General features: G+C 67.5%; 55 protein-coding genes (2 of these 55 cut by a window edge). 37 read left to right on the forward strand and 18 right to left on the reverse strand.

Going from position 1 to position 56877, the window contains the following annotated elements; translation table 11 throughout:
- The 5 genes from BLT71_RS02785 to BLT71_RS02805 all read left to right on the forward strand — a co-directional run.
- Window positions 1–573 carry the 3' portion of an ABC transporter permease gene (locus tag BLT71_RS02785; protein WP_091717389.1) on the forward strand. 375 nt of this gene lie to the left of the window's left edge, so 573 of the gene's 948 nt are visible here — the last part of the coding sequence; its start codon lies off the left edge, out of view; the stop codon is at window positions 571–573.
- Between the two features lie 8 nt (window positions 574–581).
- A complete protein-coding gene (locus BLT71_RS02790; protein WP_091717391.1) occupies window positions 582–1571 on the forward strand; it encodes an ABC transporter permease in 990 nt (329 codons plus the stop codon).
- Window positions 1568–3274 (forward strand): dipeptide ABC transporter ATP-binding protein, encoded by a 1707-nt coding sequence (locus BLT71_RS02795; protein WP_091717393.1) that lies wholly within the window; start codon window positions 1568–1570, stop codon window positions 3272–3274. Before BLT71_RS02790 ends, BLT71_RS02795 begins: the two co-directional genes overlap by 4 nt.
- A 287-nt stretch (window positions 3275–3561) precedes the next feature.
- Entirely contained in the window at window positions 3562–4431 is an 870-nt protein-coding gene (locus tag BLT71_RS02800) for an HAD family hydrolase (RefSeq protein WP_091717395.1), read from the forward strand.
- 96 nt (window positions 4432–4527) lie between these two features.
- Window positions 4528–5112, forward strand: a complete 585-nt coding sequence (locus BLT71_RS02805) for a histidine phosphatase family protein (RefSeq protein WP_091717397.1) — start codon at window positions 4528–4530, stop codon at window positions 5110–5112.
- Between the two features lie 5 nt (window positions 5113–5117).
- On the opposite strand, the gene BLT71_RS02810 is transcribed toward BLT71_RS02805, so the two are convergent.
- Window positions 5118–5717 carry a hypothetical protein gene (locus tag BLT71_RS02810; RefSeq protein WP_091717398.1) on the reverse strand — a complete coding sequence of 200 codons (600 nt, stop codon included), beginning with the start codon at window positions 5715–5717 and terminating at the stop codon, window positions 5118–5120.
- Window positions 5718–5773: 56 nt separating this feature from the next.
- A complete protein-coding gene (locus BLT71_RS02815) occupies window positions 5774–6337 on the reverse strand; it encodes an RDD family protein (protein ID WP_091717400.1) in 564 nt (187 codons plus the stop codon).
- A gap of 175 nt (window positions 6338–6512) precedes the next feature.
- Here BLT71_RS02815 and BLT71_RS02820 point away from each other — a divergent pair, with 175 nt between their 5' ends.
- Window positions 6513–8987: a phosphoketolase family protein gene (locus BLT71_RS02820; RefSeq protein WP_091717402.1), complete on the forward strand. Its 2475-nt coding sequence runs from the start codon at window positions 6513–6515 to the stop codon at window positions 8985–8987.
- 24 nt (window positions 8988–9011) lie between these two features.
- Here the strand turns inward: BLT71_RS02820 and BLT71_RS02825 are convergent, their stop codons facing one another.
- The 3 genes from BLT71_RS02825 to BLT71_RS02835 form a co-directional block, all read right to left on the reverse strand.
- Window positions 9012–9779: a DUF429 domain-containing protein gene (locus BLT71_RS02825; protein WP_091717404.1), complete on the reverse strand. Its 768-nt coding sequence runs from the start codon at window positions 9777–9779 to the stop codon at window positions 9012–9014.
- A 6-nt stretch (window positions 9780–9785) separates the two neighbouring features.
- Window positions 9786–11129 carry a carboxylesterase family protein gene (locus tag BLT71_RS02830; RefSeq protein ID WP_172829896.1) on the reverse strand — a complete coding sequence of 448 codons (1344 nt, stop codon included), beginning with the start codon at window positions 11127–11129 and terminating at the stop codon, window positions 9786–9788.
- Between the two features lie 139 nt (window positions 11130–11268).
- Window positions 11269–11757 (reverse strand): inorganic diphosphatase, encoded by a 489-nt coding sequence (locus BLT71_RS02835; protein ID WP_015935533.1) that lies wholly within the window; start codon window positions 11755–11757, stop codon window positions 11269–11271.
- A 154-nt stretch (window positions 11758–11911) separates the two neighbouring features.
- On the opposite strand from BLT71_RS02835, the gene dacB reads away from it, so the two are divergent.
- On the forward strand, window positions 11912–13441 hold the full coding sequence (gene dacB / locus BLT71_RS02840) for a D-alanyl-D-alanine carboxypeptidase/D-alanyl-D-alanine endopeptidase (protein WP_091723771.1): 1530 nt from the start codon (window positions 11912–11914) through the stop codon (window positions 13439–13441).
- A 1-nt stretch (window position 13442) separates the two neighbouring features.
- On the opposite strand, the gene BLT71_RS02845 is transcribed toward dacB, so the two are convergent.
- Entirely contained in the window at window positions 13443–13625 is a 183-nt protein-coding gene (locus tag BLT71_RS02845) for a hypothetical protein (RefSeq protein WP_091717407.1), read from the reverse strand.
- A 234-nt stretch (window positions 13626–13859) separates the two neighbouring features.
- Here BLT71_RS02845 and BLT71_RS02850 point away from each other — a divergent pair, with 234 nt between their 5' ends.
- From BLT71_RS02850 to panC, 15 genes are all read left to right on the forward strand, one after another.
- The gene (locus tag BLT71_RS02850; protein WP_091717409.1) at window positions 13860–14990 is read left to right on the forward strand and encodes a zinc-dependent metalloprotease; all 1131 of its coding nucleotides are present in this window, start codon (window positions 13860–13862) and stop codon (window positions 14988–14990) included.
- A 189-nt stretch (window positions 14991–15179) separates the two neighbouring features.
- The gene (gene tilS / locus BLT71_RS02855) at window positions 15180–16235 is read left to right on the forward strand and encodes a tRNA lysidine(34) synthetase TilS (RefSeq protein WP_172830027.1); all 1056 of its coding nucleotides are present in this window, start codon (window positions 15180–15182) and stop codon (window positions 16233–16235) included.
- A 30-nt stretch (window positions 16236–16265) separates the two neighbouring features.
- Window positions 16266–16817, forward strand: a complete 552-nt coding sequence (gene hpt / locus BLT71_RS02860) for a hypoxanthine phosphoribosyltransferase (protein ID WP_015935538.1) — start codon at window positions 16266–16268, stop codon at window positions 16815–16817.
- 6 nt (window positions 16818–16823) lie between these two features.
- Window positions 16824–17195: a VOC family protein gene (locus BLT71_RS02865; RefSeq protein WP_091717410.1), complete on the forward strand. Its 372-nt coding sequence runs from the start codon at window positions 16824–16826 to the stop codon at window positions 17193–17195.
- A gap of 2 nt (window positions 17196–17197) precedes the next feature.
- On the forward strand, window positions 17198–18244 hold the full coding sequence (locus BLT71_RS02870; RefSeq protein WP_091717412.1) for a LacI family DNA-binding transcriptional regulator: 1047 nt from the start codon (window positions 17198–17200) through the stop codon (window positions 18242–18244).
- Window positions 18245–18408: 164 nt separating this feature from the next.
- Window positions 18409–20472, forward strand: a complete 2064-nt coding sequence (ftsH, locus tag BLT71_RS02875) for an ATP-dependent zinc metalloprotease FtsH (RefSeq protein WP_091717414.1) — start codon at window positions 18409–18411, stop codon at window positions 20470–20472.
- Window positions 20473–20481: 9 nt separating this feature from the next.
- Entirely contained in the window at window positions 20482–21126 is a 645-nt protein-coding gene (folE, locus tag BLT71_RS02880; RefSeq protein ID WP_091717416.1) for a GTP cyclohydrolase I FolE, read from the forward strand.
- Window positions 21127–21138: 12 nt separating this feature from the next.
- Entirely contained in the window at window positions 21139–22059 is a 921-nt protein-coding gene (gene folP, locus BLT71_RS02885; RefSeq protein WP_091717418.1) for a dihydropteroate synthase, read from the forward strand.
- Window positions 22060–22073: 14 nt separating this feature from the next.
- Window positions 22074–22481 carry a dihydroneopterin aldolase gene (gene folB / locus BLT71_RS02890; protein ID WP_091717420.1) on the forward strand — a complete coding sequence of 136 codons (408 nt, stop codon included), beginning with the start codon at window positions 22074–22076 and terminating at the stop codon, window positions 22479–22481.
- Entirely contained in the window at window positions 22478–23023 is a 546-nt protein-coding gene (gene folK / locus BLT71_RS02895) for a 2-amino-4-hydroxy-6-hydroxymethyldihydropteridine diphosphokinase (RefSeq protein ID WP_091717422.1), read from the forward strand. The genes folB and folK overlap by 4 nt, the downstream gene beginning before the upstream one ends.
- Window positions 23020–23568 carry a DUF3180 domain-containing protein gene (locus tag BLT71_RS02900; RefSeq protein WP_091717424.1) on the forward strand — a complete coding sequence of 183 codons (549 nt, stop codon included), beginning with the start codon at window positions 23020–23022 and terminating at the stop codon, window positions 23566–23568. Before folK ends, BLT71_RS02900 begins: the two co-directional genes overlap by 4 nt.
- A complete protein-coding gene (locus BLT71_RS02905; protein WP_091717426.1) occupies window positions 23549–24061 on the forward strand; it encodes a PH domain-containing protein in 513 nt (170 codons plus the stop codon). Before BLT71_RS02900 ends, BLT71_RS02905 begins: the two co-directional genes overlap by 20 nt.
- A gap of 137 nt (window positions 24062–24198) precedes the next feature.
- Window positions 24199–25749 carry a PH domain-containing protein gene (locus BLT71_RS02910; protein ID WP_231994426.1) on the forward strand — a complete coding sequence of 517 codons (1551 nt, stop codon included), beginning with the start codon at window positions 24199–24201 and terminating at the stop codon, window positions 25747–25749.
- Window positions 25742–26635 (forward strand): Rossmann-like and DUF2520 domain-containing protein, encoded by an 894-nt coding sequence (locus tag BLT71_RS02915; RefSeq protein WP_091723775.1) that lies wholly within the window; start codon window positions 25742–25744, stop codon window positions 26633–26635. Before BLT71_RS02910 ends, BLT71_RS02915 begins: the two co-directional genes overlap by 8 nt.
- A gap of 2 nt (window positions 26636–26637) precedes the next feature.
- Complete coding sequence (panC, locus tag BLT71_RS02920) at window positions 26638–27543, forward strand: pantoate--beta-alanine ligase (RefSeq protein ID WP_091717427.1); 906 nt, start codon at window positions 26638–26640, stop codon at window positions 27541–27543.
- Between the two features lie 98 nt (window positions 27544–27641).
- Here panC and BLT71_RS02925 read toward each other — a convergent pair whose 3' ends face one another.
- Window positions 27642–29252 carry an HNH endonuclease signature motif containing protein gene (locus BLT71_RS02925; protein WP_231994427.1) on the reverse strand — a complete coding sequence of 537 codons (1611 nt, stop codon included), beginning with the start codon at window positions 29250–29252 and terminating at the stop codon, window positions 27642–27644.
- A gap of 569 nt (window positions 29253–29821) precedes the next feature.
- Here BLT71_RS02925 and BLT71_RS02930 point away from each other — a divergent pair.
- Together BLT71_RS02930 and BLT71_RS02935 are read left to right on the forward strand one after the other, a co-directional pair.
- Window positions 29822–30388 carry a type 1 glutamine amidotransferase domain-containing protein gene (locus BLT71_RS02930; RefSeq protein WP_091717429.1) on the forward strand — a complete coding sequence of 189 codons (567 nt, stop codon included), beginning with the start codon at window positions 29822–29824 and terminating at the stop codon, window positions 30386–30388.
- Window positions 30389–30514: 126 nt separating this feature from the next.
- Window positions 30515–31993, forward strand: a complete 1479-nt coding sequence (locus BLT71_RS02935; RefSeq protein WP_091717431.1) for a DHA2 family efflux MFS transporter permease subunit — start codon at window positions 30515–30517, stop codon at window positions 31991–31993.
- A gap of 63 nt (window positions 31994–32056) precedes the next feature.
- Here the strand turns inward: BLT71_RS02935 and BLT71_RS02940 are convergent, their stop codons facing one another.
- Together BLT71_RS02940 and BLT71_RS02945 are read right to left on the reverse strand one after the other, a co-directional pair.
- Window positions 32057–32893, reverse strand: a complete 837-nt coding sequence (locus BLT71_RS02940) for an alpha/beta fold hydrolase (protein ID WP_091717433.1) — start codon at window positions 32891–32893, stop codon at window positions 32057–32059.
- Between the two features lie 101 nt (window positions 32894–32994).
- Window positions 32995–33849, reverse strand: a complete 855-nt coding sequence (locus BLT71_RS02945) for an alpha/beta fold hydrolase (RefSeq protein ID WP_091717439.1) — start codon at window positions 33847–33849, stop codon at window positions 32995–32997.
- Window positions 33850–33917: 68 nt separating this feature from the next.
- On the opposite strand from BLT71_RS02945, the gene lysS reads away from it, so the two are divergent.
- The 10 genes from lysS (at window position 33918) to BLT71_RS02990 (ending at window position 44982) form a co-directional block, all read left to right on the forward strand.
- On the forward strand, window positions 33918–35456 hold the full coding sequence (lysS, locus tag BLT71_RS02950; RefSeq protein WP_091717441.1) for a lysine--tRNA ligase: 1539 nt from the start codon (window positions 33918–33920) through the stop codon (window positions 35454–35456).
- A gap of 2 nt (window positions 35457–35458) precedes the next feature.
- Complete coding sequence (locus BLT71_RS20525; protein WP_172829897.1) at window positions 35459–35632, forward strand: hypothetical protein; 174 nt, start codon at window positions 35459–35461, stop codon at window positions 35630–35632.
- A gap of 141 nt (window positions 35633–35773) precedes the next feature.
- Window positions 35774–36109 (forward strand): histone-like nucleoid-structuring protein Lsr2, encoded by a 336-nt coding sequence (locus tag BLT71_RS02955; RefSeq protein ID WP_056082913.1) that lies wholly within the window; start codon window positions 35774–35776, stop codon window positions 36107–36109.
- 546 nt (window positions 36110–36655) lie between these two features.
- Window positions 36656–39148: an ATP-dependent Clp protease ATP-binding subunit gene (locus tag BLT71_RS02960; protein WP_091717443.1), complete on the forward strand. Its 2493-nt coding sequence runs from the start codon at window positions 36656–36658 to the stop codon at window positions 39146–39148.
- A gap of 164 nt (window positions 39149–39312) precedes the next feature.
- The gene (locus BLT71_RS02965; RefSeq protein WP_091717445.1) at window positions 39313–41454 is read left to right on the forward strand and encodes a S9 family peptidase; all 2142 of its coding nucleotides are present in this window, start codon (window positions 39313–39315) and stop codon (window positions 41452–41454) included.
- 160 nt (window positions 41455–41614) lie between these two features.
- A complete protein-coding gene (locus BLT71_RS02970; protein WP_091717447.1) occupies window positions 41615–42124 on the forward strand; it encodes an amino-acid N-acetyltransferase in 510 nt (169 codons plus the stop codon).
- A 276-nt stretch (window positions 42125–42400) separates the two neighbouring features.
- A complete protein-coding gene (dhaK, locus tag BLT71_RS02975) occupies window positions 42401–43402 on the forward strand; it encodes a dihydroxyacetone kinase subunit DhaK (RefSeq protein ID WP_091717449.1) in 1002 nt (333 codons plus the stop codon).
- Window positions 43403–43404: 2 nt separating this feature from the next.
- Window positions 43405–44037 (forward strand): dihydroxyacetone kinase subunit DhaL, encoded by a 633-nt coding sequence (gene dhaL, locus BLT71_RS02980; protein WP_091717451.1) that lies wholly within the window; start codon window positions 43405–43407, stop codon window positions 44035–44037.
- Window positions 44034–44726 (forward strand): dihydroxyacetone kinase phosphoryl donor subunit DhaM, encoded by a 693-nt coding sequence (gene dhaM / locus BLT71_RS02985; protein WP_091717453.1) that lies wholly within the window; start codon window positions 44034–44036, stop codon window positions 44724–44726. The genes dhaL and dhaM overlap by 4 nt, the downstream gene beginning before the upstream one ends.
- A 13-nt stretch (window positions 44727–44739) precedes the next feature.
- Entirely contained in the window at window positions 44740–44982 is a 243-nt protein-coding gene (locus BLT71_RS02990) for a hypothetical protein (protein WP_091717455.1), read from the forward strand.
- Window positions 44983–45052: 70 nt separating this feature from the next.
- Here the strand turns inward: BLT71_RS02990 and BLT71_RS02995 are convergent, their stop codons facing one another.
- From BLT71_RS02995 to BLT71_RS03005, 3 genes are all read right to left on the reverse strand, one after another.
- Entirely contained in the window at window positions 45053–45541 is a 489-nt protein-coding gene (locus tag BLT71_RS02995; protein ID WP_091717456.1) for a hypothetical protein, read from the reverse strand.
- Window positions 45542–45647: 106 nt separating this feature from the next.
- Window positions 45648–46079, reverse strand: coding sequence for a DUF3592 domain-containing protein (locus tag BLT71_RS03000; RefSeq protein ID WP_091717458.1), 432 nt, complete (start codon window positions 46077–46079; stop codon window positions 45648–45650).
- Between the two features lie 50 nt (window positions 46080–46129).
- Window positions 46130–47056: an HhH-GPD family protein gene (locus BLT71_RS03005; RefSeq protein ID WP_091717459.1), complete on the reverse strand. Its 927-nt coding sequence runs from the start codon at window positions 47054–47056 to the stop codon at window positions 46130–46132.
- Between the two features lie 196 nt (window positions 47057–47252).
- Here BLT71_RS03005 and BLT71_RS03010 point away from each other — a divergent pair, with 196 nt between their 5' ends.
- A complete protein-coding gene (locus BLT71_RS03010; protein WP_091717461.1) occupies window positions 47253–47942 on the forward strand; it encodes a hypothetical protein in 690 nt (229 codons plus the stop codon).
- A gap of 99 nt (window positions 47943–48041) precedes the next feature.
- Here the strand turns inward: BLT71_RS03010 and disA are convergent, their stop codons facing one another.
- The 3 genes from disA to BLT71_RS03025 form a co-directional block, all read right to left on the reverse strand.
- A complete protein-coding gene (gene disA, locus BLT71_RS03015) occupies window positions 48042–49118 on the reverse strand; it encodes a DNA integrity scanning diadenylate cyclase DisA (RefSeq protein WP_015935570.1) in 1077 nt (358 codons plus the stop codon).
- A 264-nt stretch (window positions 49119–49382) separates the two neighbouring features.
- Complete coding sequence (locus BLT71_RS03020) at window positions 49383–49874, reverse strand: 2'-5' RNA ligase family protein (protein ID WP_091717463.1); 492 nt, start codon at window positions 49872–49874, stop codon at window positions 49383–49385.
- Between the two features lie 91 nt (window positions 49875–49965).
- On the reverse strand, window positions 49966–50172 hold the full coding sequence (locus BLT71_RS03025) for a hypothetical protein (RefSeq protein WP_091717465.1): 207 nt from the start codon (window positions 50170–50172) through the stop codon (window positions 49966–49968).
- A gap of 141 nt (window positions 50173–50313) precedes the next feature.
- On the opposite strand from BLT71_RS03025, the gene BLT71_RS03030 reads away from it, so the two are divergent.
- Both BLT71_RS03030 and BLT71_RS03035 read left to right on the forward strand, forming a co-directional pair.
- Entirely contained in the window at window positions 50314–51927 is a 1614-nt protein-coding gene (locus BLT71_RS03030) for a peptide chain release factor 3 (RefSeq protein WP_091717466.1), read from the forward strand.
- Window positions 51928–51935: 8 nt separating this feature from the next.
- Window positions 51936–53174, forward strand: a complete 1239-nt coding sequence (locus tag BLT71_RS03035) for a beta-ketoacyl-[acyl-carrier-protein] synthase family protein (RefSeq protein WP_091717467.1) — start codon at window positions 51936–51938, stop codon at window positions 53172–53174.
- Between the two features lie 171 nt (window positions 53175–53345).
- On the opposite strand, the gene BLT71_RS03040 is transcribed toward BLT71_RS03035, so the two are convergent.
- The 3 genes in view from BLT71_RS03040 to kdgD are tightly spaced (at most 27 nt apart) and all read right to left on the reverse strand, a layout consistent with a single transcriptional unit that may run on beyond the window.
- Window positions 53346–54674 carry an enolase C-terminal domain-like protein gene (locus BLT71_RS03040; protein ID WP_091717469.1) on the reverse strand — a complete coding sequence of 443 codons (1329 nt, stop codon included), beginning with the start codon at window positions 54672–54674 and terminating at the stop codon, window positions 53346–53348.
- The gene (locus BLT71_RS03045; protein WP_091717471.1) at window positions 54671–56284 is read right to left on the reverse strand and encodes an aldehyde dehydrogenase (NADP(+)); all 1614 of its coding nucleotides are present in this window, start codon (window positions 56282–56284) and stop codon (window positions 54671–54673) included. Before BLT71_RS03045 ends, BLT71_RS03040 begins: the two co-directional genes overlap by 4 nt.
- A 27-nt stretch (window positions 56285–56311) precedes the next feature.
- Window positions 56312–56877 carry the 3' portion of a 5-dehydro-4-deoxyglucarate dehydratase gene (gene kdgD, locus BLT71_RS03050; protein WP_091717473.1) on the reverse strand. Its footprint extends 349 nt past the window's final position, so 566 of the gene's 915 nt are visible here — the last part of the coding sequence; its start codon lies off the right edge, out of view; the stop codon is at window positions 56312–56314.

The raw sequence follows: 56877 nt of genomic DNA on the forward strand, positions 1-56877 counted from the left end.
TTCAGCCGGAACCGCTGGGTCCGCCAGCTGGTGGCCTCGCTGCCGCCGCTGGGCATCGCGGTGCCGACTTTCTGGATCGGGCTGCTGCTCCTGCAGTTCTTCTCCTTCAGGCTCCGGCTGTTTCCTGCACTGGGGAACGACGGCGCCCAGAGCCTGGTGCTTCCCGCGCTGACCCTGGCGATCCCCACCTCGGCGGTGATTGCTCAGCTGCTCATCCGCAGCCTGCACCAGACCCTCGGCGAACCGTACATTGAGCAGATCCGGGCCAAGGGGGCCAGCGACGCGCTGATCCACTTCGGCCACGCCCTGCGCAACGCGGCCATCCCCACCCTGACCATGCTGGGCATCCTGGTGGGAAACCTGCTGGCCGGGGCCGTGGTCAGCGAAACGGTTTTCTCGCGCACCGGCATTGGCCGGCTCACCGTCACGGCCGTCAACAGCCGTGACATCCCGGTGGTCCAGACACTCGTGGTACTGGCCGCCGCCATCTTCGTCATCACCAGCCTGGTTGTTGACCTGATCTACCCGCTCGTGGACCCCCGCATCAACACCGCGGCCAAGGCCACCGCCTAGGAGGCAGCATGTCGCAGCAACTTCTCCGGGACAGCCCGGGACCGGCAGCGGACGCACTTGGCGCGACTTACCCCGGGAGGGAGGAGGCAGGGGAACCGGCGGCCGGCGCCGGACAGACCTCCGCGGCCGCCGCCGTCGTGCCGGGTAAGGCAGCACCGTCTGCGGTGGCCAGGCTTGCCCGCACGGCGAGGGTCCTGCCCAAAAGCCCCGGACTGGTCCTGGCCGTCCTGGTCATCGCCGTGGTGATCCTGTGGGCCGTGATCCCCGGGGCTTTTACGCACTGGCCGCCGGACACCGGCGTTCCGTCGGCCCGGCTCAAACCGCCGTCCGCCGAGCACTGGTTCGGGACGGACAGCCTGGGCAGGGACCTGTTCTCCCGGGTGGTGCACGGTTCCGCCACGTCCCTGGCGGCCACAGCCGTTGCGGTAGCGGTGGGGCTGGTGGCGGGTTCACTGCTGGGTCTCCTCGCAGGGTTCCTGCGCGGCTGGGTGGACGACGCCATCATGCGCGTCATGGACGTCCTGCTCGCTATCCCCAGCCTCCTGCTGTCCCTGGCGCTCATTACGGTGCTGGGCTTCGGCACGGTGAACATCGCCATCGCGGTGGGCATTGCCAGCGTGGCCAACTTCGCCCGCATCATGCGCGCCGAATCGCTCCGCGTGGGATCGGCCGTCTACGTGGAGGCGGCCCGGTCCTCCGGTGTCCGCTGGCACGGCATCCTGCTCCGGCATGTCCTGCCAAATGCCGCCGGGCCGGTGCTGGCGCTGTCCGCCCTGGAGTTCGGCATGGCCGTGCTGTCCATCTCCTCCCTGAGCTTCCTCGGCTTCGGCGCCCCGCCGCCGGCCGCCGAGTGGGGCTCACTGGTGGCCGGCGGGCGCGACTACCTGGTGGCTGCCTGGTGGCTGGTAACCCTGCCCGGCCTGGTGATTGCCGCCGTCGTCCTTTCCACCAACCGCATCTCGCACGCTTTCCAGGACCCCGAAAGGAACAGGACATGACGGCTACCCCTGCTCAGGACAGCCCGCCCACCGGAACTGCCGAACCGCTCCTGAAGGTAGAGGGGCTTCGCGTCAGCTACCTGGTGGACGGCACGCCCCGGGAAGCCGTGCACGGCGTCAGCTTCGAGGTCCACGCCGGAGAAGTGGTAGCGATCGTGGGCGAATCCGGGTCCGGCAAGACCACCACCGCGCACGCCATCATCAACCTGCTGCCGGGTAACGCCCGCACGGATTCCGGTTCCGTGGTCTTTGCCGGTGCGGACCTTTCCCGGCTCACCCGGAAGGAATGGCAAGGTGTCCGGGGCCGGGACATCGGGCTGATCCCGCAGGACCCCACGGCGTCGCTGGATCCGCTGCAGCGCGTGGGGGCGCAGGTGGCCGAGGCGCTCACCATCCACCGGCTGCAACCGAAGAAGGCCGCCCGCCGGGACGCGGTCCGGCTGCTGGCCGAGAGCGGGATTCACGACGCCGAATCCCGGGCCCGGCAATTCCCCCACCAGTTCTCCGGCGGGATGCGCCAGCGGGTACTGATTGCCTCCGCGCTCGCCGCCCGGCCCCGGCTGGTGATCGCGGACGAGCCCACCAGCGCGCTGGATGTCACCGTGCAGCGTCAGATCCTGGACAACATCGCCGCGCTCACCGCGGAGCGGGGGACCGCCGTCCTGCTGATCACGCACGATCTTGGCGTGGCAGCGGACCGCGCCGACCGGATCATCGTGATGCGCCGGGGCGAGATCGTGGAAGCAGGTTCAGCGCCGCAGGTCCTGGGCAGTCCCCGGCACGCCTACACCCGGCAGCTGATCGCCGCCGCACCAGGGCTGAGTCCCAAACGGCTCCGGCCAACCGTGGCCGGCGTAGCCCGGCCGGACGGCACAGCTCCTGCGGCCGTTCCTCGGACTGCCAGTTTCGAGGGTCCCTTGGTGGAGGCGCGGAACCTGCGGAAGGTCTTCCACCTGCCGCGGACTGCCAAGGGGCCGCGCACCCTCACCGCGGTCAACAACGTGTCGCTGGAGATCCTGCGCGGTGAAACCCTGGCGCTGGTAGGGGAGAGCGGCTCGGGCAAGAGCACCGTGGCCAGGTTGCTGCTGCGGCTGGATAAACCAACCAGCGGCTCCGTGACGTTCGACGGCGAGGACCTCACCGCCGCGCGGGGCGAGCGGCTGCGCCAGCTCCGGCGCCGCTTCCAGGTGGTTTTCCAGAGCCCTTACGCCTCTCTGGATCCCCGCTTCACGGTGGCGGACAGCGTGGCCGAACCGCTGCGCGCCTTTGGTGAGGGCACGCCGTCGGACCGCCGGGCGAGGGTGGCCGCGCTGCTGGACGCGGTGCACCTGCCGGCCGACTATGGGCGGCGGCATCCCGCAGAACTGTCAGGCGGGCAGCGTCAACGGGTGGCCCTTGCCCGCGCCCTGGCACTGCGTCCGGAACTGGTGGTGCTGGATGAAGCAGTGTCCGCGCTGGATGTGTCCGTGCAGGCCCAGATCCTGGCGCTGCTCGCCGAACTGCAGGTGCAGGACGGACTGAGCTACCTCTTCATCTCGCACGACCTCGCGGTGGTGCAGCAGATCTCGGACCGCGTGGCCGTGATGCGCGGCGGGGAACTGCTGGAGGCCGGAACCACGGAATCGGTGCTGGAGCGGCCGGAACACGGGTACACGCAGGAGCTGATCTCGGCAGTACCTGGCCGGCGGACGCTGCAGGTGTAGGACCTGACGGGGCGGCTTGGGCGCTGCCGCCCGCAAATTCCTAGGCTTGTTCGCGGGCCTGGGTCTGGCCGCCCGCAAATTCCTAGGCTTGTTCGCGTATCAGAGCCCTTAGGGCCAGGATTTGCGAACAAGCCTAGGATTCGAGCCCGGCCCCGGCTGTCGGCCCAAACGGTCGGTGCCCGGGTAAACATTCACAGCGTGGACAACCTGTGAGTATTTACCGGCTGTTCAACAAACCTGTGGCGCGCGTCCTAGCGGCGTTTGGGGGCGTCTGTTTCACTGGAACAATGACAACCCTGACTGAAACCTCAGTCGCCGGCAACGATGACCGGCGAAACACAGAACCCAACAACAGCGCCCTCAACGGCCGGCAACTGATGGTGGCCCTGGATGTGGACGGCACCCTGGTGGACCACGACGGCCACATGTCCCCGGCGGTCCGGGAATCCGCGCAGGCCGTGGTGGAAGCGGGCCACGAGGTGATGATCGCCACCGGACGGTCCCTGAACGCCACGCTGCCCATTATCGAAAAGATCGGCGTGGAACGCGGCTACGCGGTGTGCTGCAACGGCGGCGTGACGCTGCGGCTGCACCCCGAACTCGACGGCGGCTACGAAATTATCCACAAGGCCACCTTCGATCCCGCGCCCGCCCTCCGGGCACTCCGCGAACGGCTCCCCTCAGCGAAGTACGCGCTCGAGGACGCCGATGGCAACTTCCTCTCCACCGAGCGGTTCCAGGATGCAAGCTTTGGCGTCGAGGCCATCGGCGTCGACTTCCAGACCATGCTCGAGGCCACGGCCGTGCGCGTGGTGGTGTTCAGCACCGAGAACACTCCCGAGGAGTTCAACGAGGCCATCGACCACATCGGCCTCGCCGGCGTCACCTACTCGGTGGGCTGGACGGCGTGGTTGGACATCGCCGCCGCCGGGGTGACCAAGGCCAGCGCCCTGGAAAACCTCCGCCTCCAGCTCGGCATCGATCCGAGCCGCACGGTGGCTGTGGGCGATGGCAGGAACGACATCGAGATGCTCGGCTGGGCCGGCCGGGGGGTGGCCATGGGCCAGGCCCCGGAGGAGGTCATCGCCATCGCGGACGAGGTCACCCATTCCGTGTACGACGACGGCGCGGCGCACGTGCTGCGCAGCCTCTTGTAGGCTTCCGGCCGCCATAGCCCGCGGCTGCGGCCACGCGTTCTCCCTCGCCTCGGCACGGTTCCGTAACCCGGCTGCGTACAAGGCAGAATGGAAGGCATGACCCTTACGACGTTTGCCCTCGTCCGCCACGGCCAGACCGACTGGAATGCCGAGCGCCGGCTGCAGGGGTCTACCGACATTCCGCTGAATGAGGTGGGCCGGGGCCAGGCGCGCGACGCCGCCGCCGTCCTTGCGCCGTACGAATGGGACGCGATCGTCTCCTCACCGCTGAGCCGTGCCGCGGAAACTGCCGACCTCATCGCCGAAGGGCTGGGCCTTACGGTCTCCCGGCGCGTTCCGGAGCTGACCGAGCGCAGCTTCGGGCCCGCCGAGGGCATGCAGGCCGGACCCGAACTGGAGGCGCTGCGGATCCCGGGCGGCTTCAAGGGGGCCGAGAGCGAGGACGAAGCTGCCAGCCGCGGCCTCGGCGCCCTGGAAGCGCTCGCCAAGGAGTTCAGCGGCCAGCGGCTCCTGGTGGTCACCCACGGCACCCTTCTGCGCGTCAGCCTCAGCCGGGCCATCGGCGAAACCCTGCCCAGCGTGGACAACGCCGCACTGAACCTGGCGCACCACCACGCCATCGACGGGTGGCAGCTCGAATACTTCAACGGCGAGCCCGTCATGGCGGCCACAGCCAAGTAGCGCCGCTACCGCACCTCAAGGATCAGTGCCAGCAGCCGGGCAACAGCCGGCCTGGCCGCGTGTTCTTCGTTCCACTGAGCCCGGGCCACGGCTTTGCTGACCGCCTGGGTGGTGATGCCCAATTCCTGGGCCACGGCCTTTTGCTGGCCGCGGACACCCGGCGTCAGCAGGTCGAGCACCCGCCATTCCGCGCCTGACCGGTCCCGGACGATGTGGCCCAGCAGGCGGAGGACCGCCTCGGCGTCGTGCGCAATGTCCGCAAGGGGCCCTTCGACGGCCACCGGAACGCGCTCCTTGCTGTTCCGCAGCCGGTCCACCGCCCGGCGTGCGTACACCAGGCCGTGGCCGGAAGCATCCTTGACCTGGTTCGGCAGCGGCTCGTTGACAGGCCCGACGCCGATTCCCACGTACCACTGGCCGCTGCGCAGGGCCACCAGGGCCGCTTCCACGGCCTGTTCAGGGCATTCAACGATTCCCTGGACTTCGTCCTCGACCGAACGGTCAAAGTCCAGGCGCGCGGGAATGTGCCGCAGGTCCTTGAGTAACTGCGGCACCCGGTCACCATCGCGCCGGCTGTCCGTCTGGTTGATTGTCAGCGTGAACATTCTGGGTACACACTACCGGTAAGTAGGAAATGTGCGAGGGGGAGTATTACGGCTGGTCAAGCGGCCGCGGGCCGGTCATAGGGCGGGACCTCCGGAGCCCCCGCCGGAAGCTTCGGGAACCTCCGGTCGATGGTGAGGTGCCGTCCCTTCGGCTCGGCGCCGGAGGGTGAAGAGCCCTCCGCGGTACTAATGAACAGCACAAGGATCATCACGGTGAACAGGACGGTCCGGGCGAACATGACCCAGCCGGCCCGCCAAAACCCCGGTGCTTCGCCCGTGCTGATCCGGACCACTGCCGTCTGCGTGGCCAGCGAGCCCAGGGACCGGCCGCCCGCGCAGCAGAAACCGTACAGCCAGGGCGCGATGAGCCAGGTGGCGGCAGCAGCGCCGGCGGCCTTACCTGCGGTCCCGGTCAGGGAGGTACCCACCAGGACGGCGACGGTGATTGCCAGGATGGCCACGATGCCGAAATCCACGGCCCAGGCTTTGACGGACCGCCAGATGGTGGAATCCACCACCCGGGTCCCGTTCCTCAGGGTCTTGACCCGCTGGCGGGCGCTTTTCCACAGGGCTGCTTCCGCGCGTGACTGCGTTGCTGCCGTGCCGTGTACGTCGGTCACGCCGTTCCCCCACTATTTGAACTGTCCAAAACACCTTCAATCTACCCTGCCCCGCACCGGCAACAAGGGGGACATCTGCCCATGTGGACAGTGGTTGGTGGTTGTGCCTGCGCCGCTGAAATGTTGCGATGGAGGGACGGCCGGGCACGGCGCGAACCCCAAGGTGAGGATGGTTATGACCGGCAGCACTGGGAATGAAGTCACGGGAAACGGCAACGCAGGGCAGGCAACCGAACAAGCAACCGCTGCACAGGGCACCATGGGCCGCCAGGAACTCGAGCTCGTGGACCGCTGGTGGCGTGCCGCCAACTACCTCTCCGTCGGCCAGATCTACCTGCGCTCCAACCCGCTGCTGCGGCGGCCCCTGAGCCCGGAAGACACCAAGTCCCGCCTGTTGGGCCACTGGGGCACTACGCCCGGGCTCAACTTTGTATACGCCCACTTGAACCGCGTCATCCGCCGCGACGCTGCCGAGGTGCTCTTCATTGCCGGTCCCGGCCATGGCGGCCCCGCCGTCGTGGCCAATGCGTGGCTGGAGGGAACCTATTCGGAGATCTACGGCCACGTGGGAAACGACGAAGCCGGGCTGGCGGAGCTCTTCCGCCAGTTCTCCTACCCGGGCGGCATCCCCAGCCACGCGGCGCCGGAGAGCCCGGGGTCCATCAGCGAGGGCGGCGAACTCGGCTATTCCCTGGCCCACGCCTACGGCTCGGTGCTGGACAACCCCCAGCTGGTGACCGCCGTCGTGATCGGCGACGGCGAGGCCGAAACCGGGCCGCTGGCGGCCAGCTGGCACTCGCACAACTTCCTAGACCCGACCGCGGACGGCGCCGTGCTGCCCATCCTGCACCTCAACGGCTACAAGATCGCCAACCCCACGGTGCTGGCCCGCATGCCCCAGGAACAGCTGGAGCAGCTGCTGCGCGGCTACGGCCACGAACCGTACTTCGTCACGGTGCAGGACCCGGGCAACACCGGGCAGGCGCACCAGGACTTCGCCGGGGTCCTGGACCAATGCCTCGCGGACATCCGCGCCATCCAGGCTGAACACCGCAACGCCGGGAACGCCCATACCGGAGCCGGGGAGGACACCTCCGGGGAACACCCGGGACACCGCTGGCCCATGATCGTGCTGCGCTCGCCGAAGGGCTGGACCGGTCCGCGGACCGTGGACGGGCTGCAGGTGGAAGGAACATGGCGGGCGCACCAGGTCCCGCTGTCCGAGGTCCGCACCAACGGCGAACACCTCAAGCAGCTGGAGGAGTGGCTGCAGTCCTACCGTCCGGAAGAACTGTTCGACGGCGACGGGCGGCTCCGTGCGGACGTCGCCGAGGCAGCCCCCACCGGGGACTTCCGGATGAGCGCCACCCCGCACGCCAATGGCGGAGTGCTGCGGCGCGCCCTGAAGCTGCCCGCCTACCGGGACTACGCCGTCGACGTTGAAGCAGCGGGAACGGACCGCGTGAGCCCCATGATCACGCTGGGCTCGTGGATGCGGGACGTGATCGCGCAGAACATGGAGAACTTCCGCCTGTTCGGGCCGGACGAAACCGCGTCGAACCGGCTGCAGAACGTCTATGAGGTCACCGACAAGGTGTGGCAGTACCGGATTGACGACGCCGACGAGCACCTCGCGCGGTCCGGCCGCGTGATGGAGGTCCTCAGCGAGCACCTGTGCCAGGGCTGGCTGGAAGGCTACCTCCTCACCGGCAGGCACGGCGTCTTCAACTGCTACGAGGCCTTCATCCACATTGTCGATTCCATGTTCAACCAGCACGCCAAGTGGCTGAAGGTGCACCGCCGGCTGCCGTGGCGCCAGCCTGTGCCCTCGCTGAACTACCTGCTGTCCTCGCACGTCTGGCAGCAGGACCACAACGGCTTCTCGCACCAGGACCCCGGGTTCATCGACCATGCGGCGAACAAGAAGGCGGAGGTCATCCGGGTGTACCTGCCGCCGGACGCCAACACCCTGCTGTCCGTCATGGAGCACTGCCTGGCGTCGACGGACTGCGTGAACGTGGTGGTAAGCGGAAAGCAGCCCTCGCCCACCTGGCTGGGACCGGCGGACGCCGCCAACCACTGCCGCCGCGGCCTGGGAATCTGGACGTTCGCCGGCTCGGAAGTGGCGGGCGAGGAGCCCGACGTCGTGCTCGCCTGCGCGGGTGACGTCCCCACTGTGGAGACCGTGGCCGCCGCGGAACTGCTGCGCAACGGGATACCGGGGCTGAAGGTCCGGGTGGTCAACGTGGTGGACCTGATGCGCCTGCAGGACGAGAGCGAACACCCGCACGGGTTGCCGGGCAGGGACTTCGACGGCATCTTCACCACTGACAAGCCCATCATTTTCGCGTATCACGGCTACCCCACGCTGATCCACCGCCTGGCGTACAAGCGCACCAACCAGGAGGGCCTGCACGTGCACGGCTACCAGGAGGAGGGAACCACCACCACCCCGTTCGACATGGCCATGCTCAACGGGATCGACCGCTTCACGCTGGCCATCGACGCCATGGACCGGGTGCCCGGCCTGGCCGAGAAGTACTCACTCCTGCGGCAGGAGCTGCAGGACCGCCGCGACAGCGCCCGGGGGCACACCCGCACCCACGGCGAGGACCCGGAGGAGATCCGGAACTGGAAGTTGGGCGGCTGACCCTCTTCTCTCCTTCTGGGAACGTCAGTCCGGGAGGCCGCTGAGTCCGCACGAGGGCAGGTGGATCCAGCCCTCGCTGCGGGCGGCCCGCGCGTGCGCCTCATCGGGGAGGAGTGTACGACGGCGGGCCACGGCCCGGGCGGTCAGCGAGGCGACGACGGCGTCGAACAGGTCGTCCGAGGCCGCCAGCTGGGCCTCGTGCCCGGCCAGGTCCAGCCACGGCGCCTGCTCACGGAGGGCTTCAAGGAGCACGCCGAGCCGTTCGGTTTCCGTGCTGCCGCGGCCCTTGTAGCCGCGGCCGTTGAGGCCCCAGATCTTGAGCGAGGCCGCCGGATACACCTCGGCCAGCCGGCCGGAGCCATCCCGGGACTGGGGGCCATGCAGGGCGGCGATCTTCGCCTGGATCACGGCGCAGCGCATGGCAGGGTGAGCCAGCCGGTCCGCAGAAACGCTCAGCGGAATCAGGCCCGTCTGGGCGGTGCAGAAACGGTCCGTGTCCCGGTAGGCGAGGAGCCGCCGGCCGGCGATGCCGTCGTGTTCGAGCACCGGGGCCGCGACGTTGTCCAGGTGCCCGGTGAGGAACGGGATCAGCGCGTCCGGCCAGCCGACAGGGCAGTCGACGCCGGTCATGTCGCTGGTGCCGAACAGGTCCACAATCGCCTCGTCATCCACATCCAGGGCCAGATGGGCGAGCGTGGCGCGGCCCTTTCCTTGGGAATCCAGGTACCACTCGATGACGGCGGCAGCGGTTTTCTTGGAGGCTGCCGCCAGGTCCACGCCGAGGGTCCTCATCCGGCCTCAGACCCTCCGGTAGTGCAGCGCGTCGTCCACAGCGCCGGCCTCGCCCAGGTCATCCCCGCGGGCGAAGCCGGCCCACAAGGCCCGGACCAGCCGCCCGGTCATGTCTACCGTCTCCCACGGCGCGCCGGCGATCAGCCCCACGCCGTCCCAGGTTTCCCGGTTGCCCAGGAGCAGCGGCAGGTCGATGGTGTGGGCTGCGCCGAAGAGGTTGTCCGGCGCATGCCAGCTCAGCAGGTAACGGTGCGCCCGTCCTCCTGCACGCTTGTGGCGGCGCGCAAACTTCCGCGACGCCCACCCGTAGACGGTTTCGGTGACCACCCAGTCGACGGCGCGCACCGCGGCGGCCCCCACTCCCGGTACCTTGAGCAGGCGCATCAGGAACGGACTCCTGGGGAGGAACAGCCGCGCTTCCTCCGAGGTGTGGCCGATCAGGATGTCGATGCCCGGCGCAGACCGGTCCCAGGCGGCGGCGATGTCCTTCTCCTCAGGCAGCGGGGCGTGGCCGTACTGGGTTCCGAACGGCATGGCGGCCAGCATCCCGAACTTCCGCGACACCTGCGCCACCTGTGCCTCCCGGTCCACCACTTCCATGGCCGGGGTTTCCTCCGTCACCGATTCCGCGGCGATCCCCATGGCGTGGTTCATCCGAGCCCGGCCGCGGGCAATCCCCAGTGGCGCACTTTGGATGATGGCACGGCGGAACAGCGACGGCGCTTCTGGGGTGGCCATCAGGTGGGCGATGGCATCCCCGCCGGCCGACTGGCCGAATGCCGTGACGCAACCGGGATCGCCGCCGAACGCCGCGATGTTCCGGTGCACCCAGCGGAACGCCTCCAGCTGGTCCAGCAGGCCCAGGTTCGCCGGCCGGCCGGTGCGGGTGGCCAGGAAACCGAACAAACCCAGCCGGTAGGTCACCGACACCACGATCACGCGGTTCTCGGCAACAAGCCGGGCGGGGTCGAAGATGGCGAGGTCCCCGGACCCCGTGGTGTAGGAGCCGCCGTGGATCCAGACCATCACGGGCAGCTTCTCGCCGGGCTTCAGATCACCGGGCATGGTGATGGACAGGTTCTGGCAGTCTTCGCTGCCGGGGAGTTCGCCGTACCGGGTGCCCAGGACGTCGTCGAGAAACGGGACGGGACCCTGCGGGCACGCCGGTGCCAGGGAGGTAGCGGCGAAGGTTTCGGTCCAGTCCGCCGCAGCAGCAGGAGGCTGGAAGCGGGCCGCCGTGGCGTAGGGGATACCCGTGGCGCGGAGTACGTCGCCGTCCCGCCAGCCGCTGACGGGCCCGCACGGTGGATGGAACAGAAGCTCGGACGTCACGGCTGGCTCGGAATTCACAGCCCCACCTTGCCACACCATCCTGGGACAACGACGGCGGGTGGCCGAAAAGCCGGCCACCCGCCGTCGGTCGTATGACTGGGCCCACGCCGTCAGGGTTCCCTGGCCGAGCGAAGCGAGGCTAGGGAGACGGTGGGGACTAGTGTCCGGTGGGGACGTAACGCTTGATGGAGGCTTCCAGCTCGGCTTCGGCAGCGGCGCGGTCGCCCCAGCCCTCGGCCTTGACCCACTTGCCCGGCTCCAGGTCCTTGTAACGGGTGAAGAAGTGCTCGATTTCCTTGATCAGGAATTCGCTGACATCGCTGACTTCCTGGATGTGGTCGAAGCGCGCGTCAACAGGAACGCAGAGGACCTTGGCGTCTCCGCCGCCGTCGTCGGTCATGTTGAAGACGCCGATGGGGCGGGATTCAACGATGACACCGGGGTGCAGGTCGAAGTCCTGCAGGAGCACCAGCGCGTCCAGCGGATCGCCGTCTTCGCCCAGGGTGTTCTCGAAGAAACCGTAGTGCGTGGGGTACTGCATGGAGGTGAAGAGGACGCGGTCCAGGCGGACGCGGCCGGTCTCGTGGTCGACTTCGTACTTGACGCGTGATCCCTTGGGGATCTCGATGGTCACGTCGTGCTTCATGGGAATGCTCCTCAGCGATTACAGGGGGTGCGCGGCACACTTGACGGTCCAAAAAAGGAGTGTCCGTGCCGCCGACTATTATTGAGGATATAGCGAGAGGCCCTGGAATCAGGAACTTGTGGGGAAATTTCAGGACTTGAGGACCGGCACCGGCATGACCAAAACCACCAGCGCGGAAGCGTGGCACCGCCGTGCGCTGAAGGCCGCGGCGCTGGGCCTTCCGGGCAGGTCCGCCGGCCCCGGAAAACCCTGGCACCTCCTCCTGCTCGCGGCACTCCTGCTGGTCCTTGCCCTCCCGGCGGCGGCACTCGTCGCCCCCGGATTCCTCGGCCCCGAGCCTCCCCCGCCTGCGCCCGAGGCCCCGCCCTGGCAGCGCGAACCGTCAGCTCTGGCCTCCCCGCAGGGACTGGCTCCGCTGCAATCCACCGCCCCGGTCCCGGACCCAGCCGTTCTGTCGGCGCGGGTGGACCCGCTGTTAAAGACCGACGGCGGCGGTACTTTTACGGGCATCGTGCAGGATGCGCTGACGGGCCAGGTCCTCTTCGACCGGGGCGGCGCCGACAGCCGGGTGCCGGCGTCGAACATGAAGCTGCTGACCTCCGTGGCCGCCCTGCGCGCACTGGGCCCGGACCATACGTTCGCCACGCGCGTGGTGGACGGGCCGGCCGCCAACCAGGTAGTGCTGGTGGGTGGCGGCGACGTCCTGCTCGGACCCGGTGAATCGAAGCCGGGCGACGTGATGGGCCGTGCCGGCCTCACCACCCTCGCGGCCCAGACAGTGGCATCCCTGCAGTCCAATGGTGCAACGGGGGAAATCAAGGTCCTGCTGGACGATTCCCTGTTTACCGGCCCGGCCCTGAACCCGGCCTGGCAGGAGGGCGACGTTGCCGTTGGCGAAGTGGCGCCCGTGTATCCGCTGGCCATGAACTCGGCGCGCTACGACCCCGCCGTGACAACGGGACCACGCCCGCAGGACGCCGCGCAGACCGCCGCGGAGGAATTCGCGGCCCGGCTCCGCGCCGCAGGTGCCGCCGCGGGACTGACCGTGGCGGCCGGCGTTGACCGCTCACCGGGTGCGGGCTCGCCTGCCCCGGCTGCCGGAACCGAACGGCCCGACGTCCTGGCCGAGGTGCAGTCAGCCACGGTGGCGGACCAGGTGGACCTGCTGCTGCAGGAATCAGACAATTACCTGGCCGAGGTCATGGGGCGGATGGCGTCCCTTGCGGACGGCGGTCCGGGCAGCAACGACGGCGCCACGGCGGCTGTCGGCAGCCAATTGGCCCAGGCGGGGGTCGCGGCGGGCCCCCTGACGCTGGTGGATGTGTGCGGCCTGGCGATGGGCAACCAGGTCTCGGCGGGCCAATTCGCCGAGGTGGTCCGGGCCATCACCACCGGCACCGATGCCAGGCTCCGGGCCGCCCTGGACGGCTTCCCTGTGGCTGGCCTCACCGGCACCCTTGATTCCCGGTACGGCGACGAGTCCACCGTCCAGGGGGCGGGGCTGGTCCGGGCCAAGACAGGAACACTCAACACCGTCCTGGCGCTCAGCGGCTACGTCGTTGACGCGGACGGCCGGCTCCTGGTGTTCTCCTTCATCGGCAACGGCCTGACACCCGGAGCCGCAGGCAACAAGGTGGCGCTGGACCGTGCGGCAACGGCGCTCGCAGGGTGCGGCTGCCGGTAGGTCATCGCGCTTCCCTGGTATCCGTAACGCTGAATGCAGCGCCGGCCGAGGCTGCCGGTTCCGCGGCCACCGCCATGGGGGCAGCGGTCCCCAGGAGTGCTGCCACCAGGACGGCGGCAACCACGGCCTTCCAGCCCTTCTTCGGGCCGGCGGTCAGGGGAGCGATGGGACGGTACGGGATCATGGTGTCCTCCTGAGGGGGTTGGGCGGCCCTGGCCTGCACGAACTGTGCTGGCCAGGGCCGCTTCTGCGGGGAAGGGCCGCTGATGCGGTGTACCCCACGATGCCGCCGCAGCTTAGGCCTGGCCTTTTGCCCTCCTGTGCTCCGGCTGTGAGAGTGGCGGCCCGCCGGTGCCTTCGCTTCGCCGGTGAGCGAACTTAAGGACGATCCCCGGCCCTCTGTGTTCTGATGGGACCTATGGAGTCCACTGCAGCCCAGTCCGCCCCCATCTCATCTGCTGATGCCGCTTCCCTGATCAACTGGGACCTGGCGGCTTCCACTGCGGCACGGCTGGCTCCTGCCGGGCCGGACCTGAAGCCGGCAGCCATCAACGAAGCCGTAGACAGCCTCCGCAGGCTCGCCGACGCCTCCGTTCCGCACGTCCACGAGATCACCGGCCTGGAAGCTGCCCGCGACCTCCGGGATTCCTCGGTGCTGGTGGTGGACCGGGCATCGTGGGCCAAGGCAAACACGCAGTCCTTCGCGGTGATGCTGAAGCCGGCCATGCAGAAGATGCTGGATAACCGTCGCGGGTCGCTGAGCCCTTCCGCGGCCAGCGTCAGCGGCGCCATCACCGGCAGCCAGCTGGGCGCCGTCCTGGCGTTCCTGTCCAGCAAGGTCCTGGGACAGTACGATCCGTTCGCGGCGCTGGCCGAAAACTCCTCCGCCCCGGCCGCCGGGCGGCTCCTGCTGGTGGCCCCCAACATCGTCTCCGTGGAGCGCGAACTCAACGTGGCGCCCGAGGACTTCCGGCTGTGGGTCTGCCTGCACGAACAGACCCACCGGGTCCAGTTCGCCGCCGCACCGTGGCTGCGCCACCACATGCTGGACCAGATCGATAACCTCAGCGGACACCTGCTGGGCAACGTGGATTCGCTGATGGACCGGGCCTCGGCGGCTGCGCGCTCGCTGAAGGACCGTTCCGCCACCGGAAACACCCCGGGCCGCGGCGCCATCCTGGACCTGCTGCAGGATCCGGAGGAGAAAGCCGCCATCTCGCACCTCACGGCCGTGATGAGCCTGCTCGAAGGCCACGCAAACGTGGTGATGGACGCCGTGGACGCCAGCATCGTTCGCTCCGTCAAGACCATCCGGCAGCGGTTCAACGACCGCGGCAAGGACCGTGGCGTGGTGGAGAAGTTCATCCGCAGCCTGCTGGGCCTGGACGCGAAGATGCGGCAGTACTCGGACGGCGCCCGTTTTGTCCGCGCCGTGGTTGGCGTGGCCGGCATGGAGGGCTTCAACCGGGTCTGGGAGTCGGCCGACCACCTGCCCACCGAGCCGGAGATCCACGACGCCAAGCTGTGGCTTGAGCGGATGGGCCTGTAATTGGCTGACCTTCCCCCCACGCATTCCGAACCACAGCCTTCCGGGCCCCAGCTCTCCGGGCCCGCCCGGGAGGATTCGGCACCACAGAATTCCATGCTGCAGCCTTCCGGGCCGCAGGATTTCGCGGCACGGCGCAGCGGACGACGCCGGCCCGGCCGGTTGGCGCCCGTCGTCGGCACAGCGCGCAAAATGTTGGGTGACGCCCTGGCGCAGGCCGGCTATCCGGCGCACGTCCTGGTGGCCTGCAGCGGCGGGCCGGACTCGATGGCGCTGGCCGCCGTCGCCGCCTACTTCGCCCGCCGCGGCAGCATTGACGGCCATCCCGTCACCGTCGGCGCCGTGGTGGTGGACCACCAGCTGCAGGAAGGCTCCGGCCGCGTGGCGGCTGACACCGCCAGTGCCCTTCGGGAACTGGGCCTCGCCCCGGTCGAGGTCCACACCGTGACAGTGGCATGCGCCGGCATGGGGCCCGAGGCCGCTGCCCGCGAGGCCCGCCACGCAGCGCTCGAAGCGGCAGCGGCGGGCCAGGGTGCCGGCGCCATCCTGCTGGGGCACACCCTGGATGACCAGGCCGAGCAGGTGCTGCTGGGCCTGGCCCGTGGCTCCGGAACCCGATCACTCGCCGGCATGCGGCCCACCCGCGCAGGGACCGGAAACGCCCTGCTGCTCCGTCCCCTCCTGGGGCTCCGCCGGGCCGACACGGAGGAGATCTGCGAGGTGGAGGAGCTGGACCCCTGGCACGATCCCACCAACACGGACCCCGCGTTCGCCCGTTCCCGGACCCGGGTGGAAGTCCTCCCGCACCTCGAGGAGAAACTGGGCCCCGGCGTCGCGGAATCCCTGGCGCGCACCGCCTCCATCCTGCAACTGGACGCCGACTACCTCGAGGATGTGGCGGAAAGCACCTACGCGTCCCTGGTGGAGTGGAACGGTGCCGAAGCAAGCCTTCCGGAAGACGCCCTGCGCGACCTCGCCCCGGCCATCCGTTTCCGCGTGATCGCCAAGGCCGCTGCCGGTGTCGGCGGCCAGCAGCCCAGCTATCGGCGCCTTGTGGCGGCGGAAGCGCTGCTGCGGCGGCAGGGCTCGGCGGGCCCGGTGCAGCTGCCCGGAGGGGTAGCCGCCTACCGGTTGTCGCTGGCCGAACTCGAAGGGCCCGCGACCGCAGACCGCCCCGGGACCGGTCCCCGCGAACCCGCGCGCTGTGGGAAGCTAGTATTCCGGCCGCTAAAACCGGCCACACATTAGTCGCACCCCGCATCTACACAGGAGCCATTGGTGGATTCAAACGACGTCCAGGCAGACCTCAAGCACGTTCTCTACACCAAGGAACAGATCCAGCAGCGCATCACCGAACTCGCTGCCCAGATCGACAAGGACTACGAAGGCCGCGAACTGCTCATCGTGGGCGTGCTCAAGGGCGCGGTCATGGTCATGGCGGACCTGGCCCGTGCACTGCACAGCCACGTCTCGATGGACTGGATGGCTGTGTCCTCCTACGGCTCCGGCACCCAGTCCTCCGGCGTGGTGCGCATCCTGAAGGACCTGGACACGGACCTCATGGGCAAGGACGTGCTGATCGTCGAGGACATCATCGATTCCGGCCTCACCCTGTCCTGGCTGAAGACCAACCTGGAATCCCGCGGCACCGCGTCGGTGGAAATTTGCACCGCCTTCCGCAAGCCCACCGCCGCCAAGGTCCAGATCGACGTCAAGTACGTGGGCTACGACATCCCCAACGAGTTCGTTGTGGGCTACGGCCTGGACTACGCGGAAAAGTACCGCAACCTGGACTTCGTGGGCACCCTGGCCCCGCACGTCTACGAGTAGGCCACCATGCAGCTCGGCGGTTTCTCGGTAGGCCTCGCCGTGCAGGACCTCGCAGCTTCCATGGAGTTTTACCGGAAGCTCGGGTTCACGCAGTACGCCGGTGACCCGGACCAGAACTGGGTCATCATGAAGAACGGGGACACGAACATCGGGCTGTTCAAGGGCATGCTCGAGAAGAACGTGCTGATCTTCAACCCGGGCTGGGACCAGGACGCCAAGCCGACGGAACCCTTCACGGACGTGCGGGAGCTCCAGGAGCAGCTGCGGGCGCAGGGCGTCCCGTTTGCCGCCGAGGCAGACGTGCAGACCACCGGGCCCGCGAGTGCCATCCTGATTGACCCCGACGGCAACCCCGTCTACCTGGACCAGCACGTCTGATTTTGGCAAGGTCGAATATTGGCATCAAGGATGTCGCGGTGGCCGCAGGGGTGTCGGCAACCACGGTGTCGCACGTCCTGAACGACGTCACGTATGCGCGGATCAGCCCCGAGACCCGCAAAAAGGTGAAGGCGGCCGCGGAGCAGCTGGGCTACGAACCCAACCGGGTGGCGCAGGCGCTCCGCAACCGCCGCACCGGCGTGCTGGGACTGGTCAGCGAGGATGTGGCCACCACGCCGCATGCCGGCCGGATCATCCTGGGTGCCGATGACGCTGCCCGCGCCCGCGGCTACACCCTCATGCTTATCAACACCGCCGCCACTGCCGGGGCCGCATCGCGGGAAGGCGACGTGGAGGCCGTGCTGGAACGGCAGGTGGACGGCATCCTCTACGCCACCATGTACCACCGGGTCCTGGACGCGCCGGCCAACCTCGGCAAGGTGCCAACCGTCCTGGTGGATGCCGTCACCGCTGACGGGCTCTTTCCCTCAGTCGTCCCGGACGAATACGGCGGCGCCCGCGCCGCCGTCCGCGCACTGCTGGACGCCGGCCACACCCGCATCGGCTTCATCAACAACGTCCAGGACGTGCCATCCACCTCGGAGCGGCTCCGCGGCTTCCGCGACACGCTCACCGCGGCAGGGCTCGACGCCGGCCTGGCGCCGGTGGAGGCGTCGTCGTCGGACGCTGCGGGCGGGTACGAGGCAGCGGCGAGGATCCTGCGGAGCGGACACCCGCCGTCGGGCCTGTTCTGCTACAACGACCAGATGGCCATGGGGGCCTACCGGGCAGCCGCTGAACTGGGCCTCAGCATCCCCGGCGACCTCTCCGTCGTAGGGTTCGACGACCAGGAACTGGTGGCCGGCAGCCTCTTTCCCGGGCTGACCACCGTGGCGCTGCCCCACTACGGAATGGGTGCCTGGGCCGCCAACCACCTCATCGATGCGCTCGAAGGAGCAGGGGACGGTTCTTCCGCCGGCGCAGGGACGACCGTGCTGGAGTGTCCGCTGGTCACCCGCGCGTCCGTCGCCGCACCCCGGAACCCCTAGCCCGCCTGCAACGATGTCCGCTACGCCCACAGGGAACTTTTGCTTTTCATCATGCGTGATGTACTCCGGACGGTGTATAGCTAGAAGCTGACGCAGCACCATCACGCGCGCAAAGTACACGCCGTGCAGCACTACCGGAAGGGACGGGGCCAGCCCCCGAACAGATGAAAGCTAAGAATTTCTTCAAGGGCCCGGGCATCTGGATCGTCGTCGTTGTCGGTCTGCTCCTGGTGGCCTTTGCAACGCTGGCACCCGGCGGTGCGTCGCGGATCGACACCGATAAGGGCCTGGAACTGCTTGCCGGCAGCAACGTGGAGCAGGCCAAGATCTTCGACGGTGAGAACCGCGTTGACCTCACGCTGAAGGATGACCTGGAGGTGGACGGCCAGAACAAGGGCAAGAGCGTCCAGTTCTTCTTCGTCGATGCCCGCGCCACGGACGTGGTCAAGGCTGTCACCGATTCCAAGCCGGCGCAGGGCTACACAGACCAGCCCATCGAGAGCAACTGGTTCTCCGGCCTGCTGTCCCTCCTCATCCCGGTCATCCTGCTGGGCGCCCTCTTCTGGTTCCTCATGACCCGCATGCAGGGCGGCGGCTCCAAGATCATGCAGTTCGGCAAGTCCAAGGCCAAGATGGTCAGCAAGGACATGCCGCAGGTGACCTTCGCGGACGTCGCCGGTTCGGATGAAGCCGTCGAAGAGCTCCAGGAAATCAAGGAATTCCTCCAGGAGCCGGCCAAGTTCCAGGCTGTCGGCGCCAAGATCCCCAAGGGCGTGCTGCTGTACGGCCCTCCCGGTACCGGTAAGACCCTGCTGGCCCGCGCCGTTGCCGGTGAGGCAGGCGTCCCCTTCTTCTCGATCTCCGGCTCGGACTTCGTGGAAATGTTCGTGGGCGTCGGTGCGTCCCGTGTCCGTGACCTCTTCGAACAGGCCAAGGCCAACTCCCCGGCCATTATCTTCGTGGACGAAATCGACGCCGTAGGCCGCCACCGCGGTGCCGGCATCGGCGGCGGCAATGACGAACGCGAGCAGACCCTCAACCAGCTGCTGGTGGAGATGGACGGCTTCGACGTCAAGACCAACGTCATCCTGATCGCCGCCACCAACCGGCCGGACGTCCTGGACCCCGCACTGCTGCGGCCGGGCCGTTTCGACCGCCAGATCGGCGTCGATGCCCCGGACATGATCGGCCGCGACCAGATCCTGCAGGTGCATGCCAAGGGCAAGCCGATGGCTCCCGGCGTCGACCTCAAGGCTGTTGCCAAGAAGACCCCCGGCTACACCGGTGCCGACCTGGCCAACGTGCTTAACGAGGCCGCCCTGCTGACCGCGCGCTCCAACGCCAACCTCATTGACGACCGCGCCCTGGACGAGGCAATCGACCGCGTGATGGCCGGCCCCCAGAAGCGCAGCCGGGTCATGAAGGAACACGAACGCAAGATCACCGCCTACCACGAAGGCGGCCACGCCCTGGTGGCGGCTGCCCTGCGGAACTCGGCCCCGGTCACCAAGATCACCATCCTTCCCCGCGGCCGTGCCCTGGGCTACACCATGGTGGTTCCGGACAACGACAAGTACTCCGTCACCCGCAACGAGCTCCTGGACCAGATGGCGTACGCCATGGGCGGCCGCGTGGCCGAGGAGATCGTGTTCCACGATCCGTCCACCGGCGCCTCGAACGACATCGAGAAGGCCACCGGCACCGCCCGCAAGATGGTCACCGAATACGGCATGAGCGAACGCGTGGGTGCCGTGCGCCTGGGCCAGGGCGGCGGCGAGCCGTTCCTGGGCCGCGACGCCGGGCACGAGCGCAACTACTCCGACCAGATCGCCTACGTGGTGGACGAGGAAGTGCGCCGCCTGATCGACCAGGCACACGACGAGGCGTACGCCATCCTCACCGAGAACCGAGACGTCCTGGACAGCCTCGCCCTTGAGCTGCTGGAGCGCGAAACCCTTAACCAGGCCGAAATCGCCGACATATTCCGTGACATCCGCAAGCGCGATTTCCGCGAGGTGTGGCTGTCCAAGGAATCCCGTCCGGTCCAGGCCGCGGGCCCCGTGGAATCCCACCAGGAGCGGGCAGAACGCGAGGCCCAGGAGGAAGCCAAGCAGGCCCGCCTGGAGGAGCCGCTGGACGCCCAGCCCCCGCATCCGCAGGGCGTTCCGGAAGACGCACCGTTCCAGGGAGGCGTCCCCGAATCGGGGCCGGACACCCTTCGCGGCTAAGCTTTCCCTGTGACTTCCTTCGACGACGACGCCGTTTCCGCCTCCGCCGCCTACCCGGCGGAGGACGGTTCCACCCATTCCCCGCACCACAAGGTGGACCGGCCAAGGATTGAAGCGGCTGTCCGCGAAATCCTCCTGGCCATCGGCGAGGACCCGGACCGTGGCGGCCTCATCGACACCCCCAAGCGGGTGGCGAAGGCGTACGCCGAGGTTTTTGCGGGACTGCACCACGACCCCGCGGACGTCCTGTCCACCACGTTCGAGCTGGACCATGAAGAACTGGTCCTGGTGAAGGACATCCCCTTCTACTCCACCTGCGAGCACCACCTGGTGCCGTTCCACGGTGTGGCCCACGTTGGCTACATTCCCTCCCATGACGGTAAGGTCACCGGGCTGAGCAAGCTGGCGCGGCTCGTGGACATCTACGCCCGCCGCCCCCAGGTTCAGGAGCGGCTCACCACGGAGATTGTCGAAGCGCTGGTCCTCCACCTCAAGCCGCGTGGGGCCATCGTCGTTGTCGAATGCGAGCACATGTGCATGTCAATGCGCGGTATCCGCAAGCCCGGAGCAAAGACCGTCACCAGTGCGGTCCGCGGGCAGCTTCATGACCCGGCCACCCGTGCCGAGGCCATGAGCCTCATCCTCGGAAGGTAACCACACAAGACCATGGACTCACTAGCTGCAGCCCCGGGAACCGGGCCCGCAACCTCGCCGCTGCCCATCCTGCGCAAACCGCGCCCGGCCGCGCGCTTCGAGGACCTGCCCACAGACCGCACCCTGGTCATGGGCATCCTCAATGTCACCCCTGATTCGTTCAGCGACGGCGGCAAGCACGCCACGGCGGACACCGCCATCGCCGCGGGCCTGCGCATGTTTTATGCCGGCGCTGACATCATCGACGTCGGCGGCGAATCGACCCGCCCCGGCGCTGAGGACGTCTCCCCGGACGAGGAACAAAAGCGTGTCCTCCCGGTCATCGAAGCACTGGTCAAGGCCGGTGCCCTGGTCAGCATCGACACCACCCACGCCGCCACCGCCGCCGCTGCCCTGAAGGCCGGAGCCGCCATCATCAACGACGTTTCCGGGCTGACCATCGAACCCGAAATGGCTGAACTCGTGGCCTCGTCCAAGGCGCCGTACATCCTCACCCACCGCCGCGGCGATGCCCGCACCATGAACTCCCTCGCGGAGTACACGGACGTGGCCGCTGAAGTGGTGGCGGAACTGGCCGGAGTGCGGGACAAGCTGTACGCGGCCGGCGTCAGCGCTGAGCAGATCATTGTCGATCCCGGCCTGGGTTTTGCGAAGAACGACGCCCAGAACTGGGAGCTGCTGCAGAACCTGGAGCAGCTGGAGGCCCTGGGCCACCGCGTCCTGGTGGCCGCCTCCCGCAAACGCTTCCTCGGCACCCTCCTGACGGTTGCCGGCAAATCCGCAGCCCCGGAAGAGCGTGACGGGGCCACGGCAGCCATCACGGCCATCAGCGCCGCCCGCGGCGCCTGGGCCGTCCGGGTGCACGACGTCGGATCCAGCCTTGACGCCGTCAAGGTCGCCGCGCGCATGGCGGCAGTACCCAAAGCACCGTAAGCGCCGGGGGACCCATGGACAGGATTACGCTGACCGGTGTGACGGCCGTCGGCCATCATGGTGTGTTTGATTTTGAGCGCCGCGAGGGCCAGCCTTTTGTTGTGGACGCCGTCCTGTATCTCGACTTCGCCGCTGCCGCGGCGTCCGACGACGTCAGCGACACCGCCCATTACGGCGAGGTGGCGCAGCGTATTACCGAGTGGATTTCCGGGGAGCCGCTGAACCTCATTGAGGCGCTGGCTGTCCGGATCGCCGACGGCCTGCTGTCCGAGTTCGGCCTCCAGGCCGTGGACATCACCGTGCACAAACCCCAGGCGCCCATCGAGGTGCCCTTTGGGGACGTAGCAGTGTCCGTGCATCGGAGACGGCCCTCCGTTGCTTCGGGCCGCCCGGTGGAACCCGCTTCCGAGGGCACCCCGTGAACGCGGTTTACACCAAGGCGGTCCTGGCCCTGGGAAGCAACCTCGGCGAACGCAACGACACCCTGTCCAGCGCGGTGGCTGACCTCGTTGACCCGCCGGAGGTCCGCCTCCTTGCGGTGTCCCCGATCATCCAGACCAAAGCCGTGGGCGGCCCGCCGGGGCAGCCTGACTTCCTGAACATGGTCCTCACCGTTGAAACCAGCCTGACCCCCCATGAGCTGCTGGAGCATTGCCAGGCGGTGGAGAACAAGCACCACCGTGTGCGCGAGGTGCGCTGGGGGCCGCGGACGCTCGACGTCGACATCATCACCTACGGCGACGTGCGCAGCGACGACCCCGTGCTGACCCTGCCGCACCCGCGCGCCGCCAGCCGGGCCTTCGTGCTGTACCCGTGGTCCCTGATCGACCCCGCAGCCACCCTTGAGGGGGAGCGCATCAGTGCCCTTGCGGCCCGGGCGGAGGACTACGGCGACCTTGCCCCGTTCGATGGTTTCGGCGACTTTGACGGGATGCCGACCGCCGGGGCGGTGACGGACCGTTGAAGCCCATCAACCCTCTGCGGCTGCTGCTGGTCGGCGTCATCCTGACCGTAGCCGGCTGGGCCGGAACGGTGATCACCAGCCGCTACGGTATGGCCACCCCGGTGCTGCCGGCCACCGCGCTGGCCACCATGGGCGTGATCGTGGCCATCACCCTGGTCCTCGGCATCCGCATCCTGCGCTGGCGGAACAGCATCAAGCCCAACAGCACCGCAAAGAAGACAGCACTTGATCCGCTGCTCGCCGCCCGCACGCTCATCCTGGCCCAGGCCTGTGCCTACGCCGGAACGGTGCTGCTCGGCTGGCACGTGGGGATCTTCCTGGACCAGCTGCGGATCTGGAGTTTCCGCAGCCACCAGGACATCGCCTGGCTGGCGCTCGGCATGGCCGGCGGCGGCCTGGTGATGATCATCGTTGGCCTGGTGGTGGAGCGGTTCTGCAAGATTCCGCCGGAGGACGGCGACACGAAGGGCGTGGACGGCAAGCCGGGCCGCGCACCACGGGGAGAAGCCGCGGGGGAAGGCGAATATGCGTACCGAGGCGATTGACCCGCCCGGCATTGACTGGCACCGGGTGTCACCGAAGTTCGTGACCGTTCGGCTGGTGCAGTGGGCACTCGGCAACCTTGCCGCCGTCGTAATCCTCAGCCTTCCGCTCGTGTTTGTCCTGCTCGGGTGGTGGCGGTGGCCGCCGCTGTGGCTGGCCATCACCGTTCCCGCCGTGACGCTGGTGGTGGCCCTCTGGCGGCTGGTGCTGATCCCGCGCCAGGTCAGGGCCATCGGCTACGCCGAGCGCGACGACGACCTCCTGGTCCGCAGCGGCATCTTCTTCCAGCGGACCATGGCCGTGCCCTACGGCCGGATGCAGTACGTGGACGTCGCCGTAGGCCCCGTTGAGCGCAGCCTCGGCCTCTGCACGGTCAAGCTGCACACCGCATCGCCCGGCACCAACGCGCACATCCCCGGGCTGCCGGAGGCAGAGGGGGCGCGGCTCCGTGAGCAGCTCGCGGCCCGCGGCGAGGCCAGGCTGGCAGGACTGTGACCGCTGATGGGCGGTTCCCCCGTCACGGGGTGCAGGAAGACGGTGCTGCATCCGCTGACCCAGCGGCTGCCAGCTCACAGCCCGCAGGCCCAGTGCCCGCCAGCTCAGTTTCAGACGGCTCGGTGCCCGCAGGCTCAGTGCCCACCCCATCAACTGTTGCTGCTGCTGGTGCGGGTCCCGGGGTCGCAACGCCCGACGACGGCTGGTTGCGTGTCCACCCGGCGTCACCCTTTGTACGCGGCTGGGTGGCGCTGGCCGCCATCGGCTTCTTCTTCGGCCGCGACATCTTTGAACGGATCCTGCAGGGCAGGCCCATGTTCGAGGACGGATTCACCGGCCGGGTGCCCTGGCTGGTGGCCGGCGGCGGCGCCGTCCTGCTGGTGGCGGTCCTCAGCTTTGTCCTCACCTGGTATTTCACCAAGTACCAGGTGTCCGGCGGTTACGTCCGCGTCAACACAGGCTTCCTGTTCCGGCAGCAGCGCCAGGCCCGGCTGGACCGGGTGCAGGCCATCGATATTGTGCAGCCGCTGCTGGCCCGCATCTTCGGGCTGGCCGAACTCAAGTTCGAGGTGGCCGACGCCGGCGAATCGGCAGTGCGGCTGGCTTACCTGAAGATCGATGACGCCCAGCAGCTGCGGGCCACCATCCTGGCCCGTGCCGCCGGCATCGACGAAGATGCCGACAACCCTGGCGCCCCCGCACCTGAGGCGCCGGAGTATCCGGTACTGTCCGTGCCGCCGTCGCGCCTTGTCGGTTCCCTGCTCCTGAGCGAGCAGAGCCTGTTCGTGGTGGTGGGCGGTGTGGCATCGGTGGTGCTCTCGGCCGTTACGGACAACCGGGCGTTCTACTTCTACCTGATTCCCGCGGCGCTTGGCCTCGCGGCGAGCTACTGGAACCTGTTCAACAAGGGATACAACTTCACGGCCGCCATCTCGCCGGACGGCATCCGGCTCCGGTACGGGCTCCTGGACACTCAGGCCCAGACGCTGCCGCCGGGGCGGATCCAGGCCCTGAAGATCAGCCAGCCTCCGCTGTGGCGGCCGTTCGGCTGGTACCGAATGCAGGTCAATGTGGCCGGTTATGGACTGGTGGAGAATGCGGGGGAAGCGTCATCCCGGACCACCCTCCTGCCAGTCGGCAAGCTCGAGGATGCGATGAACATGCTCGCTTTGGTGCTGCCAGACCCCGGCACGTCCCGACCCGTCGAGGTTTTCGGCGCGGGCCTCACCGGGCTGGATTCCGGCGGCGGCTTCGTCACCACGCCGCGCCGCGCCCGGCTGCTGGCCCCGCTGGGGTGGCGCCGCAATGGCTTTGCTGCCACGGATACTGCATTGCTCATCCGTTCAGGGCGTTGGTGGCGGAACCTGGTGCTCGTGCCGCACCAGCGGACCCAGTCCATGGCGCTGCATCAGGGCCCGCTTGCCCGGCGGTTCCGGGTGGCCGACCTGGTCCTGCACACCACCGCCGGTCCGGTGGTTCCGCGCCTGACGCAGGCCGGGCTGGACGAGGCGCGCGCGCTTTTCGATGAGCAGTCGGCCCGTGCCCGGCTGGCCCGGAAACGGCAGACCACCGAACAGTGGCTCCGCCAGGTTGCACCTTCGGGTGCTGACCCTCAGTCGCCGGCGGCTGAAACCGGGCCGTTCGGAAATGAAGCCCACCAGCAACAGGAAGGCCCCCACCATGGCTAAGCCCGGACGCCTCGGCGTCGGAATCATTGGAGCGGGCAAGGTGGGCGCCGTCCTGGGTGCTGCCCTGCGCGCCGCCGAGCACGCCGTCGTGGGTGTTTCCGCGGTGTCCGAGGCCAGCCGTGAACGGGCCGAAACCCTGCTGCCCGGCGTTCCCGTCCTGGAAGTGCAGGACATCGTGGAGCGCGCCGAACTGGTGCTCCTCGCCGTGCCTGACGATGCCCTCCCCGGCATGGTGGACGGGCTGGCGAAGCTCGGCGCCTGGCAGCCGGGACAGCTGGTGGCCCACACGTCCGGCCGGTTTGGGGTAGGCGTGCTGCATCCCGTGCGCGCTGCCGGCGCCGTTCCGCTGGCGCTGCATCCGGCCATGACCTTCACCGGAATGAGCCTGGACCTGACGCGCCTGCTCGACTGCACGTTCGGCGTCACGGCCGATGCCGCCATGCTTCCCATTGCGCAGGCGCTGGTGGTGGAGATGGGGGCCGAACCGGTAGCCATCGCAGAGGCTGACCGGACGCTCTATCACGCTGCCTTGGCGCACGGGTCCAACCACCTGGTCACCCTGGTGGCCCAGGCTTCCCAGTTGTTGCGTGAGGTGGGGGTGGAGCAGCCCGAACGCATGCTCGGCCCCCTGTTGCGGGCAACCCTCGAAAACGCGCTGGCGTCCGGAGAGTCGGCACTGACCGGGCCGGTTGCCCGCGGCGATGTGGGCACGGTGGAGGCGCACGCGCAGGCCCTGCGGGAGTACGACGGCGGCGGGCATGGCGATGTCCTCGCGGCGTACCTTGCCATGGCACGCGCCACCGCCCGGCGGGCCGAGGCGCGCGGGTTGCTGAAGGGCGACCAGCTTGAAGGGCTGAACCAGGCCCTCGGATCCAAGGAGGACTGACCATGGCCATCAAACTTGTCACCACCGTGGCCGGGCTGCATGCCGAGAGTGCGCGGCTCCTGGCGGAGAAACAGGGTGCATCGCAGGGGTTGGTCCCCACCATGGGCGCCCTCCATGAGGGACATGCTGCCTTGGCGAGGACCGCCGTCGAACAGAACGACGTGGTGGTTGCCAGCATCTTCGTGAACCCTCTGCAGTTCGGCGATGCCGTGGACCTTGACCGGTACCCGAGGACCCTGGACGCCGACCTTGCACTGCTCGATGCCCAGGGTGTCGGTATCGCGTTCGCCCCTTCTGTCGAAGAGGTTTACCCGGGTGGCGAGCCGCTGGTGCGGGTCACGTCGGGACGACTGGGGGAGAAGTGGGAGGGCACATCCCGCCCGGGCCACTTCGACGGTGCGCTAACTGTTGTGGCCAAGCTGCTGCACTATGGCATCCCGGCGGCCGGCCGTGCCGGAGGGGCGGGGCTGCCCGCCTACCGTGCCTATTTTGGCCAGAAAGACGCCCAGCAGCTGGCGCTGGTGCGGCGGATGGTGGCCGACCTCAACTTCCCGGTCGACATTGTGGGCGTCCCCACCGTCCGTTCAGCCGAGGGCCTGGCACTGTCCAGCCGCAACCGTTTCCTGTCCGACGACGAACGTGGTGCAGCACTGGTCCTTTCCCGTGCCCTACGGCTGCTGGAGGAGCGTGCCACCGCCCATGAGCCGCTGGACCTCGACTCTGCCCTGGCGATGGTGGAGTCGCAGCCGCTGGTGAAGCTGGACTACTTCGACGTCGTCGACCCGGCCACGTTGGAGCCTTTGGCTGAAAACTGCCGCGAGACCCCTTTCCGGGGCGAGGCCCTGGCGCTCATTGCCGCGAAGGTGGGTCCTGTGCGTCTGATCGACAACGCACCCCTGAGCTCCTAGGCGCTCCTGAGCTAGCACGCGAGTTCACGCGCGCCTGAGTTCACGCGCCCGGGGTTCACGCGCGCCTGACGTCACACGCCACATGCGGCTGCCTGGATTCAGGCTGCGAGGTAAGCCGTGAGTGCGCGTTCGAGTGGGCTTGGTTCGTCCGGTTGGTTGATTGCCGGCACGCCCAATTCGCCGGTCGCACCAGACTCGCCCGCGGCGCCAACGTCTGCGGCCGCGCCATTGTCTCCGGTCAGGGCCTGGTTCTGTTCGAGGAGTCGGGGTGGCCAGTGGGGTGGTTGGGGGTCGGGGTGTTGGCCCGGGTAGTGCCGGCCTGTGGGTGAGGTCCAGCCGGGTGGTTCGGTTGTGGTGGCTGGTGTGGGGGTCCAGCCGCTGTGGTGTTTGAGACGGTGATGTTTGGGGCAGAGCTGTGCCAGGTTACTGACTCCTGTTGTGCCGTGGTGTTGCCAGGCGGTGAGGTGGTCCGTGTCGTTGTCCGTGCTGGGGTTGGTGCAGCCGGGGAACGTGCAGTGTCCATCGCGCATCCTGATCCAGCGCTTCATAGCCTCCGACAACCGGTAGCTGGTCCTGCCAATCTCGAGCGGCGCACCGGTACGGGGGTCGACGAGGACCCGGTAAAACGAGGTCGCCCCGTCAGCAACGAGTTTGCGGGCCATGGCTGCCGGGATGGGCCCGTATCCGTCGAGGTCTGCCGGTTCGTCAGTGCTGCCCAACATTGTAAATATCGGAATGGTGACCAGCACGTCGGCTTTCGGGGCGGGAATCTTGCTGAGGTCAACGAAGTATGGGTCAGTCCCGGCGCCGGATCCTTCGCTCCCGTTCAACCGGCCTGTGGCAGCGGCCCCGGTGTGGGCGCTCAAGAGGAGCGCGGCGGCGACGTCCGGCCGCAACTGGGTAAGGGTGCGGGTTTCGCCGGGGCCTTGGAGGCCGCGGGCGATCGCAGTGGTTTTGTTCCAGATGGCGCAGGCGGTGTCCCCGGGCAGGATCAGGGTAATTGTTGCCATCCCGTCGGCGTCGGGGCGGTACTCCATCCGCCGCTCCGCCACACACTTCGCATGCCGGATTGCAACGGAGGCGGGGTAGCTGCGTTCGCGCCAGGTCCTGACTTTCCTGCGGAACAGGTGCGCCACGAGGTCACCGGGCGCAGACCCGCGGGCCGGGTTCGGGGCGTCCGGGTCGAAGAAATGCGCCACCAGCGCCTCAGCATTCTCGGGGGCGAGGCAGTCGGTTTCGTCGGCCACGATCACCGCGTGCCGCCACGACACCGCACCCGCCGCCAGTGCGGCCGCTACCGATGGCATCGCACAGACCTTGCGTGATTGGCTGATGAACGCTGCGGCGGCGCCCGGGCTGAGCGTCAGGACCCCGGCGACCTCCGCCGTCGTGGACATCTCAACAAAAGCTTTCTCGGTGTCCGTGGCGTCCGGCGGCGTCATCGCCTCCTGAAACTCCGCGAACTCCGCAGCATCCCGGGCCTTGCCCGCCGCGATCTGGGCTTCCAACTGCTTCCAGAACGCCAGCCGCTGCAACCGAAGCTCACACTTCCGCCCCAACACATCAACCGCTTCACCGGCCACGTCGTCAGGGGCATCCCGGTCCAGCTCCACGTCCTCCAGAAACAACGCGTCGAGGCTGGCCACAGAGGCGCGAATAGCCTCGATAACCTCTGTCTCCTCGACCGGGGGAGCCGCCGCGTTTCCCATAAAAGAATTCTCGCGCGAGGGTCTGACATTTCAGGAGAGTCCCGATTCGAGGGGTAAGCCGGGCGGGTCTTCTAAATCCCTCGGCCCGAGTCCCGGGCCTTTTCGGCATCATAGGAACGCAGCCCGTGCTTCACGCCCAACCTGATGATCCAATACAGGATGGTGCCGACCACCAGTGCGGGTAAGGCAAAGGAGACTATGGCAATAACTATCGAGATCAAGATTCCCCCCAAGAAGTGCTTCTCGACAGCCTCTCACAGGCGAGTCGACGGGACACGCAGACCGCCACCAGCCCGCGAACTCGCCAACCCATCACCGGCCCGCCAGCAGCCCCACCCCATCGCCCCGCGACGCAGCGCGCGGAAGCCGCCGGCCGCCGTCGTGCGTTCCAAGAAAACGGGTGGTGCCGCCGAACGGGGCCGCACCCACCCAACACGAATAAAAGATAGTCAGCTTGCTTATTACTTTCGGTTTTCCTAGGCTGGAATCTGTCAGGCAAGCAACTCTCGAAGCAGTGCACTGCGCCCTCACAGAGGAGCGCGGCGGCCGGCTTCAAGCGAGGAGGAACAATGTCAGAACACAACATCGCAGGCAAGAAGGTTGCATTCCTGCTTACGGACGGCGTGGAGCAGGTTGAGCTGACCAGCCCGTGGCAGGCAGTGAAGGACGCCGGTGGCGAGCCCACCCTCGTAGCCCCCGGCAGCGGCAAGCTGCAGGGCTTCAACGGCACGGATAAGGGCGACACGTTTGACGTGGACCTCGCCGTCGCCGAAGCCAACGCCTCGGACTTTGACGCACTGGTCATTCCCGGTGGCGTCGTCAACGCAGACCACCTGAGGGCGGACAAGGACGCGCAGAGCTTCACGCGCAGCTTCTTCGAACAGCACAAGCCGGTGGCGTCCATCTGCCACGGACCGTGGGTGCTCATTGACGCCGGCGTGATCCGCGGCCGGAACGTCACGTCCTACTTCACGTTGGAAACCGACCTCAAGAACGCCGGAGCCAACTGGACGGACGAGGAAGTGGTGGTTGACCAGGGCCTGGTGACCAGCCGAAACCCCGACGACCTACCCGCTTTCAACAGCAAGCTCGTCGAAGAAATCGCCGAAGGGCAGCACGCGGGCCAGACCGCCTGACACCTGTCGTTCCCTCAGGGTTTGGGAAAAAATACCGTGCGGAGGAATTACTCCAGCCGGTAGAGTGTTGGCATCTGCAGCGGCCAGGTTCGCGCACCACTCACCACTCTCCCTGAGGGAACACTCATGTCTACCGAAGTATCTCCGAACGCCAATGGCCAGCCGGCCCAGGCGGCAGGAACCAAGCCCGCCGCACCGGAGAAAATGTCCCGCGAATCGGTGACGATCATCAGCACCCTGCTGGTGGCCACCTTCGTGGTGATCCTCAACGAAACCATCATGAACGTCGCGCTGCAGCGCCTCATGGTGGACCTCCAGGTGGATGCCCCCACCGTGCAGTGGCTTTCCACCGGCTTCATGCTCACCATGGCCGTGGTCATCCCCACCACCGGGTTCATCCTGCAGAGCCTCTCCACCCGCGCCGTGTTCATGCTGGCCATGGGACTGTTTGCCGGGGGCACCGCGCTGGCCGCCGTCGCGCCCGGATTCGAGATCCTGCTGCTGGCCCGCATTGTCCAGGCCGGCGGTACGGCGATCATGCTGCCGCTGCTGATGACCACCATCCTCACCCTGGTTCCGCTGGCCAAGCGCGGTGCGGTGATGGGCAATGTCAGCATCGCCATATCCGTGGCTCCGGCCATGGGCCCCACGGTGTCCGGTTTGATCCTTGAGCACTTCACCTGGCGTTTCATGTTCGTGTTCGTCCTGCCGGTGGCGCTGGCTGCCCTGGCGATCGGTGCGAAGTACCTGACGAACATCGGCGAAACCGAGAAGACCAAGCTCGATCTCCTGTCCGTCTTCCTGACCGTTCCGGCCTTCGGTGGTCTGGTTTACGGCCTGAGCCAGATCGGCGGCGGCCATGGCGGCCAAGCCGGTCCCAGTGCAGGCGCCATCGCTGCGTTGGTCATCGGCGTCGCCGCGCTGGCGGTCTTCGTGATGCGCCAGGTCCGCCTGCAGAAGTCCTCGGCGCCGCTGCTGGACCTCGGCGCCTTCAACTTCCGCATGTTCACGGTCTCCGTCCTGCTGATGGTGGTGGCCATGATGGCGTTGTTCGGCGGCGTGATCCTGCTGCCGCTGTACCTGCAGGAAGTCCGCGGCCTCGGTTCGCTGGAAACCGGCCTGGCGCTGCTGCCCGGCGGCCTGGCCATGGGCCTCCTCGGCCCCGTCATTGGCCGCCTGTTCGACAAAGTGGGGCCGCTGCCGCTGACCGTCACCGGGTCCATCCTGATGGTGGTGACGCTGTGGCAGTTCTCCATGCTCGACGCCGGCACGGCGGTTGCGTGGATCGTCACCTTGCACGTGGGGCTGAGTTTCGGGCTGGCGCTGCTGTTCACGCCTGCGTTCACTACAGGCCTGAACCCGCTGCCGCCGCACCTGTACTCGCACGGCTCGGCGATCATGAGCACCACGCAGCAGGTTGCCGGTGCTGCCGGCACGGCACTGCTGGTGTCCATCTTCTCCGTGGTCAGCGCGACGTCGGGACTCGTCGCCGGGATGAGCGCCGCCTTCATGACGGCAACCGTCATAGCCCTCGCCGCCGTCGTACTTTCCGCGATGATGCGCAAGACCGAAGGTGCGGGCCCGGCCCACGGTCCGGCGCACTAACCGGCTACGAGCTCAACAAAAAAGCCGTTGCTCCCACTGGGAGCAACGGCTTTTTTGTGCCGGTCAGCCGGCGTAGAAGTCGCTCAGTTCCTTGACCAGCTTGTCCGGGGCTTTGATGACGCCGTCGTGCCCGAAGCCGGGGAGGATGGTGTAGCTGGAGCCGGACAGGACGTCGTGGATCTGGCCGCAGGCCACGCCAAAGTAGGCGGGGCTCTTTTCGCCCACGACAATCAGCGTTTCAAGGGGCAGTTCCAGGAACGGTTCGGCAGGCATGTCCGCGGCGATGATGGCCTTGATTTCGCGGACGCCCGTGCGCATCAGTTCCCGCTGCTGCTTGCCCTCTGACGTGCCGGCGGTCAGCTTGTTGGCGAGCGTCATCATGGACAGCGGCATGCGGGACGACAGCGGTCCCGGCGCCTCCAGGCCACGCTGGATGACGGCCAGGGCGCGGTCGTCGTCGCCGGCAGCGATGGCGGTCTCGTATTCGCCGATCCAGTCGGCCTTGACCGACTGGTTGACGGACACCGCGGGATCGTAAACGGCCAGGCGTTCCACCGGCAGCGTCCGGGCCGCGTGCAGGGCCACTGCTCCGCCGAAGCTGTGGCCGAAAACGTCAGTGCTGGAAGTGTGTTTCATGACCACGTCTAGGTCGCGGATGTCCACATCCAAGGTGTAATCCTCCGGCTGCGGCGAGGACGAACCACGGCCGCGGCGGTTGAACGTGTGCACCGGCCGGCCCAAGGCCGCACTGAGTTTCTGGGCGAACTTGGTGTAGTCCGCCGCCGTCACCATGGACGGCGGCACGATCACCACCCCTGAGCCGCCGGAAGCAAGGTCAGCGCCGGTGGTAAAGAGCTCCAGAGTGCCGCCGTCGGGGGTCCTGATGTTCTCACGCGTCATGATCTGAGCCTATCTGAGCAACCTGACCGCGGACACAACCCCGCAGTTAACGGGTCCTGGCCGGAAGGCACCTTTCCTGCGCGATGCTGCGGTTGCCTGCCTCAGGCCGTGAAGTACTCCGAGATGTCCGCCACCAGTTCCTTGACGGCGGCAGGGATTGAGCCGTGGAAGCACTTGGGCGAAACCTCGAAGGTGCTGCCGGGGACCGCTGCGTGCAGGCGCTGCGCCGTCACCTTGTAATAGCTCGGGCTCTTCCCGCCCGCCATGAAGTGCGTACCGGCGGGCAGCACGCTGAAGTCCCTGGCATGGTCCTTTTCGTTGTAGGCGGCCCGCAGTTCACCCACGCCGCTGGGCATGACCTGACGGAAGACCTTGTTGACCTTGGTCCGCGACAGAACAGCCATCAGCCCGGCCAGCACCGGCTCCGGGATCCTCGCCATGGCCGATCCCGGGCTGGTGGCCTTCTTCATGTGGGCGAGGGCGTGCCCCACCTTGCCGTCATTGACGGCCTTCTCGAACCCGTCCAGCCACTTGGTGTCGATGCTGCCGTCGATGTTCACCGCGGCGTCGTAAACGGCCAGCTTGTCGGGGACGTATCCGGTTCCGGTGAATTCCTGGACAGCGTTCAGGGCCACAGAACCGCCCAGGCTGTGGCCCAGGATGTTGCGGGCGCCGGTGGCATCCATGACGGTGCGGACATCCTCGATCTCCGTGGCCATCGAGTAGCCCGGTGGCTGCGGTGAGGAACTGCCGCGGCCCCTGCGGTCGTAGACGTCCACTGCCCAGCCGTCACCCAGGCCCTTGGCCAGCGCGATCGAGAACGGACGGTAGATCAGGGCGGTAAGGAAAGCCCCGCCGATCAGCACCACCCTCTTCTCCCCGGGCGCGTCCTCGGTGCCGTAGCTGTACAAGGCCAAGTGGCCGCCGTCGTGCGTGGGAAGGACCTGTTCTTTCACCAGCCCATCGTAGGGTGCGTGCCTGCGGGGCAGCTGAAAGCCCGGTTTTGCAATGCCCGGTAAACTTGATGATTGTGACTTCCCAAAACACCCCCGCTCCCAAGAACGCCCCCGAGCCGCTCGACGCCAGCGAGCAGATGCGCATCCGTATGGAAAAGCGCGCCAAACTCCTCGAGCGCGGCGCCGAAGCGTACCCCGTGGGTGTGGAGCGCACGCACTCCCTGGCGGAGATCCGCGAGAAGTACGCGCACCTGGAAGCTGACGAAACCACCGGGGACGTCGTGGGCGTCACCGGACGCGTGGTGTTCGTACGCAACACCGGCAAGCTCTGCTTCGCCACCCTCCAGGAAGGCGGCACGGACGGCAAGGGAACCCGGCTGCAGGCCATGCTGAGCCTGGCCAACGTGGGTGAGGAAGCGCTGGCCGACTGGAAGGCCCTCGTTGACCTCGGCGACCACGTGTTCATCAAGGGTGAGGTCATCTCCTCTCGCCGCGGCGAGCTCTCCGTCATGGCCGAATCGTGGGGCATGGCTTCCAAGGCCCTCCGCCCGCTGCCCGTGCTGCACGCGGAGCTGAACGAGGAAACCCGCGTCCGCCAGCGCTACGTGGACCTGATGGTCCGCGACGAAGCCCGCGAAATGGTTTACACGCGTGCCGCGATCACCCGTTCCATCCGCGAAACGCTGTTCCGCCACCAGTACGTCGAGGTGGAGACGCCCATCCTCCAGCTGGTCCACGGCGGCGCACTGGCGCGGCCCTTCGAGACGCACATGAACGCCTTCGACCAGAAGATGACCCTGCGGATCGCCACCGAGCTCTACCTCAAGCGCGCCGTGGTGGGCGGCATCGACCGCGTCTACGACATGGGCCGCGTCTTCCGCAACGAGGGCGTTGACTCCACGCACAGCCCCGAGTTCACCACGCTCGAATGCTATGAGGCCTGGGCCGACCAGTTCGTCATGGCGGAGCGCATCAAGGAGATCATCCTCGACGCCGCCGACGCCGTGGGTGCCGGCCGCACCGTCCAGACCGAGGCGGGGGAGATCAACCTCGACGGCGACTGGGCCTGGCTGGCCGTCTACCCGGGGTTGTCCGACGCCGTTGGCCAGGAAATCACGCCGGACACTTCGCTTGAGGTGCTTCGCGATATTGCCGCCAAGCATGAGGTGAAGGTAGACCCCAAGTGGGACGCCGAAAAGACGGTGGTGGAACTGTTCGGCGAGATCGTCGAGCCCACGCTGCTGAACCCCACCTTCGTCTACGACTACCCGCCCTCCGCCCAGCCGCTGGCCCGGCCGCACCGCGAGGACGGACGCCTCATTGAAGCCTGGGACCTCATCATCGGCGGCATGGAGCGCGGTACCGCGTTCTCGGAGCTGATCGACCCCGTGATCCAGCGCGAGCGTCTTACCGAGCAGTCACGCCACGCCGCTGCCGGCGACGACGAAGCCATGCAGCTGGACGAGGACTTCCTCCGCGCCCTCGAATACGGTGCCCCGCCCATGGGCGGCATCGGCCTGGGTATCGACCGGCTGGTGATGCTGTTTACCGGTGCCGGAATCCGGGAAACCATCCTTTTCCCCCTCCTCAAGCCTGAAGGGCACTGACCATGGAGTACGTTGCAGTCCTGCTTCCATCCCTTGTTGTAGGCCTGTTGTTCTGGTTTGCAATGAAGGCTGTATTTAATGCCGATAAATCAGAGCGCCAGGCTGAAGCCCGCGCTCAGGCTGAAGCCGATGCCCAGGCTGGCTTCAGCGACCGCCCGGATACCGGCCGAAAATAGATAAAACCCTCAATCTGCCCCCTGTTATCCCCAGTAGTCATTTTTCGCTTTGACGCGTCGGCATAAAAAGAGCGATAATTTCTTTGGGAAACATCCTGCTTTTCTGAACACCGAAACTTTCCAGCAAAAGGAAGACTCTAAATGGCACAGAAAGTAAACATCATCCTCGTTGATGATCTGGATGGGGGATCCGCAGACGAGAATGTTAAGTTTGGCCTCGATGGGGTCAACTACGAGATTGATCTTTCGGCGGCCAACGCCACCGAACTCCGGTCTTCGCTTGAGCGCTATGTTGGCGCTGCACGCAAGTCCTCCGGCGGCCGCACGGCTGCCAAGGCCAAGGCTCCTTCAGGGAGTGGCCGCAGCCACGATTCGGCACAGATCCGCCAGTGGGCCCGGGATAACGGTTACACCGTTAACAGCCGCGGCCGAATTCAGGCGGAAATCCAGGAAGCCTACCAAAAGGCCAATTCCTAGCTGCCGCAGGACCCTGGTTTAAGCCCTGTTCCCCGTTGCCGGGGAGCAGGGCTTTGTTTATTGGCAGCGATGCCCCGGCTGGGATGCTCCACCTGTCATTCAGGGCGGCCGCCCGTCCCTTTTAGCCTCATCTGGTTTGCCCATCAGGTTTGCGCCATCACAGGCGCCGGCCAGCCGCTGCGCCGCCGTTCGGGAATAATGTCCGGAAGCCCTGGTGCCAGGAATGGCTTTTCGCAGCACAGGGCAAACGCCGAAACCGTGGCAAACATGGAACTGTGGCCAACGCCGGGCTTATCCCCTTTATGGTCAGCAGCACTGATGATCGTTTCAATAATCCAGCGAGTGGACGTGGCCGTTATCCGGGGCGCAGCCGAACACGTAATGCAAAGCCCGGAACGTCCGCGGCACGGCCACCCGCCAACGCTGCGCATCCAACCTTGGGTCAGCCCCTGAAAAGGGTGTGGGTTTCCCCTGTGGCGAACACGCTCCACAAGATTGGGTCGGCCACGTAGCATCAAAGTACGTCGTAGCTAGGAGTGTGGCGAAATGTTTGAGCGATTTACGGACCGTGCCCGTCGCGTAGTTGTGCTTGCCCAAGAAGAGGCACGCATGCTGAACCACAATTACATCGGTACCGAACACATCCTTCTGGGTCTAATCCATGAAGGTGAAGGCGTTGCCGCCAAAGCTCTTGAGTCTTTGAGCATTTCGCTCGACGGCGTTCGCGAGCAGGTGCAGGAGATCATCGGCCAGGGCCAGCAGGCTCCCTCCGGTCACATCCCCTTCACCCCCCGCGCCAAGAAGGTACTGGAGCTCTCGCTGCGCGAGGCCCTCCAGTTGGGCCACAACTACATCGGCACCGAGCACATCCTGCTCGGCCTGATCCGCGAGGGTGAGGGCGTAGCCGCCCAGGTCCTGGTGAAGCTGGGCGCCGATCTCAACCGTGTCCGCCAGCAGGTCATCCAGCTCCTCTCCGGCTACCAGGGCAAGGAAACCACCGGCGCAGGCGTCGGCGGCGGCCAGCCCGAAGGCGCCCCTGCAGGTTCCGTGGTCCTCGACCAGTTCGGCCGCAACCTCACCCAGGCTGCGCGCGAGAACAAGCTGGACCCCGTCATCGGGCGCGAGCAGGAGATGGAACGCGTCATGCAGGTCCTCTCCCGCCGTACCAAGAACAACCCGGTGCTCATCGGCGAACCCGGCGTCGGCAAGACGGCCGTCGTCGAGGGCCTCGCCCAGGCGATCGTCCGCGGCGACGTCCCGGAGACCATCAAGGACAAGCAGCTCTACACCCTGGACCTCGGTTCACTGGTGGCTGGCTCCCGCTACCGCGGTGACTTCGAAGAGCGCCTGAAGAAGGTCCTCAAGGAGATCCGCACCCGTGGCGACATCATCCTGTTCATCGATGAGATCCACACCCTGGTGGGTGCCGGTGCCGCCGAAGGCGCCATCGATGCAGCCTCGATCCTGAAGCCCATGCTGGCCCGCGGCGAGCTGCAGACCATCGGTGCCACCACGCTGGACGAGTACCGCAAGCACATCGAGAAGGACGCCGCCCTGGAGCGCCGCTTCCAGCCGATCCAGGTCAAGGAACCCTCCGTGGCGCACGCCATTGAGATCCTTAAGGGCCTGCGTGACCGCTACGAGGCACACCACCGCGTCACCATCACCGACGGCGCTCTGGCCTCCGCGGCCAGCCTCGCCGAGCGCTACATTTCGGACCGCTTCCTGCCGGACAAGGCCATCGACCTGATCGACGAGGCCGGCGCCCGCCTGCGCATCCGCCGCATGACCGCTCCGCCGGAGCTCAAGGCCATGGACGAGCGCATCGCCAAGCTGAAGATGGAGAAGGAATCCGCCATCGACGCCCAGGACTTCGAAGGCGCCGCAGCGCTCCGCGACAAGGAGCAGAAGATGATCTCCGAGCGGTCGGAGAAGGAACGCCACTGGAAGTCCGGCGGCATGGACGACATCTCCGAGGTGGATGAGGATCTCATCGCCGAGGTGCTGGCCAACTCCACCGGCATCCCCGTCTTCAAGCTGACCGAGGAAGAGTCCTCGCGCCTGCTCAAGATGGAAGACGAACTGCACAAGCGCGTCGTTGGCCAGGACGAGGCCATCAAGGCACTGTCCCAGGCCATCCGCCGCACCCGTGCAGGGCTCAAGGACCCCAAGCGTCCCGGTGGCTCGTTCATCTTCGCCGGCCCCACCGGCGTCGGCAAGACCGAACTGGCCAAGGCACTCGCGGAGTTCCTGTTCGGTGAAGAGGACGCCCTCATCACCCTGGACATGTCCGAGTACTCCGAGAAGCACACCGTTTCGCGGCTCTTCGGTGCCCCTCCGGGCTACGTGGGCTACGAAGAGGGTGGCCAGCTGACCGAGAAGGTCCGGCGCCGTCCGTTCTCCGTGGTGCTGTTCGACGAAGTTGAAAAGGCCCACGCGGACCTCTTCAACTCGCTGCTGCAGATCCTGGAAGACGGCCGCCTGACCGACTCCCAGGGCCGCGTGGTGGACTTCAAGAACACCGTGATCATCATGACCACCAACCTCGGTACCCGGGACATCTCCAAGAGCGTCGCCACCGGCTTCCAGTCCGGGACCGACACGCAGACCGGCTACAACCGCATGCGTGCCCGCGTTACGGAGGAACTCAAGCAGCACTTCCGCCCCGAGTTCCTGAACCGTGTTGACGACGTCGTGGTGTTCCCGCAGCTGACGCAGGACGAGATCATCGAGATCGTGGACCTGTTCGTGAACCGCCTCGAGAAGCGGCTCAAGGACAAGGACATGGGCATCGAGCTGACCACGGCCGCCAAGGTACTCTTGGCCACCCGCGGTTACGATCCCGCCATGGGTGCCCGGCCGCTGCGCCGCACCATCCAGCGCGAGATCGAGGACCAGCTGTCCGAGAAGATCCTGTTCGGCGAGATCCACCCCGGCGACATCGTCGTAGTGGACGTCGAAGGCGAAGGCGACGACGCGAAGTTCACCTTCGCCGGTAACGCCAAGCCGCGCATCCCGGAAATCGCCCCGAGCGTCTAACCGGTTGGAAGTTCACCAGCGAAAGCCCCGCCACTCCGAAAGGAGCGGCGGGGCTTTCGCGTTGCCGCGCTGGGGCCAGAGCGGACCCGGCCATGAAAGCAGTACCCGAAGGGCCAGCGTGTGGCGGCTGTGATCGGCGGCACAAACCGTGTTGAATCGGAAGCATGGCTAATCAGAATCCGGTGATCCCGGACGAGCAACCACTGACCCCCTTCCACGACCTTGACCACTTCCTGTCCATCCCGCGCGTGGGCGGCCTGGCACTGAGCCCCGACGGAACCCGTCTGGTGACCACGGTCAGCACCCTGAACGGCAAGGGCACCGAGTTCGCCACAGCGCTGTGGGAACTGGACCCGAAAGGCCAGAAGCATGCCCGGCGCATCACCCGCAGCGCGAAGGGCGAGGCGGGAGCGGCCTTCGCGGCCAACGGGGACGTCTATTTCACGTCCGCCCGCCCCGATCCGGACAGCCCCGAGGAAGACCCCGTCAGCGCGCTGTGGCTCCTTCCGGCCGACGGTGGCGAGGCCCGCGTGGTCCTCAGCAGGCCGGGCGGCGTCAGCCGGGTGATGACGGCCCAGAATGCGGACGCAGCCTTCGTGGCCGCCGAGGTCCTGGCAGGCTCCGCCGATGAGGAAGACGACGCTGAGCGCCGCAAGTCCCGCAAGGACAAGAAAGTGTCAGCCATCCTGCACAGCGAGTACCCGGTGCGCTACTGGGATGCCGACCTGGGGCCCGGCCAGCCGCGGATCTTCGCCGTGGAACCGGGGGAGGACCAGGCCGGGGGCAGGCCCGGAACCGTGGACGCCACGGCACCGCTGGCCCTTCGCAACCTCACGCCGGAGGCCGGGCCGCGCCTCCGGGAAGCTGACGCGGTGGTCAGCCCCGACGGCCGGACGGTTTATACCAGCTACACCAAGCCGTTGGCCAAGGCGGACAGCCGCTCGGTGCTGGTGGCGGTGGATGTCGCCTCCGGCAGCCTGAAGGTTTTGCTCGACAGCGAAGGCATGAGCTACTTCCCGGGACCGGTCAGCCCGGACGGCAAAACCCTGGCGGTGGTCAGCGAGAGTGATTCCACCCCGCAGCGGGCCCCTGAAATCAAGCTGCACCTGCTCGACGTTTCGGGCAGTGCGGAAAATGCCGCCGAAGCCGCCGCGGACGGGGCGGGCCTGCAGCCGCTCGCCCACGATTGGGACCGCTGGCCCAAGCCTGCCGCCTGGCTGCCGGACGGTTCCGCGCTCCTGGCCACCGCGGACGACGACGGCGCGTCGCCGGTCTTCCGGATCAGCGTCCCGGCTGCTGCGGCTGAAGTGGGCGGGGCCCGGGTGACCCAGGACGCCGCGGCCTACTCCGACGTCGTTGTTTCTCCCGAAGGCCGGTACGCCTACGCCCTGCGGAGCTCCTACGACTTTCCCGCTGAAGCCGTTCGGATCGACCTTGCGACGGGGGAGACCACGCGGCTGCCTGCGCCGGCCGAGCGGCCGTCACACGCGGGCAGGTTGGAGCGGATCGCCGCCACTGCGCCGGATGGTTCGCGGGTCCCCGCCTACCTGGCCCTGCCGGAAGGTGCATCGGCGGACAACCCGGCGCCGCTCCTGCTGTGGATCCACGGCGGGCCCCTGGGCTCTTGGAACGCCTGGACCTGGCGGTGGAACCCCTGGCTCCTGACAGCCAAGGGTTACGCGGTGCTGCTGCCGGACCCGGCACTGTCCACCGGCTACGGCCAGGCGTACATCCAGCGCGGCTGGGGCGCGTGGGGCAAGGCGCCCTTCACGGACCTGATGGCTGTCACGGACGCCGCAGTGGACCGGGCGGACATTGACGAGACGCGGACGGCCGCCATGGGCGGATCGTTCGGCGGCTACATGGCCAACTGGGTCGCAGGAAACACGGACCGGTTCAAAGCGGTGGTCACCCACGCCAGCCTGTGGGCTCTTGACCAGTTCGGTCCCACAACGGACGCCTCGCAGTACTGGCTGAAGGAAATGACCGAGGAAATGGCGCTGGAGAACTCGCCGCACCTGCACGTCGGGAAGATCAGTTCGCCCATGCTGGTGATTCATGGGGACAAGGATTACCGGGTGCCCATCGGTGAGGGCCTGCGGCTCTGGTACGAGCTCCTGTCCAAGTCAAAGCTCGCGGCGGACCAGGACGGCCAGACCGCCCACCGGTTCCTGTACTTCCCGGATGAGAACCACTGGATCCTGCAGCCGCAGCACGCCAAGGTCTGGCACCGCGTAGTCGAGTGGTTCCTTGCGAAGAACGTCCTGGGCCAGGACCTGGACCTGCCGGAAGAACTCGGGCTCTAGATTTGATTGGCGCACCTTTAGCGAAGTGAAGGTGACGGGGTCATTTGTGTAGCTTGCGTCAGAGCGACGGAGGAGCAGCAAGCGGCAAATGGCGCCGGCACCGGAACGCCCAACCCGAAGTCACCGAGCCGAGAGCCCTTCGCCTCGTAGGATTGAACCTGTGACTGACTCCTTCCACATCCGCCCTGCCCGCACCAGCGACGTTTCCGCCATCAAGAAACTGGTGGCGCCGCTGGCCGAGGAGCGCATCCTGATGGCGAAGGAAACGGTGGCGTATTACGAGAGCCTCCAGGAATTCAAGATCGCCGAGTCGGACGACGGCGAGGTGATCGGCTGCGGGGCGCTCCACGTCATGTGGGAGGACTTGGCCGAAGTCCGCACGCTCGCGGCGTCGGGCGACTGGCGCGGCAAGGGTGTGGGGCACGTCCTGGTTGAACGGCTGCTGGAGGAGGCCCGCGCGCTGGGGGTGGCCCGGGTTTTCTGCCTCACGTTCGAGGTGGACTTCTTCAAGCGCCACGGGTTCGAGGTCATGGCTGACCAGTCGGCCGTGGATCCGGTGGTCTACTCGGAGCTCCTGCGCTCCCATGACGAGGGCGTGGCGGAGTTCCTTGACTTGGCCCGCGTGAAGCCGAACACCCTGGGCAACACCCGGATGATCCGGGTCCTCTAGCAGGGCCGCCGGGTCTCTCCGGTCCTCTCCGGCCCGGAGAACAGGCCCGCCCAAAGCAAAAAACATTGCATTTCATTCTGACCTGCACTTCCTTTTACTCGAATTGATGGATAAACTGTTGGCGGCCGGGTTTGGGGGCCCACGAAAAGGGACAGTCATTGGGGGCTGTCCCTTTTCTGCGTCTGCAGCGGATGGAGCCCTACCGCAGCCCCTTTGGCCGGTAGTAGGGTCAGGATTGTCATCCTCCAGGAGCACAGCACAGCCAGGAGCACCGCCATGAAGAAACTCATCAACGATCCCAGGTCCGTCGTCGCGGAATCCGTGCAGGGCTTCGGCCTTGCCCACGCAGACCTCGTTACCGTCACAGAAGATCCCATGTACATCACGCGCAAGGACGCGCCCGTGAACGGCAAGGTAGGCCTGGTTTCGGGCGGGGGCAGCGGGCACGAACCGCTGCACGCCGGTTACGTGGGCAAGGGAATGCTCGACGCCGCCGTGCCGGGGGCGGTGTTCACCTCACCTACGCCGGACCAGATCCTACCGGCCACGCTCGCCGTCAACTCAGGCGCCGGCGTGGTCCATATCGTCAAGAACTACACCGGCGACGTCCTCAACTTCGAGACCGCGGCCGAGCTGGCAGAAGCCGAAGGCGTCAGCATCCGCACCGTCCTGGTCAACGACGATGTTGCCGTGGAGGACTCCCTGTACACGGCGGGCCGGCGGGGCGTGGGCGGCACCGTGCTGGTGGAGAAGATCGCCGGTGCGGCCGCGGAGCGCGGTGACGACCTCGACGGCGTGGCCTCCATCGGCGAGCGGGTCAACGCCAACGTCCGGACCATGGGCGTGGCACTGTCCGCCTGCACCGTTCCGCACGCGGGCCAGCCGAGCTTCGACCTCGCAGACGATGAAATCGAAATCGGCATCGGCATCCACGGCGAGCCGGGCCGGCACCGCATCCCACTCGAAAACGCGGACGGCATCACGGACCGCCTGCTGGAGCCCGTCCTGGCGGACCTGAACATCGGCTCAGGGGACAAGGTGCTCCTGTTCGTCAACGGCATGGGCGGGACGCCGCAAAGCGAGCTCTACATCGTCTACCGCCGCGCCGTCCAGGTCCTGAAGGACAAGGGTGCCACCGTTGAGCGGTCCCTGGTGGGCAACTACATCACTGCACTCGAGATGCAGGGCTGCTCCATTTCCGTGCTCCGGCTCGACGACGAGCTGACCGAACTGTGGGATGCACCCGTCCACACCGCTGCCCTCCGCTGGGGCGCCTGACCATGGTGCTGGATGCCGCGTGGGCGGTGAAGTGGCTGAACCTGTGCGCCGAGGCCATGGCTGAACACCGCGTGGAGCTGATCGAGCTGGACCGGGCCATTGGGGACTCTGATCACGGCGAGAACATGGACCGCGGGTTCCAGGCGGTGGTGGCCAAGCTCGGCGAGGGGACGCCGGAGACGCCCGGAGCAGCCATGAAGCTCACGGCCATGACGCTGATGTCCAAGGTGGGCGGCGCCGCCGGCCCCCTCTACGGCACGGCCTTCCTCCGGGCGGCCACGTCCCTCGGCGACTCTGCCGAGGTCGATCCCGGGGCCTGGGCAGAAGCGCTCGCTGCCGCACGCGACGGCATCGTGGCCCGCGGCAAGGCCGAACCCGGGGACAAGACCATGGTTGACGCCTGGACCCCGGCAGTTGAGGCTGCCCGGGCCGCGGCCGACGGCGGCGGTGCCGACCTCATGGCGGTCCTGGTGGCCGCCGCAGAGGCTGCCGAGGCCGGGGCGGTGGCGACCGATCCGCTCGTGGCACGTAAAGGCCGGGCGAGCTACCTCGGCGAACGCAGCGCCGGCCACCGCGACCCCGGCGCGGTATCCAGCGCGCTGATCCTGCGGGCCGCCGTGGGGGCTGCCGCGTGACAGTCAGCATTGTAGTGGTGTCCCATAGCGAAAAGATTGCCGACGGCGCCGTGGAACTTGCCGCGCAAATGGCACCCAACGTGGTGATCCTGGCAGCCGGCGGCACCGGGGACGGCAGGATCGGCACCAGCCTGGAGAAGGTCGTGGCCGCCCTGGACAAAGCCGCCGGAGGTGACGGCGCGGTGATCCTCGCAGATCTCGGTTCCGCGGTGATGACCGCGGAGTCCGCGCTGGAGTTCGTCGACGACCCGGAGAAGTTCCTGCTGGCCGACGCCCCATTGGTGGAAGGACTGGTGGCGGCGTCCGTCGCTGCCCAGGGCGGCGCAGACGTGGAGGGCGTCAAGCGTGCCGCTGAGGCGGTGCGCGGACCTGCCCACGGCAACGACACCGGGCGGCAGATGGTGGAGGAAGGCTCCGTCACGGGCCGGGGCCCCGATTTCACGGGTGACTTTGAGCTGATCAACCAGGCAGGCATGCATGCCCGGCCCGCCGCCAAGATCGCCGGCGGCCTGTCCTCGCTGGCAGCGGACGTCACGGTCAACGGGGTGGACGGGGCATCCATGACGGCGCTGATGACGCTGGGCGCCGGGAAAGGATCCGTGCTGCACGTGGAGGCCTGGGGCGCCGACGCTGAACGGGCCGTGAACTACGTTGGCGGCCTTGTCCAGGCTGGTTTCGGCGAGCCCTGAGCCGGCAACCCGCGTGCAGCTGGCCACAATCGGCGCAGCCCGGTGTGTCCGCAACTCCCCGCCTGATCCTGCCAATAAGCTCGATGCCATGGAACAGCTCCACCCCGAAGACAACTCCCCGGCAATCGAAGTGCTGGACGGGCAGACCACGGTGGAAGAGCTGCTGGCGGACCTCGGGTTCGAATGGCGCCCCCAGTATGTGGGCGACCTTGGCCAGCCGGCAGGCGGGCAGTTCAGCCAGCCCGCACTGTTCTAGCCTGCGCTGTTTTCCGGCCTGCCCCGTCGAACTTGCACCCTTCCAGCCTGCGGCATTCCAGACGGCGCTATTAGGCCAGTGCATCGCTGAGGCCGGCCGCATTCAGGGTCACTGACGCGGAGATGAACTTGCCGCACTGTTCGCCAAACGGATAGTCCGCCCGGGGCCGAAATTCGAGCGTGCGGACCGGCAGGGCGGAGCCGTCCGTGCCGGTCCCGGAAGCTGTGACGGTCATGGCCGATTCGGTGAGCGTGTCCAGCATCAGCATCCCCACCTTGGTTCCGTCCGGCGAGGCCGTTGCGGAGCAGACGCCGTCAGGCGTGCAGCCCTGGTCAATGCTGGCACTGCCGGGGGCCAGCTCGACGGGCCCTTCCTTGCAGGTGCCGTCCTGGCATGCTTTCACGTAGAGCGTGCCGATGAGGGGCGCGTAGTCTGCCGCGACGGTCACGGACACAGCCGTGGCCTGGGCGATGGCCGGGCAGGCAACCGGCCCGGGCCCGCAGCCCGTGGTGAGTCCCGCCGTCGTCATCAGCGCCAAGAGCAGCCCCCGGTTACGCATGTTTTCAGCGTAGGACCGGCCGGCCTGTGAGGCACCTCCACCGGGGAAGTGATGCCGGCATTGTTATGGCCGGCGACAGTCTGACAGCCGAAAGGAAACCTTTTGGTCAGCCCAGCGGGAAGACGCTGATGAACCAGAACAGGGCGACGGCGAACACGGCAAAGAACGGCACCAGGCAGCCCAGGGTGGTCTGGGGTGCGGAGGAAACCTGGAGTGATTCGCTGGGGTCGGCTGGATTGTAGGCAACCTCGACCAGGGACCCGGGGGCCGGCGCCGCCGCTGTGGAGATCTCGGACTTGCCCATGAACAGGGTGCCGCGCGGGTCCGTGAACTGGTAGGTGGGAAAGAACCGGCGGCTGCGGCTGGAGCCTCCTCCGCCGCTTGTCCAGCCGGCCACACTGCCGGTGACGGTGGCCTGCACCTTTGGCCAGCTGGCCATCAGCTGCTCCTGGCGCCTTGTCTTACGGATGGCGTGGACCATGGCGAAGACAGCGGCCACAACGAACAGCGCCCACACGATGTAAAGAATGATTCTCAAAATTCCCCCGGTTCCAGTCACCAAGAAGTATGCCACCCCGGCGGAGGCTCTTACGCGGGAAGCCGGTAGCCGCCGTCGTGGATCTCCGCCAAGCCGTCCGCGAGCAGCCCGGACATGGCACGCTCCAGTTGCTCCGGCGCGGAATTGAGCCGGTGCAGCGCCGCGAGCGGGACGCCGATCCCCTCCGGGGCGAAGCCCAGGTCCGCCGGCGGCTGCAGGAACATCTCCGCGGGCACCGGCGCATCGGCCAGCCGCAGGACGGCCATCACGGCCCCGCGGACCTGCCGGTCTGTGCCGTGCCAGGCCTGGCCCTTGGGGACGTACGACGGCGGCGGCTCACCGGCGGCGCGCCACGCACAGGAATCCATCACCGGGCAGTCGGCGCATTTCGGCGCACGCGCAGTGCAGACCAAGGCGCCCAGTTCCATGACCGCAGCGTTCCAGCGCACGGAGGCGGCGTCGTCGTCCGGCAACAGCGAGGCGGCAAGGCGCATCTCCGCAGCGGTCAGGGCAGGCGCGGGAAGCGCGGTGCCGGCCACCAGCCGGGCGTGTACCCGGCGGATATTGGTGTCGACGACGGTTTCCCGCCGGCCATACGCGAAGGCGGCCACAGCCGCTGCCGTGTAGCTGCCCACGCCGGGCAGGGCCAGCAGCTCGGTGTACGTGTCCGGGACCCTGCCGTTGTGGTTTTCAACGATGGCCGTTGCTGCGGCGTGCAGCCGGAGGGCCCGCCGCGGGTATCCCAGCCTGCCCCAGTTACGGACAGCCTCGCCGGCTGGTTCGCCCGCCAGGCCAGCGGGGGAGGGCCAGCGTTTCAGCCATTCCTCCCAGACGGGGAGCACCCGCACCACCGGGGTCTGCTGCAGCATGATCTCGCTGACCAGCACGCCCCAGGCGCCGCAGTCGGGGTCCCGCCAGGGCAGGTCGCGGGCGGTTTCGGCAAACCAGCCGGTGATCCTGCGGTGCAGGAACTCCATGTGGTTGGGGTCGCTTGGGGGTGTTGGCGTTCCGGCGGGAGCGGCTAAGGAAGGGGCTTGAGTATCGATGCCAACACTGTAATGGATGCGCTTCGCGGGCCGAAAAACCGGGCCTGGCCCGCGTTGTGACCAGAGCGATGGCCTGCCGGCGGCGTGGTGGTGCCGCAGAACCGGGGACTTTCCCTAGCCTAGGAGGATGGTCAGGCAAGGCAATTCACCAGCACGCGGCAAGGCATCGGCACCGGGCTCCGGCGGCGCACCGAAGGCCAGCGCTGCCGTGTACCGGCGCCGCAGGCTGTTCGTTGGTGGCGCTCTGCTGATGGTGATCGCTTTGGTGATCACCGGTTTTGCCATCTCCGGGGTGCTCGGGGGAGCATCCCAGCAGGCATCGTCCACCATGCCCACCACCGCAGCGCCGGCCGCGTCCCCCGAAGCCTCGGCCCCGCCGTCGGCCGTTCCCTCTGTTTCGGCCACGCCCTCGCCGTCCGCCACCCCCGGCTGCAACCAGAACCTCGTCACCATCTCGGCGTCCACGGACAAGGCGGCCTATGGCGACGGCGAAAACCCGCGGCTCACGCTGAAGGTAACCAACGGCGGTACCGTGGCGTGCGAGGTGAACCTGGGGACCTCGCAAATGGAGTTTCTCGTGACCAGCGGCGCTGACCGGGTCTTTTCGTCCAAGGACTGCCAGGCTGCCAGCGAGGACCTGGAAAAGACGCTGGCGCCCGGTGCCAGCGAAACAGCCAACTTCACGTGGCAGCGGAACCGGACGGTGGAGGGATGCCAGGCAGTGGCGGCCAAGCCCGGAACCGGCGGGGCGTACTACATCTTCACTGCGAAGCTCGGCTCCAAAGCCAGCCCGAAGGCTGTATTCCAGCTGAACTAGGCCCTCCGCGGACCTTCCTCCGGGGACCTTCCCACCGCGGACCTGCTTCAGGTCGGCTTGAGGCCAACCTTTGGGGCGGTACCGGCGGGGGTGCGTGAATTAGAGGAAGCGGTCCAGCAGGCTGGCTTCGGCCATCCGGCTGAGGCCTTCACGGACAGTCCGTGCACGCTGGTCGCCGATGCCATCAACGGTCATCAGGTCATCGATGGTGGCGGCCATCAGGAACTGCAGCCCGCCGAAGTGGTCCACCAGCCGGTCCGCTACGGCCTTGGGGACGGCCTTCAGCCCGGAAAGCAGGCGGTAGCCGCGGGGCTGGACGATGGCGTCGAGCGTATCCACGCCGCCGGCGAAGCCGATAATCCCGGAAATCTTGCCGAGGTCGATCAGCTCGGTGGGGCCGAGGTTCAGGAGGGCGCTGACGGCCTTGTCGATGTCCTCGGGCGAGGCGTCCGGGCCGGCGTAGTCGCGGATGATGACGTCGCTGCCGGGCCCGCGGCCCACAGTCAGTTCATCGAGCTGGAGCGAGAGGAGGCGGCCGTCTTCGCCCAGTTCCAGCACGTACTGCGAGATTTCCTCCGAGATCCGGCGGACCATCTCCTGCCGCTGCAGCGTCACGGCCACGTCCCGGACGGTGACCATCGCCTCGATCTCCAGGGCGGACAGAGAACTGGTGACCTGGTCCAGCCGGGCACGGTAGCGTTCCAGGGTGGCCAGGGCCTGGTTGGCGCGGGCCAGGACTTTCTCGGAGCCCTCCAGCACGTGCCGCAGGCCGTTGACGTACAGGGCGATGATCTGCATGGACTGGCTGACGGACACCACGGGAACGCCGGTTTGGATGGCGACGCGCTCGGCGGTGCGGTGGCGGGTTCCGGATTCCTGGGTTTCGATACTGGAATCGGGGACCAGCTGGACTGCGGCGCGCAGGATGTTGCCGGCATCCTTGTCGCAGATGATGGCGCCGTCCATTTTGGCCAGTTCACGCAGGCGCGTCGGTGAAAACTCGATGCCGATGTCAAAGCCGCCGGAGCAGATCGAATCCACTGTACGGTCCGAGCCCAGCACGATCAGTGCACCGGTGCGGCCGCGGAGGATGCGTTCAAGTCCGTCGCGGAGGGGAGTTCCCGGGGCCACCCTGCCCAGAGTCGCCCTGAGTGATTCTTCGGGGCTCCGCGCCATAAGTTTTCCCTTCAAAGGTGCGGGAAGACACCCCGCAAGAATGCCGGCATCCCTGTTGCACCGGCCGGATCAAAAGTACTCATTTTCCCGCAAGCACAATGATAGGGGCAACCTCCCCCAAATTCCGCATGGGCAAGCCCCAAAGTGCACCATTGGGGGTGGGCCGGAAACGCCCGGACCGGGCATGCGCCGCACCGCGCGCAGCATGCACTTTGGCCGCGGGGCAGCAGCCAGATTGAGCCCGGCTGCGTCCGCCGAAGAAAATCAGAGCCCGGTGACCGACTTTGTGCTGCTGTCCCACAGCCGTGCACCCGCAATGTGCCCGCTGAGCCGGAGGTCCAGGAGATCCAGGGCCTGGCCCAGCTGTTCACCAGTAACCCGCCGGGCCAGGGTGACATGCGGCGTCCAGGCCCCGGGGAGGGTTTGCGGAACGGCACCTCCGATCTCCCGGTGCAGGCGCTGGTGCACTTTGCGGAGCGGGGTGGTCAGCACCACGGACCGGGCCAGGACATACCTGTCCCGCCCGGCAGCAAAGACCTGCACGCCGGAGAAGGCGGCCTCCATGGGAAGAGCCCCATCGAACGCGTGAAGGGGCGGCACCAGGAGTTCCGCCCCGGCCGCGAGCGTAAGGTGGGGCCGGTTGCTGGCGCCGGTATGGCTGGCAAGGCTCGGAAGCCCGGCCTCGGCGAGCCGCACCCAGTCGGCCCGGATGGCGGACTCCGTGCCGTCGTCGAACACCAGCTCTATGCTGCGCATGCACCCATCATGCCTTTTCAGGACACAACCCGCGTGATCCCGGAGCACAAGGCCGGGCAGGAAGCCCGGAGGGGAAAGCGAAGGAAAGCTTCTAGCGGGCCCTGACCCGGAGCATCCGCTCAAGGTCCTTGCTGACCCTGGCGAGCGATGCTGCCCGGAGTGCCTTCAGCTCGGCCGCCGACTGGACGCCCTTCGGGTGCGGCCCGGCGTCACCCTGGCCTGTAGTGTGCTCCTGCATCCTGGCAGGACCAATGCTGGAGGCGAACGGATCGTGGAAGGGGTTGCCCGGCGTCGTCATGCCGCCACGGTAGCGGGCCCTCGTTTCGCTGCTTTGAACTGCCGGTTTCGCGGGCGTTAAGCGGACCAGCGCCGGTTTGCGGGCCTGCGATAAAATTGGACTTTGGCTTCATCCAGCCGCAACCGCAGCGAAAGTAGCACCGTGTCCCAAGATGTCCTGACCCCCGCCCGGATCAATGAGATTCACAAGGAAGCGGGCCGCCGCAGGACCTTCGCCGTCATCTCCCACCCCGACGCCGGCAAGTCCACCCTCACGGAAGCGCTCGCCCTGCACGCCAAGGTGATCGGCACCGCCGGTGCTTCCAGCGGCAAGGCCAACCGCAAGGAAACGGTCTCGGACTGGATGCAGATGGAGAAGGACCGCGGCATTTCCATCAGCTCCGCTGCCCTGCAGTTCTCCTACCGGGACACGGTCATCAACCTCCTGGACACCCCCGGCCACGCCGACTTCTCCGAGGACACCTACCGCGTGCTGGCCGCCGTCGACTGCGCCGTGATGCTGGTGGACGCCGCCAAGGGCCTGGAAACCCAGACCATGAAGCTTTTCGAGGTCTGCAAGCAGCGGAACCTGCCCATCATCACCGTCATCAACAAGTGGGACCGGCCCGGCCTGGACGCCCTGGCGCTGATGGACGAGATCACCGAACGCACAGGCCTGCAGCCCATGCCGCTCACCTGGGCCGTGGGCATCTCCGGTGACTTCCGCGGTGTCTGGGACCTGCGTAACGACCGATTCGCCCGGTTCCAGCGCAACAACGCCGGCGCCCAGATCGCGCTTACCGAGTACTTCACGCCGGAGGAAGCCGCCGAAAGCCAGGGAAGCAACTGGTCCGACGCCGTCGATGAGGCAGGCCTGGTGGTCGAGTCCAACCTCGAGTTCGACGTCGATGCCTTCCACGCCGGCAAGGCCACCCCCATCCTGTTCAGCTCCGCCGCGCTCAACTTCGGCGTCAAGGAGCTGCTGGACGCGCTGGTGGACTTCGCCCCGCCTGCGGCGCCCCGCCCCGACGTGGACGGCAGCCCCCGCCCCGTCGAATCGCCGTTCTCGGGCTTTGTGTTCAAGGTCCAGGCCGGCATGAACAAGGCCCACCGCGACCATGTGGCCTTCATCCGAGTCTGTTCCGGCGTCTTCGAACGCGGCATGGTGGTCACCCAGACCCGCACTGGCAAGTCCTTCGCCACCAAGTACGCCCAGCAGGTGTTCGGCCGCGAACGCGAAGTCATCGACGAGGCGTACCCCGGCGACGTGGTGGGACTGGTCAACGCCTCCTCCCTGCGCGTGGGGGACAGCCTCTTCCTCGAAGACTCCGTGGAATACCCGGCCATCCCGCTCTTCGCCCCGGAACACTTCCAGGTGGCCCGCTCCAAGGACCCCAGCAAGTTCAAGCAGTTCCGCCGCGGCATCGAACAGCTCGAACATGAGGGCGTCATCCAGGTGCTCCGCTCCGACGTCCGCGGGGACCAGGCGCCGGTGCTCGCCGCCGTCGGCCCCATGCAGTTTGAGGTGGTGGAGGACCGGATGGCGCACGACTTCAGCGCCCCCATGCGCCTGGAGCGCCTGCCCTACTCGCTGGCCAGGATCTCGACGGCGGACGCCATGCCCGCGCTGGCCAACGTTCCGGGCGCGGAGGTGCTCCTGCGGTCCGACGGCGAATACCTCGCCCTGTTCAACGACGTCTGGGCCCTGCGCCGGATCGAAAAGAACCACCCCGACCTGACCCTGGTGCCCATCGGCACGCACAACCCCGCAAAGTAAGGGCACCAATGACGGAACCCACCTCGGCCCAGCCGCGCGCCCTCGTTACCGGCGCCGGCACCATCAACCCGCTGGGCGCCTCCGTGGCGGAGACCTGGCAGGCGCTGCTCGCCGGGGAATCGGGCATCACTGCCCTGACCGAGGACTGGGCCGGGCAGCTGCCCGTCAAGATCGCCGGACAGGTGTCCGCGGACCTCTCGCAGCATCTCAGCACCCGGGAACTGAAGCGCATGGACCGGTGCGGCCAGCTGGCACTCATCGCCGCCCGCGAAGCCTGGACACAGGCAGGCGCGCCTGAGGTGGACCCGGAACGGTTCGCCGTGGTGATCGGCTCCGCATACGGCGGGCTGGGTTCCACCATCGAGCAGGACCGGGTGCTGGCGGCTTCAGGCCCGCGCAAGGTATCGCCGCACACCCTGACCCGGCTGATGGTCAACGGCCCCGCCGCCTGGGTATCCATCGACCTCGGTGCCCGCGGCGGCGCGCGTACTCCCGTGAGCGCTTGCGCCTCCGGGGCTGAGGCGATTGTCCAGGCAGCCGAGATGATCCGCTCCGGTGCTGCCGAAGTCGTCATTGCCGGCGGTGTGGACGCCTCCGTCAACGACCTCGTGATCAGTGGCTTTTCCCAGATCCGCGCGCTGTCCACGCGCCCGGGTGACCCGGCGGAAGCGTCCCGGCCGTTCGACGGCGGCCGGGACGGCTTCGTGCTGTCCGAAGGGGCCGGGATGGTGGTGCTGGAGAGCGAAGACCACGCCCGTGCCCGGGGCGCCGCAATCCTCGGCGAAGTTGCCGGGGGTGCAGTGACCTCCGACGCGAACGACATCGTGGCCGCGGACCCGGCCATGCAGCGCCGCGTCATGCAGAAAGCACTTGCCTCGGCCGGGATGGAACCGGCGGACATCGGCTTCGTCCACGCCCACGCCACCTCCACCCCCGTGGGGGACCGGCTCGAGGGCCAGGCCATCCGCGCCATCTTCGGCACCGAGGTGCCCGTGACCTCCACCAAGGGGCACACCGGACACCTGCTGGGCGGAGCCGGTGCGCTGGCCGCCGTCGTGGTCCTTGAAGCGCTGCGCACTGGGCAGCTTCCCGGGACGCTGAACGTGGAGGCACTGGACCCCGAGGTGGAACTGAACGTCGTCACCGACACGTCTCACGGACTGGCCGCCGGGTCTCCCCGCGCCGGGCTGGTCAACGCTTTCGGCTTCGGCGGGCACAGCGTGGCCCTGGTGATCGCGGGCAACTGAGCCATCTGCCGCCGTCGTACGCCGAACCCGCGCAAGCCAATTGGACGCGGAGACGCTGGAACGGTGCGGGGACGCTGATTGGTTTCAGCGTCCCCGCACCGTTCCAGCGATTTGGACGGCGTTAAGCGTCAGGCGCGGGACCGCTCCCGGTCCGGGGCTGTTGCCGCAGTCCTACCTAACCAGGCAGGGCCGCTTCGGATCGAAGGACCAGCCGTCGACGTAGTACTGCATGCCGATGCTGTCGTCACGCGCGTCCAGCCCGTGCTCCAGGTACAGCTGGTGCGCCCTGTCCAGCGCTTCACGGTCCAGTTCGATGCCCAGGCCGGGTGCGGCCGGGACCTCGATGGCGCCGCCCTTGATCTGGAGCGGGCTCTTGGTCAGGCCCTGGCCGTCCTGCCAGATCCAGTGGGTGTCCAGGGCAGTGATTTCACCCGGCGCCGCGGCACCGGTGTGGGTGAACATGGCCAGCGAAATATCGAAGTGGTTGTTGGAGTGCGAGCCCCAAGTGAGGCCGAACTCGTTGCACAGCTGTGCCACCCGGACCGAGCCGTGCATGGTCCAGAAGTGCGGGTCCGCCAGCGGGATGTCCACGGCGTTGCTGCGGATGGCATGGGACATCTCGCGCCAGTCCGTGGCGATCATGTTGGTGGCCGTCTTCAGGCCGGTGGCGCGGCGGAATTCCGCCATGACTTCGCGGCCGGAGAAACGTCCTTCGGCGCCGCACGGATCCTCGGCGTATGCCGCCACGCCCTGCATCCGCTTGCCCAGCCGGATGGCGTCGTCCAGGAGCCAGCCGCCGTTGGGGTCCAGGGTGACCCGGGCGTCCGGGAAGCGCTTGGCCAGGGCCGTGACCACGTCCACTTCGTCGTCGCCGGACAGCACGCCGCCCTTGAGCTTGAAGTCGCTGAACCCGTAGCGCTCCTGCGCCGCTTCGGCCAGCGCGACGACGGCTTCCGGAGTCATGGCCTCCTGCCGGCGAAGCTCTTCCCAGCGGTCAGCCGGGTGCTCTTCCACAAGGTACGGCAGGTCCGTGCGCTTGTGGTCGCCCACGAAGAAGAGGTAGCCGAGCATGGGCACCGAGGTGCGCTGCTGCCCATCGCCGAGCAGTTCCGCCACGGGAACGCCGAGGAACTGGCCGTGCAGGTCCAGCAGGGCCGATTCAACGGCGGTCACCGCGTGGACGGTGGTGCGCAGGTCGAACGTCTGCAGGCCCCGGCCGCCGGCGTCGCGGTCCGCGAACTCCGCCGCGATGTCGCGCAGCAGCGAGCGGTAGCGGGCCACGGGCTTGCCCTTGAGCAGGGCTCCGGCTTCCTCGATGGTGGTGCGGATCTTTTCGCCGCCGGGTACCTCGCCGAGGCCGGTGCGCCCGTCGGAGTCGGTCAGGATGACCACGTTGCGGGTAAAGAACGGGCCGTGGGCGCCGCTGAGGTTCATCAGCATGCTGTCGTGCCCGGCGACCGGTACTACCTCAACGCCGGCAATGGTGGGCTGGCCACTCATGCGCCAACCTCTGCTTTCTCGGGTGCTGCCACGACGTCGCCGTCGATTCGGCGGTTGAGGTGCCAGGGGTTGGCGTCCTGCAGGGGTGCCGGGAGCAGTTCCTGGGGGATGTTCTGGTAGGCCACCGGGCGAAGGAAGCGGTTGATGGCGAGGGTTCCTACGGAGGTGGTGCGGGTGTCCGAGGTGGCGGGGAACGGGCCGCCGTGGACCATGGCGTGGCCTACTTCCACGCCGGTGGGCCAGCCGTTGACGATGATGCGGCCTACCTTCTGTTCGAGGACGGGGACCAGGGGCGCCGCCGTCGCGTAGTCGGCGTCGGTGAGGTGCAGGGACGCGGTGAGCTGGCCCTCGATCCGGGCTGCTGCCTGGAGCAGGTCCTCGGTGCCGGTGTACCGGATCACCAGGGATGCTGCGCCGAAGATTTCCTGGTGCAGGACGTGGTTGGTGGTGAACTGGTCAACGCCGGTGCCGAAGATGGCCGGTGCGGGGGCGTTTTCGGTGGGCCCCGGGGTGCCCTGGCCAATGAGTTCGACGCCGTCCGCTGCGCCGAGTGCCTCGGTTCCGGTGTTCCAGGACCCGGCGATGCCCGCGGTGAGCATGGTCTGCCCGGCGCTGGCTGCCACGGCGCGTCCGACGGCGGCAGCGAGTTTGTCGCCGGCCTCGCCTGCGGGGGCGAAGAGCAGGCCGGGGGAGGTGCAGAGCTGCCCGGAGGATCCGGTGACGGCGGTGACGTAGGCGGACGCCAGGGCGTCGATGCTTTCGGGGCTGCCGGCGAGGGCGCCGTCGAAGACGAAGACGGGGTTCAGGGAGGACATTTCGGCGTACACCGGGATGGGTTCCGGGCGCGCGGCAGCGGTCTTCATGAGGGCGATGCCTGCGGACTGGGATCCGGTGAAGCCGACGGCCTTGATGGCGGGGTCTGCCACGAGGGCCTGGCCGATGCTGGAGCCGGGGCCGTAGATCAGTGAGAACACGCCGGGGTGCAGGCCGTTGTCCTGGGCGGCTTTGCTGATGGCCTGGCCCACGAGTTCGCTGGTGCCGGGGTGGGCGTTGTGGGCTTTGAAGACCACGGGACAGCCGGCGGCGAGGGCCGAGGCGGTGTCGCCGCCCGCCGTCGAGAAGGCCAGCGGGAAGTTGCTGGCGCCGAACACGGCCACGGGGCCCAGCGGGATCTGCCGCTGGCGGATGTCTGCGCGGGGCAGCGGTGCCCGGTCCGGGATGGCGGGGTCGATGCGGACGCCGCGGAAGTCGCCTTGGCGGACCACGGCGGCGAAGAGGCGCAGCTGGCCGGTGGTGCGGGCACGCTCACCGGTAAGCCGGGCGGCGGGCAGGCCGGTTTCCTGGCCGGCGCGGACCAGCAGTTCATCGCCGATGGCTTCGATGTTGTCCGCGATGGACTCCAGGAAGGCGGCGTGGGTTTCCGGGTCCAGGGTGCTGAACGAGGGGAAGGCTTCCTTCGCTGCCGTGGTGGCCGTCGCGAGCTGTTCTTCGGTGAGCAGCGTGTAGGCGGGGTCGAGGGCCTCGTTGGTGGCGGGGTTGAACCCGAACGTGGTCTTGCCTTCGCCGGCAACCGTCCGGCCTGCGATGAGTGAATGTCCGGTGAGGGTCATGGATTGCTCCTGTGTCTTCGGTGACGGCTAGGAAACGGTGGCGATGAGGGCTTTGAGGTCCGCGAGGTCCTGCGGCGCCAGGTTCTGCAGCGGCGTGCGCACCGGGCCCGCGGAACGGCCGATGGCGTCCAGGCCGCCCTTGACGATGGAGACAGAGTAGCCCTTCACGCGGTCGCGGATGTCCAGGTAGGGGATGACGAAGTCGTTGAGCTTCTTGTTGACGGCGGCGCGGTCCTGGTTGCGGACGTCCTGGTAGAAGTCCAGCGCGAACTGCGGAACGAAGTTGTACATGGCGCTGGAGTAGGTGCTCATGCCCAGCTGCAGCAGGGGCAGCGCGAATGTTTCGGCGGTGGGCAGGCCGCCGAGGTAGAAGAGCCGGTCGCCGAGCTTGGCGTAGACGCGGGCGTCGTGTTCAAGGTCGCCAACGCCGTCCTTGAATCCGATGAGGTTCTCATGGCGGTCCGCAAGGGTGGCCACCGTGGTGTCCTTATAGATGGCGTTCGCCCGGTTGTAGATGATCACGCCGAGGGACGTTGCGCGGCAGACGGCGCTGACGTGCTCCACCAGTCCGGCCTGGTCGGCTTCGGTCAGGT

This window comes from Pseudarthrobacter equi (assembly GCF_900105535.1).
GTDB lineage: Bacteria > Actinomycetota > Actinomycetes > Actinomycetales > Micrococcaceae > Arthrobacter > Arthrobacter equi.

Coding starts and splice junctions, on each gene's coding strand:
- BLT71_RS02790 (WP_091717391.1), top strand. CDS start 582: ATGTCGCAGCAACTTCTCCGGGACAGCCCGGGACCGGCAGCGGACGCA.
- BLT71_RS02795 (WP_091717393.1), top strand. CDS start 1,568: ATGACGGCTACCCCTGCTCAGGACAGCCCGCCCACCGGAACTGCCGAA.
- BLT71_RS02800 (WP_091717395.1), top strand. CDS start 3,562: ATGACAACCCTGACTGAAACCTCAGTCGCCGGCAACGATGACCGGCGA.
- BLT71_RS02805 (WP_091717397.1), top strand. CDS start 4,528: ATGACCCTTACGACGTTTGCCCTCGTCCGCCACGGCCAGACCGACTGG.
- BLT71_RS02810 (WP_091717398.1), bottom strand. CDS start 5,717: ATGTTCACGCTGACAATCAACCAGACGGACAGCCGGCGCGATGGTGAC.
- BLT71_RS02820 (WP_091717402.1), top strand. CDS start 6,513: ATGACCGGCAGCACTGGGAATGAAGTCACGGGAAACGGCAACGCAGGG.
- BLT71_RS02825 (WP_091717404.1), bottom strand. CDS start 9,779: ATGAGGACCCTCGGCGTGGACCTGGCGGCAGCCTCCAAGAAAACCGCT.
- BLT71_RS02835 (WP_015935533.1), bottom strand. CDS start 11,757: ATGAAGCACGACGTGACCATCGAGATCCCCAAGGGATCACGCGTCAAG.
- dacB (WP_091723771.1), top strand. CDS start 11,912: ATGACCAAAACCACCAGCGCGGAAGCGTGGCACCGCCGTGCGCTGAAG.
- BLT71_RS02845 (WP_091717407.1), bottom strand. CDS start 13,625: ATGATCCCGTACCGTCCCATCGCTCCCCTGACCGCCGGCCCGAAGAAG.
- BLT71_RS02850 (WP_091717409.1), top strand. CDS start 13,860: ATGGAGTCCACTGCAGCCCAGTCCGCCCCCATCTCATCTGCTGATGCC.
- tilS (WP_172830027.1), top strand. CDS start 15,180: ATGTTGGGTGACGCCCTGGCGCAGGCCGGCTATCCGGCGCACGTCCTG.
- BLT71_RS02865 (WP_091717410.1), top strand. CDS start 16,824: ATGCAGCTCGGCGGTTTCTCGGTAGGCCTCGCCGTGCAGGACCTCGCA.
- ftsH (WP_091717414.1), top strand. CDS start 18,409: ATGAAAGCTAAGAATTTCTTCAAGGGCCCGGGCATCTGGATCGTCGTC.
- folP (WP_091717418.1), top strand. CDS start 21,139: ATGGACTCACTAGCTGCAGCCCCGGGAACCGGGCCCGCAACCTCGCCG.
- folB (WP_091717420.1), top strand. CDS start 22,074: ATGGACAGGATTACGCTGACCGGTGTGACGGCCGTCGGCCATCATGGT.
- BLT71_RS02905 (WP_091717426.1), top strand. CDS start 23,549: ATGCGTACCGAGGCGATTGACCCGCCCGGCATTGACTGGCACCGGGTG.
- BLT71_RS02915 (WP_091723775.1), top strand. CDS start 25,742: ATGGCTAAGCCCGGACGCCTCGGCGTCGGAATCATTGGAGCGGGCAAG.
- panC (WP_091717427.1), top strand. CDS start 26,638: ATGGCCATCAAACTTGTCACCACCGTGGCCGGGCTGCATGCCGAGAGT.
- BLT71_RS02925 (WP_231994427.1), bottom strand. CDS start 29,252: ATGGGAAACGCGGCGGCTCCCCCGGTCGAGGAGACAGAGGTTATCGAG.
- BLT71_RS02930 (WP_091717429.1), top strand. CDS start 29,822: ATGTCAGAACACAACATCGCAGGCAAGAAGGTTGCATTCCTGCTTACG.
- BLT71_RS02935 (WP_091717431.1), top strand. CDS start 30,515: ATGTCTACCGAAGTATCTCCGAACGCCAATGGCCAGCCGGCCCAGGCG.
- BLT71_RS02940 (WP_091717433.1), bottom strand. CDS start 32,893: ATGACGCGTGAGAACATCAGGACCCCCGACGGCGGCACTCTGGAGCTC.
- lysS (WP_091717441.1), top strand. CDS start 33,918: ATGATTGTGACTTCCCAAAACACCCCCGCTCCCAAGAACGCCCCCGAG.
- BLT71_RS20525 (WP_172829897.1), top strand. CDS start 35,459: ATGGAGTACGTTGCAGTCCTGCTTCCATCCCTTGTTGTAGGCCTGTTG.
- BLT71_RS02955 (WP_056082913.1), top strand. CDS start 35,774: ATGGCACAGAAAGTAAACATCATCCTCGTTGATGATCTGGATGGGGGA.
- BLT71_RS02960 (WP_091717443.1), top strand. CDS start 36,656: ATGTTTGAGCGATTTACGGACCGTGCCCGTCGCGTAGTTGTGCTTGCC.
- BLT71_RS02965 (WP_091717445.1), top strand. CDS start 39,313: ATGGCTAATCAGAATCCGGTGATCCCGGACGAGCAACCACTGACCCCC.
- dhaK (WP_091717449.1), top strand. CDS start 42,401: ATGAAGAAACTCATCAACGATCCCAGGTCCGTCGTCGCGGAATCCGTG.
- dhaL (WP_091717451.1), top strand. CDS start 43,405: ATGGTGCTGGATGCCGCGTGGGCGGTGAAGTGGCTGAACCTGTGCGCC.
- BLT71_RS02995 (WP_091717456.1), bottom strand. CDS start 45,541: ATGCGTAACCGGGGGCTGCTCTTGGCGCTGATGACGACGGCGGGACTC.
- BLT71_RS03005 (WP_091717459.1), bottom strand. CDS start 47,056: ATGGAGTTCCTGCACCGCAGGATCACCGGCTGGTTTGCCGAAACCGCC.
- BLT71_RS03010 (WP_091717461.1), top strand. CDS start 47,253: ATGGTCAGGCAAGGCAATTCACCAGCACGCGGCAAGGCATCGGCACCG.
- disA (WP_015935570.1), bottom strand. CDS start 49,118: ATGGCGCGGAGCCCCGAAGAATCACTCAGGGCGACTCTGGGCAGGGTG.
- BLT71_RS03020 (WP_091717463.1), bottom strand. CDS start 49,874: ATGCGCAGCATAGAGCTGGTGTTCGACGACGGCACGGAGTCCGCCATC.
- BLT71_RS03025 (WP_091717465.1), bottom strand. CDS start 50,172: ATGACGACGCCGGGCAACCCCTTCCACGATCCGTTCGCCTCCAGCATT.
- BLT71_RS03035 (WP_091717467.1), top strand. CDS start 51,936: ATGACGGAACCCACCTCGGCCCAGCCGCGCGCCCTCGTTACCGGCGCC.
- BLT71_RS03040 (WP_091717469.1), bottom strand. CDS start 54,674: ATGAGTGGCCAGCCCACCATTGCCGGCGTTGAGGTAGTACCGGTCGCC.
- BLT71_RS03045 (WP_091717471.1), bottom strand. CDS start 56,284: ATGACCCTCACCGGACATTCACTCATCGCAGGCCGGACGGTTGCCGGC.